At 59.9% G+C, this 57,671-nt stretch carries 40 protein-coding genes and 1 tRNA gene (1 of these 41 running past the window's edge); 31 read left to right on the forward strand and 10 right to left on the reverse strand.

The genetic code is table 11. The features are described 5' to 3' along the window. Positions 1–148: 148 nt before the first annotated feature. Positions 149–224: transfer RNA gene (locus WF331_RS24370), tRNA-Gly, on the forward strand. Between the two features lie 138 nt (positions 225–362). On the opposite strand, the gene WF331_RS24375 is transcribed toward WF331_RS24370, so the two are convergent. The 3 genes from WF331_RS24375 to WF331_RS24385 all read right to left on the reverse strand — a co-directional run bounded on the left by WF331_RS24375 (position 363) and on the right by WF331_RS24385 (position 9,304). Beyond that, a complete protein-coding gene (locus WF331_RS24375) occupies positions 363–1,457 on the reverse strand; it encodes a fimbrial protein (RefSeq protein ID WP_340623366.1) in 1,095 nt (364 codons plus the stop codon). Next, a complete protein-coding gene (locus WF331_RS24380) occupies positions 1,457–4,030 on the reverse strand; it encodes a fimbria/pilus outer membrane usher protein (RefSeq protein ID WP_284399491.1) in 2,574 nt (857 codons plus the stop codon). The genes WF331_RS24375 and WF331_RS24380 overlap by 1 nt, the downstream gene beginning before the upstream one ends. A gap of 249 nt (positions 4,031–4,279) precedes the next feature. Continuing rightward, on the reverse strand, positions 4,280–9,304 hold the full coding sequence (locus WF331_RS24385) for an RHS repeat domain-containing protein (protein WP_340623367.1): 5,025 nt from the start codon (positions 9,302–9,304) through the stop codon (positions 4,280–4,282). A gap of 171 nt (positions 9,305–9,475) precedes the next feature. Here WF331_RS24385 and WF331_RS24390 point away from each other — a divergent pair, with 171 nt between their 5' ends. From WF331_RS24390 to WF331_RS24425, 8 genes are all read left to right on the forward strand, one after another. After that, entirely contained in the window at positions 9,476–11,530 is a 2,055-nt protein-coding gene (locus WF331_RS24390; protein WP_340623368.1) for a hypothetical protein, read from the forward strand. 76 nt (positions 11,531–11,606) lie between these two features. Then, on the forward strand, positions 11,607–14,072 hold the full coding sequence (locus WF331_RS24395) for a hypothetical protein (RefSeq protein WP_340623369.1): 2,466 nt from the start codon (positions 11,607–11,609) through the stop codon (positions 14,070–14,072). Positions 14,073–14,226: 154 nt separating this feature from the next. Next, positions 14,227–16,722, forward strand: coding sequence for a hypothetical protein (locus tag WF331_RS24400; RefSeq protein ID WP_340623370.1), 2,496 nt, complete (start codon positions 14,227–14,229; stop codon positions 16,720–16,722). 2 nt (positions 16,723–16,724) lie between these two features. Further along, on the forward strand, positions 16,725–19,667 hold the full coding sequence (locus tag WF331_RS24405) for a hypothetical protein (RefSeq protein ID WP_284363675.1): 2,943 nt from the start codon (positions 16,725–16,727) through the stop codon (positions 19,665–19,667). A gap of 57 nt (positions 19,668–19,724) precedes the next feature. Beyond that, a complete protein-coding gene (locus tag WF331_RS24410) occupies positions 19,725–23,573 on the forward strand; it encodes an RHS repeat domain-containing protein (RefSeq protein WP_284363677.1) in 3,849 nt (1,282 codons plus the stop codon). 197 nt (positions 23,574–23,770) lie between these two features. After that, positions 23,771–25,780 (forward strand): hypothetical protein, encoded by a 2,010-nt coding sequence (locus WF331_RS24415; RefSeq protein WP_284363679.1) that lies wholly within the window; start codon positions 23,771–23,773, stop codon positions 25,778–25,780. Between the two features lie 155 nt (positions 25,781–25,935). Beyond that, positions 25,936–28,128: an autotransporter outer membrane beta-barrel domain-containing protein gene (locus tag WF331_RS24420; protein ID WP_340623371.1), complete on the forward strand. Its 2,193-nt coding sequence runs from the start codon at positions 25,936–25,938 to the stop codon at positions 28,126–28,128. Positions 28,129–28,150: 22 nt separating this feature from the next. Next, positions 28,151–29,704 carry a hypothetical protein gene (locus tag WF331_RS24425; RefSeq protein WP_340623372.1) on the forward strand — a complete coding sequence of 518 codons (1,554 nt, stop codon included), beginning with the start codon at positions 28,151–28,153 and terminating at the stop codon, positions 29,702–29,704. A gap of 7 nt (positions 29,705–29,711) precedes the next feature. On the opposite strand, the gene WF331_RS24430 is transcribed toward WF331_RS24425, so the two are convergent. From WF331_RS24430 to WF331_RS24440, 3 genes are all read right to left on the reverse strand, one after another. Continuing rightward, entirely contained in the window at positions 29,712–30,452 is a 741-nt protein-coding gene (locus tag WF331_RS24430; protein WP_284363685.1) for a fimbrial biogenesis chaperone, read from the reverse strand. Positions 30,453–30,522: 70 nt separating this feature from the next. Then, a complete protein-coding gene (locus WF331_RS24435; RefSeq protein WP_229609461.1) occupies positions 30,523–31,059 on the reverse strand; it encodes a fimbrial protein in 537 nt (178 codons plus the stop codon). A gap of 165 nt (positions 31,060–31,224) precedes the next feature. After that, positions 31,225–31,635, reverse strand: a complete 411-nt coding sequence (locus WF331_RS24440) for a PA2817 family protein (protein ID WP_229609462.1) — start codon at positions 31,633–31,635, stop codon at positions 31,225–31,227. A gap of 225 nt (positions 31,636–31,860) precedes the next feature. Between WF331_RS24440 and WF331_RS24445 the strand changes: the two genes are divergently transcribed. Then, positions 31,861–32,295, forward strand: coding sequence for a hypothetical protein (locus tag WF331_RS24445; RefSeq protein ID WP_241799363.1), 435 nt, complete (start codon positions 31,861–31,863; stop codon positions 32,293–32,295). A gap of 121 nt (positions 32,296–32,416) precedes the next feature. On the opposite strand, the gene WF331_RS24450 is transcribed toward WF331_RS24445, so the two are convergent. Further along, positions 32,417–34,864, reverse strand: coding sequence for an acyl-CoA dehydrogenase (locus WF331_RS24450; RefSeq protein WP_340623373.1), 2,448 nt, complete (start codon positions 34,862–34,864; stop codon positions 32,417–32,419). 284 nt (positions 34,865–35,148) lie between these two features. Here WF331_RS24450 and WF331_RS24455 point away from each other — a divergent pair, with 284 nt between their 5' ends. The 3 genes from WF331_RS24455 to WF331_RS24465 all read left to right on the forward strand — a co-directional run bounded on the left by WF331_RS24455 (position 35,149) and on the right by WF331_RS24465 (position 37,615). Further along, positions 35,149–35,772: a glutathione S-transferase gene (locus WF331_RS24455; RefSeq protein ID WP_284363697.1), complete on the forward strand. Its 624-nt coding sequence runs from the start codon at positions 35,149–35,151 to the stop codon at positions 35,770–35,772. A gap of 134 nt (positions 35,773–35,906) precedes the next feature. Next, on the forward strand, positions 35,907–36,839 hold the full coding sequence (locus WF331_RS24460; RefSeq protein WP_016500911.1) for an ABC transporter ATP-binding protein: 933 nt from the start codon (positions 35,907–35,909) through the stop codon (positions 36,837–36,839). After that, a complete protein-coding gene (locus WF331_RS24465) occupies positions 36,836–37,615 on the forward strand; it encodes an ABC transporter permease (RefSeq protein ID WP_016500910.1) in 780 nt (259 codons plus the stop codon). Before WF331_RS24460 ends, WF331_RS24465 begins: the two co-directional genes overlap by 4 nt. On the opposite strand, the gene WF331_RS24470 is transcribed toward WF331_RS24465, so the two are convergent. Beyond that, positions 37,499–38,137, reverse strand: a complete 639-nt coding sequence (locus tag WF331_RS24470) for a DUF2062 domain-containing protein (RefSeq protein ID WP_016500909.1) — start codon at positions 38,135–38,137, stop codon at positions 37,499–37,501. The genes WF331_RS24465 and WF331_RS24470 overlap by 117 nt on opposite strands. 142 nt (positions 38,138–38,279) lie before the next feature. Here WF331_RS24470 and WF331_RS24475 point away from each other — a divergent pair, with 142 nt between their 5' ends. The 8 genes from WF331_RS24475 to murB all read left to right on the forward strand — a co-directional run bounded on the left by WF331_RS24475 (position 38,280) and on the right by murB (position 45,136). Beyond that, entirely contained in the window at positions 38,280–40,493 is a 2,214-nt protein-coding gene (locus WF331_RS24475) for a DNA internalization-related competence protein ComEC/Rec2 (RefSeq protein ID WP_284363701.1), read from the forward strand. A 104-nt stretch (positions 40,494–40,597) separates the two neighbouring features. Further along, positions 40,598–41,233 (forward strand): MotA/TolQ/ExbB proton channel family protein, encoded by a 636-nt coding sequence (locus tag WF331_RS24480; protein WP_016500907.1) that lies wholly within the window; start codon positions 40,598–40,600, stop codon positions 41,231–41,233. Beyond that, entirely contained in the window at positions 41,230–41,664 is a 435-nt protein-coding gene (locus tag WF331_RS24485; RefSeq protein ID WP_016500906.1) for an ExbD/TolR family protein, read from the forward strand. Before WF331_RS24480 ends, WF331_RS24485 begins: the two co-directional genes overlap by 4 nt. After that, entirely contained in the window at positions 41,664–42,665 is a 1,002-nt protein-coding gene (gene lpxK / locus WF331_RS24490) for a tetraacyldisaccharide 4'-kinase (protein ID WP_059395220.1), read from the forward strand. Before WF331_RS24485 ends, lpxK begins: the two co-directional genes overlap by 1 nt. Before the next feature lie 44 nt (positions 42,666–42,709). After that, positions 42,710–42,895 (forward strand): Trm112 family protein, encoded by a 186-nt coding sequence (locus WF331_RS24495; RefSeq protein ID WP_003247142.1) that lies wholly within the window; start codon positions 42,710–42,712, stop codon positions 42,893–42,895. Next, positions 42,892–43,656: a 3-deoxy-manno-octulosonate cytidylyltransferase gene (gene kdsB, locus WF331_RS24500; protein ID WP_059395219.1), complete on the forward strand. Its 765-nt coding sequence runs from the start codon at positions 42,892–42,894 to the stop codon at positions 43,654–43,656. Before WF331_RS24495 ends, kdsB begins: the two co-directional genes overlap by 4 nt. After that, positions 43,656–44,120 (forward strand): low molecular weight protein-tyrosine-phosphatase, encoded by a 465-nt coding sequence (locus WF331_RS24505; RefSeq protein WP_340623374.1) that lies wholly within the window; start codon positions 43,656–43,658, stop codon positions 44,118–44,120. Before kdsB ends, WF331_RS24505 begins: the two co-directional genes overlap by 1 nt. Further along, positions 44,117–45,136, forward strand: a complete 1,020-nt coding sequence (murB, locus tag WF331_RS24510) for a UDP-N-acetylmuramate dehydrogenase (RefSeq protein WP_016500902.1) — start codon at positions 44,117–44,119, stop codon at positions 45,134–45,136. Before WF331_RS24505 ends, murB begins: the two co-directional genes overlap by 4 nt. A gap of 147 nt (positions 45,137–45,283) precedes the next feature. Here murB and rne read toward each other — a convergent pair whose 3' ends face one another. Beyond that, complete coding sequence (gene rne, locus WF331_RS24515) at positions 45,284–48,541, reverse strand: ribonuclease E (protein ID WP_340623375.1); 3,258 nt, start codon at positions 48,539–48,541, stop codon at positions 45,284–45,286. A 793-nt stretch (positions 48,542–49,334) separates the two neighbouring features. On the opposite strand from rne, the gene rluC reads away from it, so the two are divergent. The 3 genes from rluC to WF331_RS24530 are packed head-to-tail and all read left to right on the forward strand — an operon-like array spanning position 49,335 to position 51,974. Beyond that, a complete protein-coding gene (rluC, locus tag WF331_RS24520; RefSeq protein WP_284363712.1) occupies positions 49,335–50,291 on the forward strand; it encodes a 23S rRNA pseudouridine(955/2504/2580) synthase RluC in 957 nt (318 codons plus the stop codon). 3 nt (positions 50,292–50,294) lie between these two features. After that, positions 50,295–50,969: an HAD family hydrolase gene (locus WF331_RS24525; protein ID WP_016500899.1), complete on the forward strand. Its 675-nt coding sequence runs from the start codon at positions 50,295–50,297 to the stop codon at positions 50,967–50,969. A 6-nt stretch (positions 50,970–50,975) separates the two neighbouring features. After that, positions 50,976–51,974: a S49 family peptidase gene (locus WF331_RS24530; RefSeq protein WP_016500898.1), complete on the forward strand. Its 999-nt coding sequence runs from the start codon at positions 50,976–50,978 to the stop codon at positions 51,972–51,974. Between the two features lie 102 nt (positions 51,975–52,076). On the opposite strand, the gene WF331_RS24535 is transcribed toward WF331_RS24530, so the two are convergent. Continuing rightward, positions 52,077–52,655, reverse strand: coding sequence for a Maf family protein (locus WF331_RS24535; RefSeq protein WP_016500897.1), 579 nt, complete (start codon positions 52,653–52,655; stop codon positions 52,077–52,079). Between the two features lie 95 nt (positions 52,656–52,750). Here WF331_RS24535 and WF331_RS24540 point away from each other — a divergent pair, with 95 nt between their 5' ends. The 7 genes from WF331_RS24540 to fabF form a co-directional block, all read left to right on the forward strand. Then, entirely contained in the window at positions 52,751–53,278 is a 528-nt protein-coding gene (locus tag WF331_RS24540) for a YceD family protein (protein WP_016500896.1), read from the forward strand. A gap of 13 nt (positions 53,279–53,291) precedes the next feature. Continuing rightward, on the forward strand, positions 53,292–53,474 hold the full coding sequence (rpmF, locus tag WF331_RS24545; protein WP_016485486.1) for a 50S ribosomal protein L32: 183 nt from the start codon (positions 53,292–53,294) through the stop codon (positions 53,472–53,474). A gap of 3 nt (positions 53,475–53,477) precedes the next feature. Beyond that, complete coding sequence (gene plsX, locus WF331_RS24550) at positions 53,478–54,488, forward strand: phosphate acyltransferase PlsX (RefSeq protein ID WP_016500895.1); 1,011 nt, start codon at positions 53,478–53,480, stop codon at positions 54,486–54,488. 127 nt (positions 54,489–54,615) lie between these two features. Beyond that, the gene (gene fabD / locus WF331_RS24555; RefSeq protein WP_016500894.1) at positions 54,616–55,554 is read left to right on the forward strand and encodes an ACP S-malonyltransferase; all 939 of its coding nucleotides are present in this window, start codon (positions 54,616–54,618) and stop codon (positions 55,552–55,554) included. Between the two features lie 15 nt (positions 55,555–55,569). Next, a complete protein-coding gene (fabG, locus tag WF331_RS24560) occupies positions 55,570–56,310 on the forward strand; it encodes a 3-oxoacyl-ACP reductase FabG (protein ID WP_016500893.1) in 741 nt (246 codons plus the stop codon). 202 nt (positions 56,311–56,512) lie between these two features. Then, complete coding sequence (gene acpP, locus WF331_RS24565) at positions 56,513–56,749, forward strand: acyl carrier protein (RefSeq protein ID WP_016500892.1); 237 nt, start codon at positions 56,513–56,515, stop codon at positions 56,747–56,749. Between the two features lie 189 nt (positions 56,750–56,938). Next, a protein-coding gene (gene fabF, locus WF331_RS24570) for a beta-ketoacyl-ACP synthase II (RefSeq protein ID WP_012271164.1) crosses the window boundary here: on the forward strand, positions 56,939–57,671 show its 5' portion. Its footprint extends 512 nt past the window's final position; only the first 733 of its 1,245 coding nucleotides appear in the window; its start codon is at positions 56,939–56,941; its stop codon lies off the right edge, out of view.

The following is a 57,671-nucleotide window of genomic DNA, read 5'->3' on the forward strand; positions in this document are numbered from 1 at the left end:
AGTTGGTAGAGCACGACCTTGCCAAGGTCGGGGTCGCGAGTTCGAGTCTCGTTTCCCGCTCCAGTTTAAATACTGTGGCGTCTATGCGGTGCAGTGGTGGTGAAGGCTGTAAAGGCGCTTCACGCCGGTAGTGGTAAAGCTTCAAATTGCGGGAATAGCTCAGTTGGTAGAGCACGACCTTGCCAAGGTCGGGGTCGCGAGTTCGAGTCTCGTTTCCCGCTCCAAATATTGGTTTACAGGGTTGAATAAAACTTTGTGAACCTTCAAAAAAAGACGCTTCGGCGTCTTTTTTCGTTTCCGATCATTTGTTTTTATCGTTACACAGGCCGCAGGGTATTCACCCAGCGGCCTTTTTTTGCACGTTATTTGTAGCTTACGGTAAAGGTCAGCCCGCCCTCGGCCAAGCCCGGGGTTATCACTGGTGCGCTCTGGTAGTAGCGCGCCTGGAAGTCCAGATGGGTGGTGCCGATACTTATTGGCTTGACCATTTCCTCCGATTGCAGTGGCATGGGCGAGCCATCGCTACGCAGCAGCTGGATTTCAACCCCGGCGGCATCGGAAGCGCCACCCAGGCTAAAGCGTCCCTCGGCTGGCACGGTCGGCACCGAGCCATTGGCGCCATCCAGTTCGATGTACACGTTCGCGGGCGCGGGGTTGGGGGCGCTGGCGTCTTCGCACTCGCTGAGTGTTATCTGGAAGGGAACGGGCGGGGTCGCGGGGTTTGCCCCTGTGAAATCGGCAGGGGTGTAATTGCCCAGATTCACCAGGCCGGGGCTTACCGAGTTGGATTTCAGTGAACACTGCGCCTGGTTCACCGTTGCGCTCACGCGGTACTCAATCACCTTGCCCAGGTTATGCAGGAACCCATGAAACATCTCGCCGTTGACGCGTTGGGGGCCGGGATCGATTGGCCCGGTCTTGATGAACCAGGCAGTACCGGTGATAACCGACACCCCGACGGGGAAAGGCTGGTCTTGCATGGTCCCCGAGTAGGGGATGACAGGGGAGGTGCCAGCATCTGGGGCGAATGAGTTGTTGGCCACGCCGTCGAATGGTGAACCAAGCTCCATGTATACGCCAACCCCGCGAATGTTGGTTTCCATGACGTGGCCATTGATGTCCTTGCCATTCAGGGGCGGCAAGGCGCCAGAGAAGATTGGCGCGGTGTTGGGCAGCCTTGCCGTGGGCGGGCTGGCAGGGTTCCACCCGCACGAGACGCTGGCGCCTTCGTTGTTGGGCCTGGTCATCGAGCTGGTACCGATCACCGTACCGACTGCGGCATCGCGGGGTACCCAGAATGTCCCCATGTCACGCTCGTAGGTCATGTAGCTGCTGCCTGTCTGAAACGTACAGTCGGCGTAAGCGTTGCCAGAGAGCAGGCCCAGGCCCAGGCCCAGGCCCAGGCAGCAGGCGGTCAGCCGCAAGCTGCGGTCGATGTTGAAGGTGAACGCTGTCATCAGAGTGTTTCCTGGGTTTTGTCGCCGGGCAGAAGGGGCTGGCTGCTGGCTACGGGCAGTTGGCAGTGCAGGGTTTGCAGGCGGTAGCCACCCTCTTGTGCGAGTGCTTGCGGGTCGATGTGCAGTGTGCAGGCTTTATCGCTGGCCTCGCCCCACAGCACGCGTATGGTTTGCGGGCCTGTGGTGCGGGTGGACACCAGTGCCTGGCCGGCCTGGCCGACCACACCCAGGCTCTGGCCATCGGCATCGAGCACCTGGGCGCCAAATGGCACGGGTTGGCCATTGGCCTGGCGCAGGGTCAGCACCAGGCGGCCCACATGCTCGGCTTCGTAGCTGGCCTTGACCACCGCGCCGCGTCGCGGCACCACTTGCTGGCTGGCATTGCCAATCACCACTTCCGGCGACAGGTCGTCGGTTTGCAGTACCAGTGAATTCAGGCGATAGGGGCGCAGGTACGGCACCAGTGCATAACCTTGGGCATTGGTACGCGCCGAGGAGGTGTTCTGTACGCCGACGCCGGCCACATCGGGCACGTGGACCAGGGCCATGGTTTCGCCCAGATGGCTGCCAAACGCCAGGCCGTCGCCATGCAGCATCACGGCACCGCTGGCGTTCACCGACATGCTGCGGTAGTCGTTGCCTTCGTTGTAGCCCATGCCGACACTGGCCTGGCTGCCTTGGTAGTTGATAGACAGCCCACCGCTGTTGCGCCCTTGGTCATCGTGGGCCAGCGAAGTGCTGTAGCTGAGCTGGTTGTCCAGCAGGCCGCCGCTGAGGTTGGCGCGTTCGCTGATCTGGCCATTGTTGTTGCGCACGTCGAAGCTGGCCTGTTGCTGGCGGCCAAAGTCCAGTGGCATGCTCAAGCTCAGGCCGAACATGCGGCTGTCGTCGTTTTTCGAGTCCAGGGCCTGCGAGGCAAACAGGTTGACCGCGACTTTGCCCAGGCGGGTGGTGTATTGCAACTGGTACTGGCGGCGCTGGTTGCTGGTTTGCCAGTAAGTGTCCTGAGATAAGGTCAGGTTGAGTGCGCTCCGTTCACCGACGCTCTGGTACACCGATGCTTCCAGGCGGCTGCGGCGGTTGCCAAGGTAGCTGCTGGCATTACTACGTTGCCGCACAGCTTCGTCGAAGTCGCGGTAGCCCTCGGTCGAGTAGCGATAACCGGCGAAGCGCACGCTGGTGCGGCTCTGGAAGCTTTTGCCGTAGCGCAAGGCAAAGCTGTGGCCGTGGGCATCGCCCAGCGTGGTGCCCAGGGCGCTGGAGGAACGGGTGACATCGAACGACAACGCGCCTATCTGGCCGATGTCGCGGGCCAACCCCAGCACGCCGGCGTTGTAGTACTCGCTGGAAAGCACGCCGCCATACAGCGTAGTGTCCCAGACACCGCCGCGGGCCAGGGTGGCCTGCCAGAACATCGGGTCGTCGAGTTGTTCGGCGCCGTCGTAGCGGCCCACGGTCGCGCTGTAGCGCCACACGCCTTCGCGCAGCAGGCTGCCCATGCTCGAGTAGGGTTGAGTGAAGCGGCGGATCTGGCCATCGGCTTCGGTGATGACCACTTCCAGCTCGCCATGGCCAGAGCCCACGCTGAGGTCATCGATGGCGTAAGGGCCGGGCGCAACGTAGCTGGAATAGATAGGGTAGCCATTGTGCAGGATTTCTACCTTGGCACGGCTTTGGGCTACCCCGCGGATTATTGGCGCGTAATGCTGCATTGCATCGGGCAGCATGCCTGTGTCGGACGCCACCTGCGCGCCTGTGAAGCGCACGCTGCGGAACATGTCGCTGTTGGTGAAGGTTTCGCCCAGGGTGAGGTTGGCCTGCAGGCCGGGCAGGTCGCGCTGCGCGAACGTGTCGCTACGGGTCCAGCGGCGTGCCCCGTCGGCCTCCTCGCGTAGTGCCTGCTTGCTACGCAGGCGCCAGGGCCCCAGGTTAAGGCCGCTGTTCAAGTACAGGTCCTGGCTGCTGCGGCTGCGGCCATCGCGCTGGCTGCTGTGCTGGGCCGAAGCCTGGTAACTGATGAAGGCGGCGTTGATGCCGTTGCTCCAGCGGGCCTCGGGCACGCTGCCCGAACGGTCCTGGCGCAGGGCGATTTGCGGGATCGACAGCGACAGGTGCAACTGTGCGGGGTCGAAATCGGCACTGGCGTGTGGTACCAGCTGCGCCAGGTCCACACAGCTGTCGTCGTCTGGCAGGGGTGTTTCCAGGGCCTGCTCGCGCAGGTCGAGGGTGCGTAGCAGTTCGGCCGTCAGGCAGGGCTGCAACCTTTTTCCATTTGGGCCCTCGATGAAATCGATGTCCTGTTCGGGCAGGGGGCTGAGGTTGAGCGAGACCTGCACCCGGTAGCGTCCCGACGGCAAGAGTGCCTGCGCGGCAAGGTTTTGCAGCGCCAGGGTACCGGCCTCGGCGGACTGGCCTGGGGCCTGGCGCATGAAACCGGGCTGGAAGGCGATGTCGGTCTGGCCGGCCAAGGCAGGGTGGGCAAGGGCCAACGCCAGGCAGCCGCCAAGCAGTGGCGGCAGCGGGGCGAGGCGCGGGCGCAACGGCAATAGCCTGCGCCGTTCGAGCTGGAGCATGAGCGTGTCCTGGGCGGCGCCGACGGACGATGCACAGGTGGGCTCGTGGCAGGCGCCTGAAGCGAATGACGGGGCGTGAAGGCAGTTGTTTGCCGGGTCACGTTGAAAAGGCGGGGGCAGGTTAGAGGGCTGTCAGGGCTTGGGATGTAGGAAAAGGCTTCTGATTTGTCGGGATAAAAGGATGTGCTGGTGATTGTCCTGGTGCTTGATGGGGCGTCTCGCTGCCAGAGGCAGCGAGACGTAAACCCGTTAGGGGAGGAGGGGGGCGGTGAAGTAGCTTCCGTTAGCACCCCGACGCAATACGAACCTATTGCTCTCGCTCAGTAGTGACAGATCAAGTTTGAATCCATGGGGGGGCGGTGCGCCGGTTGGGCGGCTAACGACACTCGGCGACAAGACTGTGGAGGTACTTGCTTGAGCAGAGGTGCTAGCAGCACTACTGCTTGTGGTGGGCGTCGACGCCGAGCTTGTTCCCGAAGCTGATGACGGGCCAGGCTCAGTTATTGTGCGAATAGACGCACGAGCACGGCGGGGCACAATTCTACCTGAGGGCTTTTGTATGAAGTTGTAGATTCGATTCTCTATTATCTGCCCACCCGCCTTTGTCGTGGGGGGCGCCGCTTGAGCCCCCTTGGCGGCCGGCCCTTGAGCGCCCTTGGCGGCCGCCCCTGCCGCTCTCGTCGTCGCAGCCCCATATCCGGCCGCAAACATGCCAATAACGGAGAACACAGTCGCGAAGTTCTGCAGCATGTTCGCAAGTTCCGGGTTTTTGTACATGTAGCTTGTCGCCACCCCCCCCAGGACCGTAGCGGCGAGGTTGGCAACCGCGCTGATGGCGGCCGGAATCGACCACGGCGCCATGTACGCCCCTACAACGAAAATGGCGGCGAGAGCAGCGACGCCCAACCAGGCATACCAAGGTACCTTGGGTGTTGCTTCTGTGCGACGTTCCAGCGGTGCCTGGCGGCCACGGGTCACGGGCTCACCGCGATGGCCGGTGGGGTCGTGCCAGTAAACCGGATTGCCCAGGGCATACACGTACGGGTTGATGCCGGCCTCTTCAGGTGGCATCGAGTCTGGGCTGTGGAAGCGCATCAGGCCTGGGTTGTAGGCACGGTAGCCGCTGCCCAACAGGTACCAGCCCAAAGCCCTCTCGCGGGCTTCGCCGTTGAAGGCCAGCAGGCTGCGCAGTGGCTGCTCGGCGTCCTCGGGCTGTTGTTCGCCGTACGGGGCGTAGTGGGCATGGCGCGTGCCGTCGGCATCGTGCTCGGTGTTCACGCTGCCCGCATGGTCGGTAAGCAGCAGTGTGGCGCTGCCAGCTTGCTGCTGTGCCCGAGGTTGGCCGCCGGCGCGCAAATACTCGGTGAGCAGGCCGTCTTCCAATATGCTGTCCAGGCTATGGTCCAGGTAGCGGCGCTGAATCTTGCGCGCGTCAGTGCCCGAGTAAAGCAGCTGATCATGCCCGTCATAGCCGTACTGCGCCGTCACCTTGCGGTTGGCATCCTGCACCTGGTGCAGGCGGCCAAGGCTGTCGTAGTACAAGGCATTACCGCATTCATCGTTGAGCATGTTGCCCAGTTCGTCGTAGCTGAAAGTCTGTTCCAGCGGGCAACCTTCAGGCGGCACAGTATGCGTGACCTTTTTCAGCCGGAAGCTGTCATGAGCGCAGTAGGTGAACTCCGCATCGTCCGGGTCGCCCTCATTGAAGGTTGTACGGCAGCGTTTGACATTGTCTACCGCGTCGAATCTGAATATCTGGGTTTTGATCTGCCGGCCGCTGGTGGTTTGGACAGGGCAGTCGTATTTGGTCAGGCGACCGAGATCGTCATACTCGAACGTTTCCTCACGCAGTTTTTGCTCGCCTTGCCAAAGGGTTCGCGAATGCAGCATGTCGTTGTCCAGCCATACATTTACCAGCTGGCGCACCTGGCCGTTGACGCTCAAGGTGCGGCGGGTCTCCCTGCCCAAGCTGTCGTTGTGCTGGGTGCACAGGGTGACAGGCTGTTGTTGCGCGTCGGGGTTGGTGGTGTCGCGGGTTTCGGTGGTCTCCAGCAGGCCGGTGTCTTCGGAGTAGGTCAGGGTTGACTTGAGATTACCCTGTACCACCGATACCAGCCGACCTTGCCCATCGTAGTCATAATCACAGGCTTGGCCATCGCTGTGCTTGCGCTGTGTCGGCAGGCCTTGCCAGGACTGCTGGTAAGTGACGCTGTAAGGCGTACCTTCAGTGTCGGTCAGGTGTTCTTCGCAAAGGTCGCCTTGGTCGGTGTATACATAACCGCGTTTACCCTGTGCATTGTTGGCGTGGGTGATTTCTGCGCTCTCGCCGTCATATTCGAAGTCTGCCGCCAGTTGCTCCCCCTGGCGGGCAAGGCCGTCCTCGTCTTCCAGGGTGGCGACAAGCTTGCTGGGGTGCTCTGTCAGCTCTTGCTTGTACTCATAGCCGATCACCCGCTTGCGGAGGCTTGTGGGATCCAGGCTGAACGCCGTGCGCTTGTCGACCAACTGGGTCGTGCCCTGATAACTGTATTCCTCCACCCGCAGACCCACGGTCATGCGCACCAGGCGGCCAAGCCCGTCGAACTTACGCTCGTAGAGCATCTGCTCAGCTGCGTTACTGTTCTCTTTCAACTGCAGTTCAGTGACCAGTTCGCCCATGCTGTGGGGGGCGAACTTACGTAGCAGGGTCGTGCCATCTGGCCGCTGATTGCTGGTCATGCGGCCCAAGGCGTCATAGGTGAACTTGCTGGTGCGTTTGATGATCTGGTTGCCGCCTCTCGGGTCCAGGATAGATTCGGTCCGGCTCACGCAGCGGCCGACCCCATCGTAGGTGAAGTCAGTGCGGCCGGCCTCGCGTGTAACACGGTGCGTGCTTTCGTCAGGGGCCTTGACTTCTTCCTCCAGCAGACGGCACTCGTAAACCGGTTTGCTGAAGCGATTGAGCTTACTGACGGTTTGCTGCAGCCTGTGCCCGGGCGCGTTCGGGCTTTCGGTCCAGCGGGTGATCAGCTGGCCACCAGGCTCGAGCGGCGTAGCGTCGATACGTTCCTTGATGCCGTCGGGACGTTCTTCCTCGCACTGTTGGCCCCAGCCGTCGTACTTGTACTTTGACTCCAGCTTGAGCACGCGCGGCTCTGGCTTGCCGTCTTTGTCCGGCAGGTAGTCATAGCCGATTTCGCTCACCAGGCGGCCCGCCGAGTCATAGTTGAACTCGGCTACCGTGCGCTTCACGACTACCCCTGTCACGGCGTCCTTGGCTTCACGCTCTTCCCGGATCGGGCGGCGGCTGCCATCGAATACGGTGCGGGTGACTACACCCTTGCTGTCGGTGGTTTCCTCGCAGGTGCGTTTGCGCCCACTTTCGTCGAGCAGCTTGTAGGCGGTGGTGCGTGTGGTGGCATAGGGGGTGCCAGGGCTCGCGGTTTCTGCGATGACGCGGCCCAATACGTCATGCTCATAGTGTGTGAACACATTATTGGCATCGTGCTCCAGTACCACTTGGCCGTTATGCATGGAGTAGGTAGTGGCTGTTTTTTTCTCTAACGTATGGGTATGGTCAGTGAAGGTTTCGGTGCTGCGGCTCCAAGTGAGCTGATCATTGCCGTCCTTGACTTTTTCGTACTTCCAGTCGCTGGTAGTGGTTGCATCGTTGATCTGTGTGATTTGTTGGTCGACCCGACCATGTTGGAACGGAGTGTCGACTTTATTCAGATAGCGGCGGATTTTGCTGTTTAGCAACTGGCGCGCTTCCCCCTCGCCTTCAAAAATGTCTTCCTTCTCCAGCAACAGCCATTCTGGCATATTCAGGTCGGGGTTGTTCTGTGGCAGTGCCGGCAGGCTGGCATAGGTGAATTCGCTGCTTATGAGTTGGGCCAGCGGTTCGTCCGGGCTGGACGGAGTGGCGGGGTAGATGACCATGAACTTGAGGTTGCGTTCAAAGCCTTCCGGGTCATCCATGCCAGGGTAATAGGTACGCCTCATGCTTGTGCCGTCGGGTTTAAGTTCCGTCAACAAGTTGCCATGGATGTCATAGGTGGTTTTCGTTTCCTCGTAGTCGCCCACCGTTGGATCACCTGCTTTCGCCCAGGATTTTCTGACGGTGAGGGGAAGCTGGAAGTGATTAGGTTGGTATTTGAATTCTAAGTTTTCTAATTCGTTGTACGTCGTTGTGATGGTCTCGATACAGCCGTCGTCTGTGGTGGCTTGGGACGTCATCAGATGGAAACGGTTGAATGTGCTAACGACCGTTCGGTACTCTTTTTTATCCCGAAAATGTTTGGCGGTGGAGTTGTATTCAAAGGTATGGCCGGTAAAGCGGTAAAGCTGGTCCGTGCCATTTTCCTCGCCATAGGTCAGGCCAGTGCCGTTGCCCAGGAAATTATTGTTGGAGTACGTATATTCCGTAAGTATGTGGGTGGTAGTGTCAGGCACATCAGGCATGATCAAGTGGGCCTTGACAGCGGGCAGATACCGATCGATACCTGGGTATTTATGGCCCGTTTTCCCCTCGTGGTAAGTAATTTCTTCCACGCCTTTATCGGGGTTTTCGACTTTGGACAGGAAGGGGAATCTGTCGTAAAGCTTGTAGTGCAGTTCCCAGTATTCGTCACTTGAGGTGGGCAGGGTGACTTTTCGGAGTTCGTTGTTCACCAGGTCCAGTGTGTAGCGGGCCGCGCTGCGGGTTGTCGGGTTGAACGTAAACTCCGTCCGATTGTTGGTGGGGTATTTTATTTCCAGCAGTATATGCTTGGTGTCATCGGTGATGGATTTCAGGCGTGGTTTGGCCTCGGTCGTATCGTAGGCCAGGTTGACACCATGGCCGGAAGCGCCCATGACGCGCACAGGCAGGGCGGTTTCCGGATCTTTTTCCTGGGGCTCGAGTATTTCGATCAGGCCGCTTTTATGTGCAATACGGATGCGTTTTTTAGTACCTGCACTGATATTTGTGAAATGAAAGCTGTCAATTTTTTTTTCTGCGATAACGGGTGCGTTACCAGGCCCGTTGTCTGCAACTTTGAAAGATTCACCGGTGTGCAGTGAGAGCATGCCGGTTGTGATATTGAAACTGCTGAGTTTCAGGCGCCAGCCGATACCAAACCCGTAGTTTTCATTGCTCATCGGGCTAAAATTTAATTGCAGGGGTAAGTCGGGACCGCAAAGATCGTTCGCATTCAAGGCCGGAAGGTCAATGGACAACGTGTACAGGCCTGTACGAGGGTCGACACTACTCTGCATGAAACTTGAAAAATTGAAGGCATTCGATGTGGTTGCCATATGCGGGGTTCCTGAGTGTGCGGTATACGTTGAATAGCCGGTGTCAAGCCATGGATCCTGTACCGGGCATATTCAGGGGCGTGAATTGGCGCTCTCCATCACTGCTGTGCGGGCGTCAGGTGTTATTTGAAAATCTGGTCTGTCGTGAAGGCTAAGATAAAAAAATGATGGGTGCACCTGGCAGAACTGCTAGGTGCGCCTACCCCGCTGCCAGGGGCGGCGTGCGGGCCACCTGTTAATTTTGCTAGTTGTGCAGCAGGCGGGCGCGCACTAAAACTGTCCTGGCAAGCAACCAAGCCGGGTGACAGGTACTGGAACAGTGCCGTTATCGCTCTGTTTATTATCTACCCCACGGGTGCGACTTCTTATTCAGGCGGCGTGCAGGCGCTCAACACTTTTTTTGGAATTTTCGACATGAATGAGCGGCTAGATCAAGATGAGGCTTTGGAGGCGCCCACGATTGAGGGACTGACGGCACTCAATGAAATCGATCTGGATGCATTGGGCGATAAGCCATTGACGACCCTTATCAAGTACACGGGCATGGAGCTTAACGACCATGTGGTTGTGCGTTGGTTAGGGCGTAGCGCCGCCGGCGAAGCATATGACTATACGGCGGAGTATTTCCTTGGTGGCGGAAATTTAGAAGGCTTAGAAGTCCAAATTGCAAACAGCTATATCAAAGATGCCGCGGGTGGTGAAGCCTTTTACTCCTACAGTCGTGAGACGGACGGCGTCAAGCCTAAAGCTGCATCGTTACGAACCTTTTGCTATATAGGGGTAAGACCCAACAGACAGGTTGAAACGCTGTCCGTACTGCAAGTGGTGGACTCCCATGGCTTGATTATTCAGCCTGACAAACTACCGGGTTCAGGGATGAGGGTTGTAGTGCCTCCCTATCAGGCGATGCAGGTAGATGACAAGGTCACCCTGACAGTCGAATGTTATGAGCCAGACGGTAAGCTCGACGCTACGTGGGAGGAAGTGGTCACCGTTACCCAGGACCATTTCGGAGAAAGCGCAATCAGTGGCACGGTACCCAAGCAAAACTTTGACTGGATTGACCCAGGCTATGTACTTGCCACCTACGAGATCAAGTTTGCAGCGGGTGGGCAGTTGAAAGCGCCGGTGCAACGGCTGCAGGTCGACTCCAAAGGCGCGCTGCCAGGCTATCTTGGCAAGCCCTCGATCGATGGGTACAACGAAGGCGATCCGCTGGACCCGAGGAGCTTCCCCAATGGTCTGCTGGTGAAGCTGCCGGATTACCCTGGCATTGCAGATTCAGACTACCTCACCCTGCAGTGGCCCGTCCCCGGACGCCCACCCTATATGCCATCGATGCGGGTCGACCCTAGCATCCGGGCAGCCGATTCAATCCTGTTTCGGATCAGCCCGGAAACCCTGGCTATCAGCCAGGGGGCCAATGTAAGCGTTTCCTATCTGTATGGTCGCGAAGGTGAAGCACTGCGTTCAGAAGTGTTGCAAGTCAATGTGCAACCTACACGCTTGCTGAACGTGCCCTTGGTTGAGGGCGCTGCGCCGGACGGCGCAGCGGAAAGCGGCAATATATTGGCTGATCAGTCCATATCAGGTGTTTACGTCAATGTGCCGCCTGGCATCCAGTTGCCACAGGAGGAGCTGCATGTGCATTGGGCTGGTCCTGGGCCGCTTGGCGAATACGTAGCCAAAGCGCCTGCCTCCCCGGAAAAACCGTTGCGTTTCTTTATTCCGCCCGAATATGTGGCGACCAATATGGGCCAGACCCAGGCGGACACCAGTTGGCGGTTCAATGTGTTCTACAGGCTGTCGACGGATGCAGGCACGTACATTGATTCGATGCCTTACAAGTTACGCATCAAGCCGCTGGATATGGCAACGCTGCCGACAGTCGATTTGACTGATGGCCCGGTGGAGTTCAGCAAGTTACCTGAAGCTGGAGCCAGGTTGTCCATGATCAAATGGCCGTTTATTGCTCGGGGGCAACTGCTGACCATTGTGATGGAAGGGGTGGACCCTCGGGGCAATGGGGTGGAGTTCATTGTTCGGGACGCAAAGGCAATTACGGACGCCGAAGTGCGAGATGGCGTTAAGAATGAAATGGTGCCCAAGTCGGAATTCCGAAAGCTGAACATAGGCGATAACTTCACCTTGTATGCTCGAGTGAGTTTCAATGGAGGGGGGTTTTATTTGAAATACCCGTCGCAGTCGACGCCGCTTCTTCCGTAGTTTTATTCAGGCAGTTTATTTTTATTGCGTGCAAGGTCCAGAGAGACCGTGCTGCTAAATTGTGTGGAGAATCATCATGGCCAGGCCAACGTTAGAACAATATTACAATTTTATGAAGCGGAAGCCTCAGACCCGCGGGTGGGGTGCGTTTTTGGTCTATGACCGACAAAAAGCGAACCTTCTGTTGATACAAGAGCATATTCTGCGCGCCGGTACAAAGGCCTGGATTGAACCGGTGTCGGGTGACAAGGTTGAGGCCGGTACGGTTTTCCGACTCAACAACTTTACTTTCGGTGCGCCGGTGTTGTCGTTCGAGAACTCGAACATAGGGGCTTCGAAGGCCGCCCTGAGCCTGCCAGTGTTGAGCGGCAAGATAACCGAATGGAGGCGGGAGCCAGGTGCGCAGTTGCCCACGCTGGTGGGTATCTCGCACCTGGACCCGCTGACCGCGCCCCGCGTGAAGATGAACATCAAGCTCAACGAGGGCACGGGCGGAGTGGTTGCTGAAGACGGTCGTGTGTATCTGGACTTGGCCGATAGCAGTGCTTATTACTTTGAAGTGAGTCAATGGGAAGAACTGAATACCAAGCTGGGCGAATTTATTGAAGCAAAGTTAAAAGAGGTCGGTAAAGGCGAGCAAATCTGGGAGTTGAATACACTGAAGCCTGTTCAGGGCGCATTGAACCCGACCTCGTTCGGGGTTCGCACGCACTCCCTGGGCAGGGCGGGGAAACCGGAGGCCAGTACGAATCAGGCAGACCTGGAAGAAGGTGCGATCATTGTGGGCGTAGCATTCAATGGCGCTGCGAATGGTGGGTTTCCTGGGGAAGATGGGGATATGCCGTATTTGCTGCCTGAACGCGTGGCGGGGGGGGCATATTCGATGAACGTTATTTTGTCTAACGACGTTTGGCTGATGGATGTCTTCTCAAAGCTTGTCAAAGGTATGGAGGGTACTGTTGCTGGTGAGTTGGAGTATACGCGCAATGGCGAGGGCTTTATTGTTGGGGCTTCTGGGTGTCATATTAGTTACACGCGCACCGAGGAGCTAGGTAGAGCAGGAAATGATTCGCCTATCAAGGGGACTATCTGGCTTGGGGTCATTGCAAGGGATGGTCAGCTGGGGGACTTTGAGTTTACTGTTGTTGATGAAGATATCCACGTTGAGTGGAACGCTGGAGATCGAATTGGTGCTATTGAAGTCTGGCACGAATCCGGTGTTCAAATGGGGTATATGTCGAGGCTTCACTCTAGTTTCAAAGCGACTTGCGTGCTTAGTCTTGACAAGACAAGCGCTGCCGTTGCAATAGTGAAAGGTCCTGTGGTCATTACGGGTGATGCATGGACTGTACCCTGGAATGGAGGCGACGAAAACGACGGGGCGACGGGTAGATTTAAAGACAGTGTTCCAACCATCAAGGCTGAAATTCTCTCTGTCATTGATAAGGCGATGACTTCCATCGCCGGCCGCATAGAAGTTATTGACCTCCTGCGCCTTAACGGCCTGCTCTTCCGCAATGGTCAGCGCTCGGTCATGGACACGTTGTCGGCCCCCGGCGATATTTCGATGCTGGGCGAACTAGCCCCCATCCTCACTGCCTTCGCGATCGACCCGATTGAAAAAACTCTCGTCCCCGAAGCCACGCAAAAGCTTACGCTCACGCCCAAGCCCGAGCCTGGTGCTGAGGTGAAATGGGAGGTGAAAGCGCTGCCTGATGACCCGGAAAACCCCGAGGGACCAGAGCAGTTGGGCGAAATCGTCAACGACATATACAAAGCACCCAAAGCGGACACCATTGCTGGCACGTTCCGCCAGGTCATCATCACCGCAACGGTGGGTGTTATCAGCAGCAGCGCCCTGTTCACTGTCGTGCCCAAGTCCGTAGCGGTAAGGCCGATGCTGCTTAATGCGCTCTTTTCCCTCCCTGACCAACCGCAACGCTATGTACTGGAGGGAGGAAGCATCGAGGCTGAATTGGCCTGGACCAAGGGGGCCGGTTTCAAAGGTGACCTGCGTGACCCTACAGTTGCCGAATATGACGAGTTTAAGATCCCCAGGGATAAGAGAGTCAAGATCTATGTCGCACCCGAGAAAGACCCGGAAACTGATCCGGGACTTGGCGAGCTCATACAACTGGACCAAGTGCTGGTTACCGGTGGTCATCATACCGAAGTCATCGATATCACGGTGCTTTGGAAGCCGGCTTCCAGTTCAACTGTGAAGGTCGAAGCACAAGGTGAAGCGCTGAAACTGGTGCTGACCGATCAGAAATGGGGAGAACCGGTGCGAGACCTGACTCCTGCCGAAACAACATGGTACGTGGGCAAGGGCACAGGAACCGTTGATGAAAAAACGGGTATTTATAAGTCAGGGGCGGGGGAAGGCGATTACGTGATCATTGCCGGTGTCAGCAATGTTACAGGGAATTGGAATTACGCTGTTCTGCCAATGCCGTACACCCCCGAAGAGGCCCAGGCGTTCCATGAGGTGAACCAGGCCATGAATGGCAAGAACGCCAGCGCTCCTTATACCGCGGAGTAGATCAAAGCCATTGAGGCGGTGAAAACAGCCTTCAGCAGCCCGAGTGCAGCGAGGACCTGATCGCCGCTTTATCCGTGGTTTTATTCAGGCTGTTTACTCTTATTGCTTGCAGTGTCCCGAGAGACCGTGCTGCTAAATTGTGTGGAGAACCATCATGGCCAGGCCAACGTTAGAGCAATATTACAATTATATGAAAGAGAAGCCTCAGACCCGCGAGTGGGGTGCGTTTTTGGTCTATGACCGCCAAAAAGCGAACCTTCTGTTGATGCAGGAGCATATTCTGCGCGCCGATACAAAGGCCTGGATTGAACCGGTGTCGGGTGACAAGGTTGAGGACGGTACGGTTTTCCGACTAAAAAACTTTACTTTCGGTGCGCCGGTATTGTCGTTCGAGAACTCGAACATAGGGGCTTCGAAGGTCGCCCTGAGCCTGCCAGTGTTGGGCGGCAAGATAATGGAATGGAGGCGGGAGCGAGGTGCGCAGGTGCCCACGCTGGTGGGTATCTCGTACCTCGACCCGCTGACCGCGCCCCGCGTGAGAATGAACATCGAACTCAACGAGGGCAAGAGCGGAGTGGTTGATGAAGACGGTCGCGTGTATCTGGACTTGGCCGATAGCAATGCTTATTCCTTTGAGGCGAGCCAATGGGAAGAACTGAACATCAAGCTGGGCGAATTTATTGAAGCCAAGTTAAAAGAGATCGGTAGAGGCAAGCAAATTTGGGAGTTGAATACGCTGGAACCTGTTCAAGGTCAATTGAACCCGACCTCGTTCGGGGTTCGCACGCACTCCCTGGGCAGGGCGGCGAAACCAGAGGCCAGTACGAATCAGGCAGACCTGGAAGAAGGTGCGATCATTGTGGGTGTAGCATTCAATGGTGCTGCGAATGGTTGGTTTCCTATGGAAGATGGGGATATGCCGTACTTGCTGCCTGAGCGGCAGTCAGGTGTTCCGTATTCTATGAATGTTATCTTGAGCGACGAAGCGTGGGTGAAAAATGTTTTAAATAGCCTGTTGGACGGTCTGTCGGGGACAAAATACGTCCCCCGTGAGGTTACGTACAAAAAAAATGCATCGGGTTTCTTTACCGAAGCGGAAGCGGGCGCTATTGCTTTCAATGCGGCCTATCCAATTGTTGTTAAAAAAGGATTTTTGGTCCAATTCTCTGTTTTTGGAAATTTAGGCCAGCTCGTGTTCTCTTTTTCTTCCGGTAAAGTTGATTGCACATGGCGTTTTGTGGGTGATGTTCCCGATGGTGTTTTAGTTAAGCTATATGCGGAAGGTGAGTGGAGTGAAGCTAAGGCGCCATTAGACCTTGATCTTACAGCGTCCTGCTCCTTCTCAATCAGCATGACAGACGGCGTAATCATACTCACTAAGGGCCCCGTAACCGTAGATGGTACATGGGGGTGGTATGAAGACGGCGAGTGGGATGCAGAAATACGTGAAAATTGGGCCCTTTTCAAAAACCTTATAACGGACACCATGACGGAAGTTTTCGATAAGTTCGAGGGGAGGGTTGAAGTTGTTGATCTCATGCGCCTTAACGGCCTGCTCTTCCGCAATGGGCAACGCTCTGTAGCTGATACTTTCGCCAGCCTAGGCGATGTGACGATGCTGGGCGAACTGGCCCCGACTCTCACTGCCTTCGCGATCGACCCGATCGAGAAACGTCTCACCGCGCAGGGCACTCAGAACCTGACCATCACGCCCAAGCCCGGGCCTGATGTTGAGGTGAAATGGGAGGTGAAAGCGCTGCCTGATGACCCGGAAAACCCCGAGGGACCTGAGCAGTTGGGCGAAATCGTCAACGACATATACAAAGCCCCCAAAGCGGACACCATTGCTGGCACGTTCCGCCAGGTCATCATCACCGCAACGGTGGGTGATATCAGCAGCAGCGCCCTGTTCACTGTCGTGCCCAAGTCCGTAGCGGTAAGGCCGATGCTGCTTAATGCGCTCTTTTCCCTCCCTAACCAACCGCAACGTTATGTGCTGGAGGGAGGAAGCATCGAGGCTGAACTGGTCTGGGCCAAGGGTGACGGTTTCAAAGGTGACCTGCGTGACCCTATAGCTGCCGAATATGACGAGTTGAAGATCCCCAGGGACAAGAGAATCAAGATCTATGTCGCACCCGAGTATGACCCGGAAAGTGGGCCGGTACTTGGAGCGCTCATGCATCTGGACCAAGTGCTGGTTACCGGTGGTAATCAAACTGCCACCATTGATATCACGGTGCTTTGGAGTACGGCTTCTGAATCAATTGTGAAGGTCGAAGCACAAGGTGAAGCGCTGAAACTGGTGCTGACCGATCAGAAATGGGGAGAACCGGTGCGAGACCTGACTCCTGCCGAGACAACATGGTTCGTGGTCAAGGGCAAAGGAACCGTTGATAAAGACACGGGTATTTACAAGTCAGAGTCGGGGGAAGGCGATTACGTGATCATTGCCGGTGTCAGCAATGCTACAGGGAATTGGAATTACGCTGTTCTGCCAATGCCGTACACCCCCGAAGAGGCCCAAGCGTTCCATGAGGTGAACCAGGCCCTGAATGGCACGAACGCCAGCGCTCCTTATACCGCAGAGCAGATCAAAGCCATGGACGCGGTGAAAACAGCCTTCAGCAACCCAAGTGCAGCGAGGACCTGATCATGACTGCCTATACCAAAGAAGCATTACTCCAAGAGCTGGAAAAAGGCGACAGCATGCGCGGCTGGGGCGCGGTACTGGCGCTAGGCCGTGATGCTGTCAATGATGCGTTGCTGGCCAATTTCGTCGAGCAATTCGATCAGCGTGGTGGCTTGCCCGTCATCCTGGGTGAGTACTTTATCGACCCCGCCTCCCGCACTGAAAAGGTGGCGCTCGACAACCTCACGCTGGGCCCGCCGCAGTTGTCTTTCAGAGGAGCCGTAGGTGTTTCGACCCAGGTGAGGGTGAGCATGGAGTTGCTCACCGGGCAGTGTGTTTCGTCGACGATCATGTCGGCCCATGTCGAGCAATTCAGAAGAAGCCATGTGCTGGAAATGGGCATGGGCTATCAATTCGAAGTCTATGGGCACCTGAAAGTGCAGCCACACGCGTATCTGGACAAGTACCAGGTTATGCTCGACCTTACCAACGCCAGCGAGCCCACCTGCACGCTAGGCAGCACTGATAGAGCTGCGCAGATGATGGGCGCGTTCATCCTCGAACAACTGCAGTATGAGTGGATTATCAACAGCCCATTGCCGGTGCTGGAGTTCGATATTTTCGGGCACAGTGGCTTGTCCACCACGCGCATCGACGTGGTTGCGCAGCGAGCACCCGCCGGGGCGGGCGGTGGTACAAGCCCGGAAGACGACGGGGCGCTGCTGGTCCTCATGCAACTGGTTGTCGGCGCCGGAGCTGACCGACCAGGCAGCCCCTTACCTTATTTGTTGCCGCGCAAGAATGATACCGCCAACTATGGCAGTGCGCTGTTGATCAGTCGGGAGCGTGCGCCGCTTGCCAAGACACGCCCAGCCGTTGCACTGGAGCAACTGGTGTTGCCCGATGCCAACGCAGTTGTGCTGGAACAGGAGGAGCATAACCCCCATGACATGATCGTTTTCGGCGATGTCAAAGCCACTGAGTTTTCCCGTCAGCTGCAACCGCGCATTGGCAAAGTGGCTGCAGGCAAGAAGACCCAGTTCACGGTCGCCAAGTCGGTGGAGGCCTGGACTGCCCTGGATGTGCACAACCCACGCAATTCTGGTGAGATCGAAGCGGGCACTTACATGGCGCCCGCTGCAAGCACGTTTCCGCTTCGGCAACGCCTGATGAACATCAAGGCCCATTTTGCCAATGTGCAGGAGGGGGCAAGCAAGTCGGCGTTGGTGGTTGCCTCTTCTGAGGACCTGGTCATTTCACCGCGGGTAGTCATCTGGGCCAGGGGCGACGCTCCCGTCCGGCTGACCGCATCGCAGGGTGGAAGGCTGGAGTGGGAAACTGATGGCGACAAGTTCGGCAAAATCGTGCGAGACCCGGCGGACGACAACGAAACGCCGCACGCCCTTTTCACCCCGGATGAGCCCCCGAGCGATAAACCCATTCGCCTTCAGCGTATCAAGGTAACCAACTGGGGAGATGAAAGCGGCTACGCGACAGTGGTCATCCTCGGCATGCGCGCACCGCTGCAGTTGCAACCCTTCTACGTGCCGAACATGGGCGCTTCTGGCTCGCAAACGTTTACCCTCACCGAATCACGCGCCGGGCAGGCTTCGGATGAGACATGGGGTGACCGCCCTGCGGTGCTAAGCACAGTGTGGGAGCTGTACGGCAAAGGCGAGCTTGTCGATGGGGCGTACACCGCGCCGGAGTCGGACCCGGGTGAAGTCAGTGTGGTCGCGGGTGTTTATGACGGCCAGGCTGGCATTGCTGTCATCGAGCATAACGCTAATGCGAGTCTGTCAAATGCAGCCGGTCCCCCACGCTGGAAGGCTCTGAGTCAATTCAAGCTGTTTCTTAATGACACGTCGCGAAAAAAAGCCTGGGCAAATGGCAGGCAACAGGTAGCTGTCGATATCCACATCGAGACCAACCCATTTAGAGATGATGAGGGTAACGACATTTATGAGCCGGTAAGCGATATAGAGCTGGCAACGCTACAGCTTACCCATCGGGATGGCACACCGATCGACTGGTTACCTGCTGACACCGAAGCAATCCCACCTGATGGAAAAAACTGGGCTGCCAGCAAGTTTCGCAACCGCTTCGATTACCTACCCCCTGGCGAAGGATTGGTTTCTGTACAAGAGGCGCAAGAGGCGCAGGTGAGAAAGGAGCAGTCGAAGGCGGCGGGGAGAAAGGGGCAGGAGGAGGCGTTGCGCATTGTAACGGTTTACCTTCAAGCCAAAGAGAGCGAGGTACGCTGGATTCGGGCCAAGTTTCTGAGCTATGAAAACAAGACGTACTCCTCTTACACCCAAAACTCCGTGGATGGTGAGATCGAACTGGGTGGCCTGCCACCCAAGAAACTGGATATCTCCGACCTGGAACTGTTTACGGGAAAACGCGTGGATGCACGAGATGGTTTTGACCAGCTCGATGACCGCGGGAACCTTGTCGACGGTTACAACTACTGGCACTACACCACACACTATTGGACATTGCGTGCCAGGGGCCAGCGCCGCTTTGTCGATGTACGTTTCGACCATGTTTCAATCCTGAGATACGAAAGTGAGTTGCTCGATGAAACGTACGCCAGCTATGTCGGCGTTGCCTATGTGCCGAGGGTACTGCCGGGGCGCACCGCTGATCGACGCATTGAATATCAGGCTCACATGGAGTTATTGGCGTTGCACGCGGGTAAATCCTTGAATCGAGAATTTGCAACGGGTGAGCATTTCAGTGCGGGCTCAGTATTGGTTTCGCTCGAGCGCGTTTCGGACATGAAGTTCTGGTACGACCAGCAGGATATCAGATGGCGTGAGCCACTGAGCAAGCCATTATATTTTACGATGATCGATAACTACGGAACGGAAAGTGCGTTCTACATCAACTGGGGGCGGCAGTTGGACAATGGGTCGATAGATCCGGTTGACGTCCGAAACTTCCTGCACTGGAAGTTTCAATAAGCGCGGCTTCCCCCCCCACGTTAGGGGGGTACCTTTCTTGAATCAAGGAACAGTAGAATGACTACGAATTCGCTGGTGCATTCCAATGCATTCAATTTCATGAGCTTCGTCCAAGGTGGCGTCGATCCACGTACGGGGCAATACAATGTGTCGCTCGCGTTGCCTGAATTGGTGGCCAACCACTTGAACGGCCCCAACTTGCCCTTGCGCATTGGTTTCAATCCGATGAACCCCGAGGACTCAGGCTTTGGTGCTGGCTGGCGTTTGAATCTGAGTGAGTACGACCCCCAAAGCCAGATGCTCAGCCTGCACAGCGGTGAGCGTTTCAAGGTGTTCGACAACGGCCCCGGTGAGCAGCCTGTGATACCGGAGCGCAAAATCGACAGCTTTCACTTCGAGAATATTTCTGCTGGCAGTACCACCCTTTATCGCGTGGCACACAAGTCGGAAATGATCGAAGTACTTGGGTTGCACGATGTCACCGAGCAGGGCCAGCGCCCCGGGAAAGTGGCATTGCCCATACGGGTGCTGACACCGACCGGGCATGGTATTACCCTGACATACGTCCAAGTGGATGTGCCCTCTCCAATGCCGGGTATTCCAGGCAAGCGCGTGCCTTGCCTGGCTTTGGTAGAAGATGACAGCGAGAGGAAACTGCTGGAGATCGATTATTCGAACCTCAGCCAGGTACGGATTACGGTGAATCCAGGCACGGTGGCGCAAGCTGCCTATACGCTGGAGCGTAACAACAGTGAACTGGTCAAGGTTATTTTGCCGACCGCAGACAAGGGGCGTTGGAAGTTCGAATACAAGATGATCGGCACGGTACGTTGCATTGAACGTATGTGGACACCGGTCAACGGTTTTGAAGAAGTCTTCTACAAGGAGGCTGGGCATACCCTGCCAGGCGTCAGCCGGACACTGCCTCATGTAGACCGTCACCTGGTCACCCCAGGGGCCAACCAGCCGCAAGTGCGTACCGACTACAGGTTCAGCTCGAATAATTTCCTGGGCAACAACACCGGCATCTCCTGGGAAGATAACGGTGAAGACAACCTCTACAAAGCCACAGGTGCGGACTACCGCTACGACAGTACCGCCACGCATTACCAGGGCGACAAACCGGCGTACACGGTCAAGACGGGATTCAACCGCTTCCACTTGATGGTCGAGCAGGTCACCACGCAGAACAGTTGTATCGAAACCCAGACCCTCGTGTACCCGGAAGTTGCCAACCGGGAGTTCAAGGACCAGCCCAACAACTTTCAGCTGGTTGAGACGACTACCACCTTCTGGCGCAAGGGTTTGAGCGGCACGCCACGGGAGCAGGTGGAAGTTACCCGTTACGACGAACATGGCAACCTGGTGGAAAAAAAAGAAGCCAACGGCAAGCGGACAGTAATGTCGTACTACCCAGGCGCCGACGACCCGGAAAAGTTCGTGCGTATGCTCGAGACGGCGGAGGTTATCCCGGGGCCTGGCGAAGTTGGCGCCGAAACCTTGCGCAACGAGTATCGCTACGCGTTGGTTGCATCGCGAGATCAAAGCGGACATGCACGCGGCGCATTATTGCGCAGCCATGAGAAGCAGCTGCGCGTGCGCGATGGGGCGCTGTTGTCGGAGTTGGAGACCTTCTACCACGGCGAGCCCAAAAATTTGCTCCAGCATGGTCGTCCTCGCAAGCAACAGCTTACGCTCAATGGCAAGGTAACCCTCACTGACTACGCATACAGTGAGGTGTCGGTAGAAGGCCACCCAGCAGTCCAGACTGAGGAGACCCTGACCGGCTTCGACCACGGCTTGCCGTTGCCGGCGCGGGAGTTGAAGCATGGCAATGGGAAGTTCAAGAACGCCAAGGGGGAATCGGCGCGACACGCCCAGAAGGTCAACACCCTGCAGCATTCGGTACTGATTGGCGAACCGTTGCTCAACTACGACGACAATCAGGTGCAGATTGCCTACGTATATGACGAACTGCGTCGCGTAACGCGTGAAACGGTCGACCCCAAGGGCAAGTACGAGGCGTCCCGCAATTACAGCTACTACCTGTCCTCCGATGGCCAACAGGCATGGCAGAAGCAGGTTGATGTAAAAGGGGTGACAACGTGGAGCTACGTGGATGGGCTAAACCGTGCCGTGCGGGTGACGCGCCAGGACCCGGACTTTGGTCCCACCGCAACAGCCAGGGAAAATGAACGGTTAACTTACACTGCTCGCTATGATGCGCTTGGCAACTTGATGGAAGAGGTCGAATACGACTGGCTGGAGCTGAAAAATCTGCCGCTGAGGACGCTGTATGAGTATGACGACTGGCGTCAGCGCAGCAGTGAAATGGGCCCGGACAAAGTTCGAGTCTGCACGCAGACCGACCCGGTGGGCCTACCTGACCGCCTTGGCCCCGTACGCACGGAGTGGCGTGAGTCCATCCAGCGCAAGCTGCTCACCGGCATTACTGTTACCCGGCTGAACCTGTTCGAGCAACCTGTGGATGTCGAGCGCCTGGACAGCAAAGGTGCCCGTGTGAGTTTGCACCAGTACTTCTACGATGGCCTGGGGCGTACCGTGCGGGAAGTGGATGCACGGGGTTATGAAACGGCCACTACCTACGATGAGTTTGACAGGCAAGTGGACCAGACGCTGCCAGATGGTTCGGTGGTACACCGCGACTATGCGTTGCACAGCAAGGGCGATTTGCCAACCTTGATCAAGGTGCTTGATAGCACCGACCGCGAGGAACACGAGCTGGGCACACAAACCTTCGATGGCTTGGACCGCATGATCGAGTCGGTTACCGGCGGACGCATGCGCACCATGCTGTACGATATTGGGCAGCGTCAGCCTGAGGCGGTGATCACCCCGGCTGAAAACCGCATCGACTATGAATACGTTCCGCAATTGGGCGAGGAGCCATTAAGCCGCAGGACGCTGGGCCAAGCAGCGCGCTATGAATATGACCAACATAACGGCCGCCTGTTGCACTGTACCGAAAACGACGAGACGCTCGAACGTGAGTATTTCAGTACCGGTGAACTGAAAGTTGAAAGGCGCCAACCCAGTGGCGAGACAAAGCCGTATGAGATGGTGTATGTGCACAGCTTGAAAGGCCGTATGGTGAGTTATACCGATGTGCTGGGCAAGGCACAGACATATGAATACAACCCGTTTGGGCAGTTGCAGCAGACCACGCTGGAGAACGTCACCAGTACCTTCGGTTATGATGCTCTGGGCAGGACTGCCAGCATCCTGACTCAAACCGAGGACCCGGACGGGAGCGTGCGCAGCCTGGAAACCACACTGTTCTATGACGAGTTTGATCGCGAAATTCGTCGTCGCTTCGACTTTGGCGACGCGGTACAAACGTTGGTGCAAACGTATAACGAAGTGGATGGCATTGACAGTAAAACGCTGACAGAGGGTGAGGAAGATGGAAGGCTTCTGCGCCATGAAACGTTCGAGTACGATAACCGGGCCAGGTTGTCGAAATACACCTGCGAAGGTGAGAGCGAGTATGTACCTGTCGACCCTTACGGTAACAAGATAAACACTCAGGTGTTCCGCTTCGATGGACGCGACAATATCACCCGGGTCAGGACTACTTTCGAAGGTGGCGCGCTCGATGCTACGTATCTGTGCAACGATGAAAAGGATCCGGCGCAGTTGCAGGGTATTGAATTGAGGTGGCTACAGTTAGTCGAAGAACAGGGTGTAGAGAAAGAGATACCTTACAAGCAGGAGTTTATCCAACTGTGCTATGACCCGGACGGTAACCTGATTCAGGACGAGGAAAAGCGTGAACTGGCCTATGACCCACTAGGGCGCCTGGCGCGGGTGCATGTGCCTGCGCAGGGCATTACTGCTAATTATCGGTATGACGCGGTGGACCGCTTGGCGTCGCAGGATGCCTGACGGTGTGGTCAGTTATCTGATTGATTTGTATACTCGATAATATTTTTGAGCCTGCTGCAGAGCAGGCTTTTTTTTGGGATTTATCTTCATTCACCTGATAAAAATGCCAGTTTCCGGCCACGTTTGGGTGGTGTTAAATCATAAAACGTTGGCGCGACGGCGCAGCGCTAATTTCGGGTTTTTATCTGGAGGTGGGTGTGGCACATTCGAATAGATTGAGTGAGCGTTCGCTGGGCGTACGAGGTGCATTCAGGCTTGATCGAGCAAAATTATTGGGTGTTTACAATGAGCCGGTACCGTTGGATGACCTCATTGTTGATGACGCACTGTATGCGGATAAGCGCGACGGGACAATCAAGAGCTTATATTTGCTGCCCCACGGCCCCGATTTTATTATTCAGGTGCCCGCCTGGTTTTTCTCGGAAGTGGACCTGCTCAAGATCGAACATTCCCGTGACGGTGTGGAATTCGTGGCCATTCATGAGGAAACGATTAGGTACTTTGATGATTTGCCGGACATGCCTTACGCTGTAAGGCTGGATGTTTTTCAGGATATCCTGATTCCCGAAGGGGTTCATTATTTCAGGAGCTATGTTTATAGCGATAGTGATGAGGAGCGTACTTCGAAGCCACTGACCCTGCGCTTTGACCGTGTCGCACCGTATTTCCCTACGTTGCCCACCAGGTTTCTTGCCGTACCGGTGGTGACTGACGCCAGCCTTGCGGCAAACGGCAACAAGGTCACCCTCCAGTTGCCGGCTTACGCGGATTGGCAGGAGGGTGATGTCGTGCTCTGGTACTGGTTGAAAGAGATACCCAAGGAAATCGGGGATATCAAGGAAGTCGGTACTGTGCCAACCACTGGGCAAGTGCAGCAACTGGAAGTGCCAGAAGCAATTGTTCGCGAAGTGGGCGATGGCGGGCTGTTTGCCGTATATGTGTTGGTGGACAAGGCCGGCAACATCAGCCAGATATCCGATTATGTGGCTATCGACGTGGCGCTGGGCCAGTTGCCTACCGTCTTTGAAGAGCCTGTGGTGCCTTTGGCGACAGACATGGACGGCCACTTGATTGACCAGGCCGATGCCCTGGAGGGTGTCGAAGTCTGGGTGCCGCTGTTCGAGCACTGGAAAAATACAGATACGGTCCAGGTAACCTGGAAAACGGCCGAACTGGTGGTAGAGCCGGTGGGTAGCGTGCCGGCGCAATACATAAGGGTCAGGGTCGACAGCGCAACCCTGCTGCAGGAGTACGACGGTGCAACAGTGCCGGAAGAAATTACGGTGCGTTATGACGTCTATCGCGGTACGCATAAACTGGGTGGCGCAGAGACAACAGTATTCGTTAACTTTGATTCGATTGACCCCGGCTGGCCAGGCCCCGACTGGCCGGACCCGGTGTACCCCACCTTGGCACTTGCGCATGTGAATGGGCGTGGCGGTAGCAGTGGTGAAGATGAACTCGACAACGGGGATACCGGGCAGGCCGCTGACATGAAAATTGTGTTGAGCCCCCTCATTGAACCAGGTGATAGCTTGACACTTGATTGGGGGAGCCAGGCAGAAGCGGCCACACATGAAGTCACAGAAGACAATAAAACGGATGGTTATGCTGAGTTCCCTGTCCCATGGTCCGCTATAGAGGCGGAGGGTAACAAGACAGTGCTCATTCATTACTGGGTGAACCGACCTGGGGTGCTTAATCCTATCAGGTCGGATGATACACCGGTGGCGGTAAGCGCCGTCGTGATCACGTCCGACCCGGTAGATTTCCTTGATAAAAACGATCAAGGCCAACTGAACTGTACTTCGATCCAAAAAAGTCTTCCGCACCTTGACAACGGGGCAGTGCAACTGGTTGTGCCTGACCTGCGCGAATATGAAAAGTATGGGGCGATAACCGAGGTTGAGATTACCTGGTGGGCTGTCAAAGGTGGGCGAGAAGACCAAGGTGAAGATGAGGTGCCGGGCGTAAGAGAAACATTCAAGGTGCCCATTGGACAGGACTATCCGTTAGCGGGCTTTATATGGCGGGTACCGTACGAAAAACACGTGGCGCCGACGTTAGACCCTAGTAATCCGTTGTTTTATAAAGCGCGTGCACGTGTGACTTACAGCTTCAAAGCAGGAAGCGAAAATATTGTCTCCAAGCGCGGCGATATTGTGCTGGCAATGTATACGCCCAATGGCGCCTGTGAACTTACATAAGGCAGGGTCGAGTCGCGAAGGGCGGTCAGATGATGACTTTTCCTGGATTCATGTAGGGTATTTCCGACAGAGTAATACGGAAATGCCCTGTAGCCTCGTCGAAAACATCTGCGGTGATCTGCATTAGAGCAACCTGACTTGGGCGAGGATGAAACATGAAAACACACAGGGCACCTTTCATGAAGGCTGGCAAACATGCCTTTGCACTGGCGTTGGCGCCGCTCTGGCTGGTGAGCGAAGCCACGTTGGCATTGACGACAATCAGGGAAGATCAAACCATCGACGCCTCGGTAGCGCTGGACAGCTACCAGGTCCTGGCAGGGGCCACGCTGACGGCCACTGGCGCCGCCACCCAGCAAATCCAGTTGCGACCAGGCTCGGCACTGGACTTCAGTGCCAGCTCCATGATTGCTACCGGCGGCGATGCGTTGCTGGTGGGCAGCGGTGCCGTGGCCAGGGTCACCGGCAGTACCATCGTCAGCGAGGGGCGAGGGATTGCCGCAGCACGCACCGGTGAGGTGGGGTCCACGGTCGAGTTGGTGGGCAGCACTGTAACAGGGAGGCAGGGCGGGGCAGGTGTCGCCAGCAACTCGCGGCTGAGCCTGAGCGACAGCCTGTTGCGGGGAGATGGTGCGGGAAGCTTTGGTGTGCGCATGTTCAACGGCCAGCTGGATGCGCTGAACAGCCAGATCATCGGTGCCGAGCAAGGCATTCTGGTCAATGCCGACGCTGCGGTGGCAGGGCAGGCAGCCATCAACCTGCAAAATACCTTGGTCGAAGGGCAGGCGGCGGCTGCAATTGTCGTGGCCGGCAGCGCTGCGGCGCCGGCGTCGGCGAAAATCAACGTAGGTAACGGGTCGCGTCTGGTGGGCAGCGATGGCACATTGCTCGAAGTGCGTAATGCGTCGTCTGCGGATATGACGGTCGATAACGCGCACCTGGTGGGCAATGTCAATGTGGAGGACGGCTCCAGTGCTACCTTGGCGTTGAACAACCGGTCGAGCCTTACCGGGCATCTGGACGGTGTTTCGAGCCTGAGCATCAATGACCAGTCCACCTGGATAATGACCCAGGATGCCAGCGTCGGCGAGCTGGTGCTCGATGATGGCAACGTCCAGTTCGGCCAGCCGGATGCGTACCACCGGCTTACCGTGGAAAACCTGTCGGGCAGCGGCACCTTCGTGATGCATTCGGACTTTTCTACCGGTCAGACGGACTTCCTGGATGTTACTGGCCAGGCCACCGGCAATCACAGCTTGCTGATCGGCAGCTCTGGCAAGGACCCTGAGGCAGAGAACCAGTTGCATGTGGTGCATGCTGCCAGCGGTGACGCAACGTTCTCGCTGCTCAATGGCCGGGTTGATCTGGGGGCGTTTTCCTATGGCCTGGTACAGCGCGGTGAGGACTGGTTCCTCGACGGTTCGCGCAAGGTGATCAGCCCGGGTACGCAGTCGGCACTGGCGTTGTTCAATGCGGCACCCACTGTGTGGTATGGCGAGCTTGTCTCGTTGCGCAGCCGGATGGGCGAGTTGCGTTTGCAGGGTGGTCAACCAGGTGCCTGGGTGCGGGCCTATGGCAACAAGTTCGATGTGGCAGCCAGTTCCGGGGTGGCCTACAAGCAGGTGCAACAGGGCATGTCATTCGGTGCCGATGCTCCGCTGCCGATCGGCGATGGCCAATGGCTGGTGGGTGCGCTGGCCGGTTACAGCCGCTCCGACCTGGACCTGTCTCAGGGTACGACGGGTGACGTCGACAGTTACTACCTGGGCCTTTACACCACCTGGCTGGACAAGCAGAGCGGCTATTACTTCGACGGTGTGGTCAAGCTGAACCGCTTTGAAAACGATGCCAAGGTGGCCCTGAGTGATGGTGATCAGGCCAAGGGTGACTACAGCAACATGGGGGTGGGGGCGTCGGCCGAATTCGGGCGGCATATCGCCCTGGATAACGGCTATTTCATCGAGCCTTATACCCAATGGTCGGTGGCGCGGTTCGAGGGCAAGGACTACACGCTCGACAATGGCTTGCAAGCCAAGGGCGACGCTGTGCATTCGGTACTGGGCAAGCTCGGCAGTACGTTGGGGCGTAACATCGATCTTGGTGAGGCTCGGGTGATTCAGCCCTATGTACGCGCCGCTTATGCCCATGAGTTCATCAACAACAACCAGGTCAAGGTCAACGGCCACCGCTTCGATAACGACCTGTCCGGTTCGCGTGCCGAGTTGGGCGTGGGGGTGGCGGTTTCAATGGCCGAGCGATTGCAGGTGCATGCCGATTTCGACTACAGCACCGGCGAGCACATCGACCAGCCGTGGGGGGTGAACCTGGGGTTGCGTTACAGCTGGTAAGTACGCCAGGAAGGAAGACGTCATGTCTTCCTTTTTTTTTGGGAGATCAAAAATGCAGGTGCCATGCAAGTTTCTGCGCAGTTTCATTGGCTTCTTCAAGAGGCCGTTCGGTGGTTTTGCAGCGCCTGGTGAGCCCCAGGCGCTGCTGAAGCCGGTGACCGTGACGGATCTACTGCCCGATATTGAGGGAGGGGAGCGCAACTTGCTGCCTGTGAGGGCAACGCGCAGGCCCTTGCCCATCACCATACCCATGTGGTTGATCTCAGACCCCAGTGAGGACAACCCCGAACTGTTGGTAGTGAAGTGGGATGGGCACACGTTCGCAGAGAAGGCCTGGACCACGCCAGTGCAGCCAGTGGACCTTGAGCTGGACGTGCCTGTAGCGTTGCTGGGGGAAGGGCGCCACACCTTGACATACGAGGTGACGCTGGGTAACGAGGAAACCGACTCTTCTGAAGAGCTTTCGTTGCTTATCGACAAGACCGCGCCCTTGCTGGGAGGGCAGCGTGGCAGGCTCGAACTTGTCGAGGACCCTGATGAGGTTGAGCGTGATGGCCTCACCGCACGGTATCTGGAGCGGCACGGTGATCGGCTGCGTACGCTGGTGCCGGCGTACGACAGCCCTGGCCCAGGCGATATTGTCACCTGGTACTGGGGCGAAAAAACTGATGACTCAGAGCAGGTCGACAGCCGAACCTTGACCAAGGACGACTATTTGCTGCCGATTCATATCGACTTCCAGGGGGAGATGATTCGCCAGTCCAAGGACGGGGTGCGTTACGCCTATTACGAAATCGAGGACCGTGCGGGCAACCTGAGCAACCTGGCGAGATCGTTGGAGCTGGACGTCATGGCGCAGCCGATACCGCGCCAGTTCGAGTGGGTGGAAATACCCCAGGCAACCGGAGCCAGCGGAGAACTTGTGCTAAAGCTGGATGACTACGACGAACCGCTGTTGGTCGCTGTGCCAGGCTCGGCGCAGTGGTTTCCGGATGAAACGGTTACGGTGATCTGGGGGGCACCGGGGGATTATGGTTACTACTCAACCTCTGAGGTGCATCCCGGGACTGAGCGTTCCTATGCGATTCCCGAAAAACATGTGCTGGCATACGGCAAGCGCACGTTGGTCGTGCGCTATGAAGTCAGCGACGGTGTCGATGTGCTTCCTTCCGCCGTGACCAATCTGAAAGTGACTGAGTTCAAGGAGGGGTTACCTCAGGTAGCGCTGGAGGGGGTCGATTCAAACGGATTCAGCCTGGGCCCGGCGCTGGATCAGGTGCCTGTCAGCCTGGGTGTGTGGCCGTGCATTGCCGTGGGGCAGTGGGTCAATATCACGGTAACGGGCGTGCGACCTGGCGGGGCAGATGCGCCCCCTTACAATGTCCTGACCGCCCATTCGGTCACTGATGCGCAAGTGAGACGGGGCATTGGCGCGAACAAGGATGTGACTCTCCCCAAAGCCTACCTTGCAACGCTTTGGCTTGGCCAAACGTTCACCTTCCATGTCGAGGTCAGTTTCGACGACGGTACGACGTGGATCAAATTTCCCCTCTACAGTCCTAAACTTCTCCCATGAGCGACCTTCACGGGCGCTCCACCGGTCGGGACAGCTCGGGCGTTAGGCCACCGTAGTCATTGATGGTTGTGAAGTCGACCTTCAGACCGTCCTGCACAGTCGAGGTTTTGAGGGGGTAGGTTTGCCTGCCCATGGGGATGGCCATTTTCCTGCCGTCTATTTTCTCGCTGCCTTTGGCGCTGCGCAGGGTTAGCTGATTGAAGGTGAAGTAGTAAGGGGAGGGGTTGTCCACCACAAGGTGCGGCTTGCCTTCGAGTGTTTGCACCGACCAGGCCAGGTCCTGCAGGTGGTCCTGTGGGCGGCCTTTGAGTTGGGTTGGGCGGTAGAAGACCTTGATGCGGGTGCGCAAGGCGATGGTCAGGGTATTAGTCGGTTTGTCGTCTGCCTGCGGGATTTCCTGCAGGTTGAAGTAGAACACCGATTCACGGTCCTGGGGCAGGTTGTTGGGCAGGCGGTTCAGCTGTACCGTCTGTTCGCCGGCCGGATCGATGCGAAACAGCGCAGGTGAGGCGATCAATGGCACTGCGGTAGTGTTGTCGTCTGCCTCTGTATTGATCCAGGCCTGGGCTGCATAAGGGCGTTGGCTGGGGTTGGCGACTACGATGCTGGTGCTTTGTCGGTCGCTGGGCTGGATGACTCGGGTTGAGCTGATGGTGAGGGCGGCGTGGGCACTGAGTTGTATGAGCAAGGCAAGGCTGGTGCCTATCGCCAGAGCAAGCCTGGGGATAATGGAGTTGGGGCGGGGCATGGGCGTGTCTCTTTGCTACTTTTTGCAGGGGCTCCAGGTGCGTCCGCAGAAGCGCCTGGAGCGTAACGTATTACCTGATATCTACCGAGAAGCGCACTTCCGATGCCGCGTCGCCGTCAGTTACCGTCCCGGTTGACTCGTACATGGCGTGGAAAAGCATTTCGTTCGGTTGTGTGGCTTTGAGCGGGTAGGCCACCGATTCCCGGCCTGGGGCAAGGTTGCTCAGGCTCTTGTCCTGAATGGCCAGTGCCACCCCGGCAGCGCCGTATGGCTTCAGTGCGTAGAGGTTGGTGCCTTCAGGGCCGTAGACCGCCGAGAAGGTGACATAGGCATCTGTGCCGGGGTTGATGGTGCACTGATCTGGGTCAATGCGCAGGGCGAACGTACGAGCGGGCGTCTGCTTGCCTGCAGTGGAGCCGAAGTAGCTTGGGGGATAGCTACCGAGGCCAATCTGAGGCAGGATGCTGCCGCCAGTGCCCGGCATGACCACTTCGATAGGGCAGGTGCCGCCTGGGGTGATGGTGCCGTGGAAGTTGATATTGCCGGTGTTTGCAAATGCTGCCGTGCTCGCCAAGCCCATGGCGAGGGCGATAAGTGTGCGCTTCATAGTTTATATCCTGATGGTGGTGGCATTCGAACATGCAGGTCAATGTTCGCCAAGCAGGATATTCAGGGCGCAGGTAGGGTGGCTGTAGGCCAATGCCACAAAAGGCATGTAAACAATGGACAAGGCTGCCAGGGCGGCGCAGCGGACCACGCCGGTCGGTCGAATTCAGTGTTGCGTGTTGCCGCTAGCTGGGCCCAGCAACTGCTTCTGCTGGTTCCAGTCAAAGGCTTCGCCATTCTGTTCTGCCTCGTAACGGAGCTCTTCCAGCTGTTGGTACAGATCCAGCTCTTGGTCAGGCATGAAATGCAGGCAGTCGCCGCCGAAGAACCACAGCAGGTCGCGCGGTACGAGGTGGGCAATTTGTGGGTAGCGCTGGATCACCTGGCAGATCAGGTCCTGGCCCAGGTACTGGCTTTGCAGCGGGTCTCGTGGCAGCAGGGTCAGCAACTCGTCGAAGCGTTCGAGAAACAGAGCGTGGCTTTCCTCCGGCACCTGCTCGGCTTCACCCAGGGCTACCAGGATGGTGCGCAGGTGCTGCAGCAGTTGCAAGTGGTAATCCAGGTGGGGATTGACCATGGGGTGATCCTTGAGGGTAATTGAAACGGGGCCGAAGTATACGCCGGTTGTGGACCTGTTGTGGAAGGTCCGCCGGGTTTGCCCATGATGCGTCCCTACCTATCAGTTCTGCCAGGTGTGCCCCCGCCGCTGCTGATGTAGATTCGAGCCTGAACCAACGATGCGGCCTTTCAGCAGGTGGCGGCGGTGTCGAAGGCATACGATCTTCTGAGCGAGGTTAGCACCATGGTAAGCGACAACACCCCAAAGCAAAGCGGCTCTATCATCTTCTGGAGGGGCACTGACTCTAGCGTCGGGTTCAATTTGCCGGCTGAGGGAAGTGGCGAAAGCGCTAAGAAGACAGTTGTCGCCAACCACAGCGTAATTGAGATGAGTGACATCCCCTCTGCCACGACCATCACCTTGAACTACAGAACTGCCCCGAACGACCCGACTGTGCGATCATCCATCACACTGCGTACCACCCACCGACCAGCCTCGCTTAACCGTACCGAATACAGCTATCTGTTGAATACGCATAAAGTTGGCGATTTCGTCCCTAGCGCCTTTGGGCTGGAGGTGATTGCGAAAAAGGATGGACCTTCCCCTCAGGCCGATGTCAAGGCAGACCATCAAATTGATTGTCTCGTTAAACTTTCCAGCTCGCCGCCCAGTGCCTGATCTGGCCGCGTCCAAGCATGTGATAATTGGCGGTTACAAGGTGCGGGGGCGTGCCGGGGACGAGACATAACGCTCCGTCCTGGCGAAAATCCGCCCTTGCACCTGAATGGTTGTTTATCGCTCAGCGCACCTTGCCCTCTCCTGGTAGCAGTTGCTCTTTGTCGAACGCGTCCACATCAATCACTGCGCGGCAGGCTTGCTCTGCTTCACGCAGCCGTTGCGCCTCGCCCGGTTGTACTACGCCCCTTTCGACTGCCGCATCGATTACCGATTGTCCGGGGACCGTTTGCACCTTTCCCTCCTTGACTGCCTGATGCAACATCTTGCGCACCGGCACCACTTCATCAAGCAAATCGCAGGCCCGCTGCAGTGCTGCCACAGGGTCGCCCGCAGCTTGCGGTCGGAAGCAGCCGGCCAGCAGCTCTTCCAGTGCCGGGTCGCCTTTGCTACGCCCGATCAGTGCCGCCACTTCGGCATCCAATTCATCGCTCGGCCCTGTATGACGACGGCCAAGCGGGAACACCAACACGCGTAGCGCGCAGCCGACAAGCCTGTTTGGAAAGTTGTCGAGCAACCGGTCCAGCGCCTTTTCCGCCTGGCCCAGGCTTTCTTCCAGGGCCCAACGCAGCAAGGGCTGCATGTGCTCGGGCGAGCCCAGGTCGTGGTAGCGCTTGAGCGCAGCGCTGGCCAGGTACAGGTAGCTGAGCACATCGCCCAGGCGCGCACTCAGGCGTTCGCGGCGCTTGAGCGCGCCGCCCAGGAGCATCATAGACAGGTCCGCCAGCAGGGCAAAGGCCGCCGCCTGGCGGTTGAGGGCGCGGAAATAGCCCTGGCTCAGCGTGTCCCCCGGTACTTTCTCGAAAACCCCCAACCCCAGGTTGAACACCAGGGTACTGGCCGCGTTGCCGGCGGCGAACATGATGTGTTTCATCAGCAGGTCGTCGAATTCCTTCAGTGCCTGGTCACGGTCCTCACGGCCGGCCAAGGCCATTTCCCTGAGCACGAACGGATGGCAGCGAATGGCGCCCTGGCCGAAGATCATCAGGTTGCGCGAAAGGATGTTGGCGCCTTCGACCGTGATGAAGATCGGCGCACCTTGCCAGTTGCGACCCAGATAATTGTTGGGGCCCATGATGATGCCCTTGCCGCCGTGCACATCCATGGCGTGCTGGATGCATTCGCGCCCCCGCTCGGTCAGGTGGTACTTGAGAATTGCCGACAGCACCGAAGGCTTTTCGCCAAGGTCCACGGCCTTGGCGGTCAGCAGGCGGGCGCTGTCCATCAGCCAGGCGTTGCCGCCGATGCGTGCCAGCGATTCCTGGATGCCCTCGAAGGCCGCCAGCGGCACGTTGAACTGCTCGCGGATATTTGCGTACTGGCCGGTCACCAGGCTGGTGTACTTGGCCGCGCCGGTGCCGACCGCAGGCAGGGAAATCGAACGGCCCACCGACAGGCAGTTCATCAGCATCATCCAGCCCTTGCCAAGCATGGCCTGCCCGCCGATGAGGAAGTCCAGCGGCACGAACACGTCCTTGCCGCTGTTGGGGCCGTTCATGAACGCGGCGCCCAGCGGCAGGTGGCGCTTACCGATTTCGACACCGGGGGTGTCGGTGGGTATCAGCGCAAGGCTGATGCCCAGTTCTTCCTCTTCGCCCAGCAGGTGGTCAGGGTCGTAGGCCTTGAAGGCCAGGCCCAGCAGGGTAGCGACCGGGCCCAGGGTGATGTAGCGCTTTTCCCAGTTCAGGCGCAGGCCCAGCACTTCTTCGCCATTCCACTGGCCTTTGCAGATAATGCCGGTGTCGGGCATGGCGCCGGCATCAGAGCCAGCGAGCGGGCCGGTCAGGGCGAAGCAGGGGATTTCGTCGCCGCGAGCCAGACGTGGCAGGTAGTGGTTGCGTTGTTCGTCGGTGCCGTAGTGCAGCAGCAGTTCGGCCGGGCCCAAAGAGTTGGGCACCATCACCGTCGAAGCAAGGTCGCCACTGCGGGTGGCCAGTTTCATCGCCACCTGCGAGTGCGCGTAGGCAGAGAAGCCTTTTCCGCCATATTCCTTGGGGATGATCAGCGCGAAGAAACCATGCTGCTTGATGTGGTCCCAGGCTTCGGGCGGCAGGTCCAGGTCCTGGCCGATCTGCCAGTCGCTGACCATGGCACACAGGTCCTCAGTGGGGCCGTCGATGAAGGCCTGTTCTTCTTCGGTCAGCTTCGGTGCCGGGTAAGCCAGCAAGGTGCGCCAGTCGGGGCGCCCGCTGAACAGTTCTCCGTCCCACCATACCGTGCCGGCGTCGATGGCCTCGCGCTCGGTTTGCGACATTGGCGGCAGGGTGCGCTGGAACCAGCTGAATACCGGGCCGGTGAACACTTTGCGGCGCCACTCCGGGAGCGCAACCAGGGCGATCTTCAAGGCCAGTACGATCCAGATCACAGCCAGAAGCCAGCCGGGCGCACTGCTGTAAATGCCCATGAGCAGCACATAGGCCGCCATGATGCCGAGAATCTGCAAGGGCGCCAGGCGCCGGTGCGTGAGGTACGCCGCGCCGATCACCAGCACTACCAACCACAACAGCAACATAATCGGTCCTCCTTGGAACCAAGGGCTTGAGCCGTCCCAGACAGCTTAGACGCGATGCTGTGAACGGCAGCTTCAGAACAGTGACAGGGTGTGGCAGCGGGAGTTTCAGTTCATTTGTTCTTCTGTGCCGGCCTCTTCGCGGGCACGCCCGCTTCCACAGGAATACCGGTGGCGTGAAGACTGTGGTGATCCTGTGGGAGCGGGCGTGCCCGCGAAAGGGCCGGTACAGGCGGCGAACGTCTGGAGTAGACTGCACCACAACCGCATTTCATAAGGACGTTGCCATGCTGAAGATCTGGGGCCGCAAGAATTCGAGCAATGTGCGCAAGGCACTGTGGATTGCCCAGGAACTGGGCCTTGATTTCGAGTCCATCGACGCCGGTGGCGCTTTCGGCGTGGTCAACGAGCCGCACTACCGCGCCCGCAACCCCAACGGGCTGGTGCCCATGCTCGAAGACGGCGACCTGACCCTGTGGGAGTCCAATACCATCGTCCGCTACCTGTGCGCCGAGTACGGCGCCGAACAGGGCTGGTACCTGGAAGACCCGCGCCAGCGCGCCTTGGCCGACAAATGGATGGACTGGACCACCTCGTCCTTCGCCGCACCGTTCCGTCCGCTGTTCTGGGGCCTGCTGCGCACCCCGGAAGACCAGCGCGACTGGGTGGCGATCAACGCCGCGCACAAGCAGTGCGCCCAGCTGCTGGCCATTGCCGATGAAACCCTGGCCAAACAGCCCTACCTGTCCGGTGACCAGATCGGCATGGGCGACATCCCACTGGGTAGCTTCATCTATGCCTGGTTCGAAATGCCCATCGAGCGCCCGGCCATGTACAACCTGGAAGCCTGGTATGAACGCCTGAAACAACGCCCGGCCTACCAGGCCGCGGTGATGACTGCCCTCACTTGAACCTGCTTCGATAGTCATTATCAATAGATGTGACTGTACTTGTGCGGCCTGGCCTTGCACCATTGGCCGCACTCACTGCGCCAGTGACTTTACCTGGCGTGTCCTGCACCTTTTTCCTCGGTAAGTGACCCGCTATGAGTTCCGCCCTGTCCATCCGACAGCTCACCAAGACCTACGGCAACGGCTTCCAGGCCCTCAAAGGCATCGACCTCGATGTTGCCGAAGGCGACTTCTTCGCCTTGCTGGGCCCCAACGGCGCCGGCAAATCCACCACCATCGGCATTCTCTCCACCCTGGTGAACAAGACCAGCGGCACGGTGAACGTTTTCGGCCATGACCTCGACCGCGAGCCTTCAGCGCTGAAGAGATGCCTGGGTGTGGTGCCGCAGGAATTCAATTTCAACCAGTTCGAGAAAACCTTCGACATCGTCGTGACCCAGGCCGGCTATTACGGTATTCCGCCCAAGCTGGCCAAGGAACGCGCCGAGCAGTACCTGACCCAGCTGGGCTTGTGGGACAAGCGTGATGTGCAGTCTCGTTCGTTGTCTGGCGGCATGAAGCGCCGCTTGATGATTGCCCGTGCGCTGATTCACGAGCCGCGCCTGTTGATCCTCGACGAACCCACCGCAGGTGTGGACATCGAACTGCGCCGCTCCATGTGGAGCTTTCTCACCGAGCTGAACCAGAAGGGCATCACCATCATCCTCACCACCCACTACCTGGAAGAGGCTGAGCAGCTGTGCCGCAACATCGGCATCATCGACCACGGCACCATCGTCGAGAACACCAGCATGCGCCAGTTGCTGGGCAAGCTGCATGTCGAAACCTTCGTGCTCGACATCAAGCAGGACCTGGCCAGCGCGCCGGTGCTGCAAGGCTATCCGTGCCGGCTGCTGACTCCCCATACCCTTGAAGTGCAAGTGGACAAGGACATCGGCATTACCGCGCTGTTCGGCCAGTTGGCGTTGCAGAACATCGAGGTGCAGAGCTTGCGCAACAAGACCAACCGACTCGAGGAGCTGTTCGTGTCCCTGGTGGAAAAAAACCTGTCGAAGGTGGCCGTATGAGTGTGGAACTGCGCACCAACTGGGTCGCCCTGAACACCATCGTCTACCGCGAAGTGCGGCGCTTCTTGCGCATCTGGCCGCAGACGTTGCTGCCGCCTGCGATCACCATGGTTTTGTACTTTGTCATCTTCGGTAACCTGATCGGCCGACAGATTGGCGACATGGGTGGTTTCACCTACATGCAGTACATCGTGCCGGGTCTGATCATGATGTCGGTGATCACCAACTCCTACGGCAACGTGGTGTCGAGCTTCTTCGGCAGCAAGTTCCAGCGCTCGATCGAAGAACTGATGGTGTCACCGGTGTCACCGCACACCATTCTTGTCGGCTATGTGCTGGGCGGCGTGCTGCGCGGTTTGGCGGTGGGGGTGATCGTAACCATCCTGTCGATGTTCTTCACCGACCTGCAGGTGCACCACCTGGGCGTGACCGTGGTCGTGGTGCTGCTGACGGCCACCATCTTCTCGCTGCTGGGCTTCGTCAACGCCGTGTTTGCGCGCAATTTCGACGATATCTCGATTATCCCGACCTTTGTGCTGACGCCGCTGACCTACCTGGGCGGGGTGTTCTACTCGATCAACCTGCTGCCGCCATTCTGGCAGACCGTGTCGCTGGCCAACCCCGTGCTGCACATGGTGAACTCGTTCCGCTACGGCATCCTAGGGGTGTCGGATATCAGCATTGGCACGGCGATCACCTTCATGCTTGTGGCCACCGCAGTGCTCTACACGTTGTGCATCCGCCTGCTGGTCAGCGGCCGCGGGATGCGGGCATGAGCCCTGTTGTGAACATCTGAGCTTGCGCCGGCGCCATTGCCGGCCAATCCACCAGCGCCAGTACAGCAGGGTGGTGAAGTAGGCGGCAATGCCCAGCACCACCCCGCACACCACCGACCCCAGCAGGAACGGCTGCCACACGGTGGCAAGCTGGTCGGTGATCCAGTCGAACGTCAGTTCGTCGGGCAATGTGCGCGGCGGCACCTGCATCAGCCAGGCGCCGGTCATGTAGGTGACGAAGAACACCGGCGGCATGGTGAGCGGGTTGGTCAGCCACACCAGGCTGACCGCGATCGGCAAGTTGCCACGTACCGGGATTGCCAGCGCCGCCGCCAGCAGCATCTGCATGGGGATAGGAATCAACGCCGCGAATAGGCCCACGCCCATGGCCCTTGCCACCGAATGGCGGTTCAGGTGCCAGAGGTTGGGATCGTGCAGCAACTTGCCGAAAAAGCGTAAGGACTTGTGTTCCCGAATGCTGGTCGGGTCCGGCATGTAGCGTTTGAAAAGTCGGCGCGGCATATAGGCTCCCGGAGCGTTGATCCGCGCAGTATGCCCTTAATCCTGCGCAGTCTTGTTTAGAGTTTGTGACAATTGTTGAGCAAGCTTTGCCGGCAATTGAGCTATCCCTCAGGGGGTGATTTACCTTCTGGAGCTCTACCTCATGCGCACAGGGATGTTTGCGCTCGCGCTCGGGCTGCTGTGCCTGGGCTTTCTCCCCGTATTGCCATCGGTCGGGTGGCTGCTAGCGCTGGCGGCCTGTGCTGCCGTCAGCTTGTTTACCCGTGTTTGGCCGGTGGGCTGCTTTCTGTTGGGCCTGTGTTGGGCGTGCTGGTCTGCTCAGCAGGCGCTTGATGATCGCCTGGCTGCCGGCCTGGATGGCCGCACCTTGTGGCTGGAGGGGCGGGTGGTCGGCTTGCCAGCCCGAACGGCGCAGGGCGTGCGCTTCGAGCTGCAGGCAGCACACTCGCGGCGGGCCGAGCTGCCGCAACGGTTGCAACTGAGCTGGTTCGACGGGCCGCCGCTGCGGGCCGGTGAGCAGTGGCGGCTGGCCGTGACCTTGCAGCGCCCGGCCGGGTTGCTCAACCCCTATGGGCCCGACCGGGAGGCGCAACTGCTGGCGCGGCGGGTGGGGGGCACCGGTACGGTAAAAGCCGGGCAACTGCTGGCGCCGGTAACCGGTGGTTGGCGCGATGTGCTGCGTCAGCGTTTGCTGGCGGTCGAAGCCAATGGCCGGCAGGCTGCGTTGGTGGCACTGGTGCTTGGCGACGGCACAGGCCTGGCCCGGGAGGACTGGCAGACGTTGCAAGCCACCGGCACGGTGCACCTGTTGGTGATCTCTGGCCAGCACATCGGCCTGGTGGCCGGCTTGCTGTACGGTCTGGTCGCCGGACTGGCGCGTTGGGGGCTGTGGCCCGCCCGGTTGCCGTGGCTGCCCTGGGCGTGTGGCCTGGCCATGGCGGCGGCGCTGGCCTACGGCTGGCTGGCCGGTGCTGGTGTGCCGGTGCAGCGCGCCTGCCTGATGCTGGCGGTGGTGTTGCTCTGGCGCCTGCGCTTTCGCCACCTCGGTGCGACGCTGCCGCTGTTGCTGGCGCTGGTCGCGGTGCTGCTGGTCGAACCGCTGGCAGCGCTGCTGCCTGGTTTCTGGCTGTCATTTATGGCGGTGGCCACGCTTGTCTATTGCTTCAGTGCCCGGCTAGGGGGCTGGCGGCCTTGGCAGGCCTGGACGCGCGCGCAATGGGTGATCGCCATCGGCCTGCTGCCGGTGTTGCTGGCCACGGGCTTGCCGGTGAGCCTGAGTGCGCCGCTGGCCAATCTTGTCGCAGTGCCTTGGTTGAGCGTGGCGGTGCTGCCTTTGGCACTGCTGGGTACGTTGCTGCTGTCATTGGGCGGGGTAGGGGAGGCGTTGCTATGGCTGGCGGGGGGGCTGTTGGATGGGCTGTTCCGGCTGCTTGCGCTGGTGGCGCAGCAGCGCCCGGCATGGGTGGCGCCGGCCCTGCCATTATGGGCCTGGCTATTGGTGAGCCTGGGCGCTCTGTTGGTTTTGCTGCCCCGTGGTGTGCCGCTGCGCGGCTTGGGCGGGGTGATGCTGCTGGCCTTGTGGGTGCCCAGGGAACCGGTGCCGCACGGGCAGGTCGAGGTCTGGCAACTGGACGTTGGCCAAGGGCTGGCGGTACTGTTGCGCACCCGGCATCACAGCCTGCTGTACGACGCCGGGCCGGCCAGAGGCGAGAGCGACCTGGGGGAGCGGGTGGTGCTACCGACGTTGCGCAAGCTGGGGGTGGGCAGCCTGGACACGATGGTGATCAGCCACGCGCATGCCGACCATGCGGGTGGTGCCTCGGCCATACAGCGTGGTCTGCCGGTCAGGCGGCTGATCGGCGGGGAAGCGCTGGAAGAAGTGCCATTGCAGCCCTGTGCCAATAGCGAACAATGGGACTGGGATGGCGTGCGCTTTTCGCTGTGGCGCTGGGCGGCCGGGCAGAGCAGCAATGACCGTTCCTGTGTGCTGTTGGTAGAGGCGCAGGGCGAGCGCTTGCTGCTGGCGGGGGATATGGAAGCTGCTGCCGAACGGGCTTGGCTGGCAGACCATGAAACGCCGCGTATCGACTGGTTGCAGTCACCGCACCATGGCAGCCGCAGTTCGTCCACGGAGGCGTTCATCCGGGCTACTGCGCCGCGTGGGGTATTGATTTCGCGAGGTCGCAACAACAGCTTCGGGCACCCGCATGTTCAGGTGATGGAGCGTTATCAGCGGCATGGGCTGGCGGTGCATGACACGGCGGTGGAGGGGGCATTGAGGTTGGTGGTGGGGCAGCATGGCGAAGTCGAAGGTATGAGGGGGCAGCGGCGGTTTTGGCGGGTTCGAGCTGAGTGAGCGGGAGGCAGGCCGGTGCATACGCCAATTCCCTGACCTCCGGCAGATGAGCCCTCGGCGCGCCTATGGTAGAGTGGCGGCCTTTTTGCGAAGGGGCGTTTACTGTGTGGGAATTGGTCAAGTCCGGTGGTTGGATGATGCTGCCGATCATTCTGAGTTCCATCGCTGCCATGGCTATCGTCGTCGAGCGCCTGTGGACCCTGCGCGCCAGTCGCGTCACCCCGCCGCACCTGCTGGGCCAGGTGTGGATGTGGATCAAGGACAAGCAACTGACCAGTGACAAGCTCAAGGCCTTGCGCGCCGATTCGCCACTGGGCGAAATCCTTGCCGCAGGCCTGGCCAACTCGCGCCATGGCCGCGAAATCATGAAAGAGTGCATCGAGGAAGCCGCCTCGCGCGTCATTCACGAACTGGAGCGCTACATCAGCACGCTCGGCACCATCGCCGCCATGGCCCCGCTGCTGGGCTTGCTGGGCACCGTGCTGGGCATGATCGACATCTTCAGCGCCTTCATGGGCTCGCAGATGAATGCCAATGCGTCCGTGCTGGCCGGTGGTATCTCCAAGGCCCTGGTCACCACTGCGGCCGGCCTGATGGTCGGTATCCCGGCGGTGTTCTTCCACCGCTTCCTGCTGCGCCGCATCGATGAGCTGGTGGTGGGCATGGAACAGGAGGCAATCAAGCTGGTGGAAGTGATCCAGGGCGACCGTGAAGTGGAAGTGGCCGGAGGCAAGGCGTGAAGTTCCGGCGCAATCGCCAGCGGGAGAACGTTGACATCAACCTGGCGTCGTTGATCGACGTGGTTTTCGTCCTGCTGCTGTTCTTCGTGGTCACCACAACCTTCACCCGCGAGACCCAGCTGCGCGTCGAACTGCCCGAAGCTGCCAGCGCCGAGAAGGCGCCGGCCGACCAGGACAAGCTGGTGGAAATCACCATCAGCGCCGAAGGCGTGTATTCGGTGAACAACCACCTGCTGCCCAAGAGCGACCTGGCCACCTTGAGCGAGGCCATCGAGCGTGAGTCGGGCGGTGACAACAAGCTGCCGCTGGCCATCAGCGCCGACGGCAAGACCCCGCACCAGGCTGTGGTCACCGCAATGGACGCCGCCGGCAAGCTCGGTTTCAGCCAGTTGCGCATGACCACCGTCGAGGCGGCCCAGGGCACGCCTTGATGGCTTTCGCCGACCGTTTGCTCGCCGCCTGGTACGCCGGGCACCCAGCGCTGGCGCTACTGCGCCCGCTGGAGGCGTTGTACCGCCGCGTGGTCACGCGCAAGCGGGCACGTTTTCTCAGTGGCGAAAGTGCCAGCTACCGGGCGCCAGTGCCAATCATCGTGGTGGGCAACATCACCGTGGGCGGCACCGGCAAGACGCCGATGATTCTCTGGCTGATCGAGCACTGCCGCCAGCAGGGGCTGAAGGTGGGCGTGGTCAGCCGTGGCTATGGTGCCAAGCCGCCGCAGCTGCCCTGGCGGGTGCAGGCCGACCAGCCGGCCGATCAGGCGGGCGATGAACCGCTGCTGATCGTGCAGCGCACCGGCGTGCCGCTGATGATCGACCCCGACCGTTCCCGCGCTGTGCAGGCGTTGCTGGCCAGCGAACCGCTCGACCTGATCCTGTGCGATGACGGCATGCAGCACTACCGCCTGGCCCGCGACCTCGAACTGGTGCTGGTCGATGCCGCCCGCGGCCTGGGCAATGGCCGCTGCCTGCCAGCCGGCCCTTTGCGCGAGCCTGCCGAACGCCTGCAGGATGCTGACGCGGTGCTGTTCAACGGTGCCAGTGCCGACCGAGCCGATGGTTTTGGCTTCTGCCTGCAGCCGTCCGCCCTGGTCAACCTGCGCACTGGCGAGCGTCGTGCCCTCGACCATTTCCCCGCAGGCCAGCGCCTGCACGCGGTGGCCGGTATTGGCAACCCGCAACGTTTCTTCAATACCCTGCTGGGGCTAAACTGGCAGCCGGTGCCGCATCCCTTCGCCGACCATGCACGGTTCAGTGTCCAAAGCCTGGCCTTCAGCCCGCCGCTGCCGCTGGTGATGACCGAGAAGGATGCGGTGAAATGCCGGGCCTTCGCCGCTGACGACTGGTGGTACCTGGCCGTCGAGGCGCAGCCCACGCCGGCTTTCAGCGCCTGGTTCGACAACCAGCTGCAGCGTCTGCTGCGCAAGCCCTGAGCCCGTTTTCAATTTTCGGCCACCTGGCCTAAAGGAAGCCTCCAATGGACACCAAACTGCTCGATATCCTGGCCTGCCCGATCACCAAGGGCCCGCTCAAGCTCAGCGCCGACAAGACCGAGCTGATCAGCAAGGGCGCTGGCCTGGCCTACCCGATCCGCGACGGCATCCCGGTCATGCTGGAAAGCGAGGCGCGTACCCTGACTGACGACGAGCGTCTGGACAAATGAGCCTGGACTTCACCGTGGTGATCCCCGCCCGGCTGCGCTCCACACGCTTGCCAGGCAAGCCGCTGCTGGCGATTGCCGGCAAGCCGATGGTGCAGCATGTGTGGGAGCAGGCGCGCAAAAGTGCTGCCAGCCGTGTGGTCATCGCCACCGACGACGCCAGTATCCTGGAAGCCTGCCAGGCGTTCGGCGCCGAAGTGCTGATGACCCGTGCCGACCATGAATCGGGCACTGACCGCCTGGCCGAGGTGGCGGCGCACCTGGGCTTGCCGGCTGACGCCATCGTGGTCAACGTGCAGGGCGACGAGCCGCTGATCCCGCCGGTGATCATCGACCAGGTGGCGGCCAACCTGGCTGCGCACCCGGAAGCTGGCATCGCCACCCTGGCCGAGCCGATTCATGAGCCGGAAACCGTGTTCAACCCCAACGCGGTCAAGGTGGTGAGCGACAAGAACGGCCTGGCCCTGACGTTCAGCCGCGCGCCGCTGCCCTGGGCCCGCGATGCTTTTGCCAGGGACCGTAACGTGCTGCCAGAAGGCGTGCCGTATCGCCGCCACATCGGCATGTACGCTTACCGCGTCGGCTTCCTGCAGGACTTTGTCGGTTGGGGCCCGTGCGGGCTCGAACAGACCGAAGCGCTGGAGCAGCTGCGTGCCTTGTGGCACGGCGTGCGTATTCACGTCGAGGATGCCATCGAGGCGCCTGCCGTGGGCGTTGATACACCTGAAGACCTGGAGCGCGTAAGGCGCTTGCTGGAGGCTTGATGCGCGTCCTGTTCGTCTGCCTGGGCAACATCTGCCGCTCGCCTACCGCCGAAGGCGTGCTGCGCCATCAATTGCAGGCCGCCGGGCTTGCCGACCGGGTGCACGTGGCTTCTGCCGGCACCGGCGACTGGCATGTCGGCAAGGCGCCAGACAGCCGCACCTGCAAGGCGGCGCTGGCGCGCGGTTACGACCTGTCGCCGCAGCGCGCCCAGCAGGTCAAGGCGGCGCATTTTGCCGAGTATGACCTGGTCCTGGCCATGGACGAGAGCAACCTGCGCGATCTGCGCGCCCTGCGCCCGCATACCGCAGTGGGCGAACTCGACCTGTTCCTGCGCCGCTATGGCTCGGTGCTGGATGAGATGCCTGACCCGTACTACGGCGGCGCTGACGGCTTCGAGCAGGTGCTCGACCTGGTCGAGGCGGCCTGCCAGGCGCTGGTGCTGGAAATCAAGGGGCGGCTATGACAGGGCAGTGGCAGGAGCAGGTATCGCTCAAACCGTACAACACCTTCGGCATCGACGTGAAGGCGCGTTACTTCAGCCAGGCTCAGGATGACCAGCAGGTGCGTCAGGCACTGGGCCAGGCGCAGCAGCGCGGGCTGCCGGTGTTGGTCATCGGTGGTGGTAGCAACCTGCTGCTCACCCGCGATATCGACGCGCTGGTGCTGCACATGGCTAGCCGTGGCTGCCGTGTGCTCAGCGACGATGGTGAACATGTCGTGGTCGAAGCCGAGGCCGGTGAGCCGTGGCATGTATTTGTGCAGTGGACACTGGCGCAGGGCTTTTGCGGGCTGGAAAACCTCAGCCTGATCCCAGGCACCGTGGGCGCCGCACCGATGCAGAACGTGGGCGCCTATGGGGTGGAGATCAAGGACGTGTTTGCCGGCCTGACCGCCCTGGACCGCGAGACGGGCGAACTGCATGACCTCGGTTTGGCAGAATGTGCCTTCGGTTATCGCGACAGCCTGTTCAAGCGCAACCCCGGGCGCTGGTTGATCCTGCGCGTGCGTTTTGCCTTGAGCCGTACCTTGCAGGCCCATCTGGACTATGGCCCGGTGCGTCAGCGCCTGGCGGAGCAGGGCGTGGCCGAGCCGACTGCGCAGGCGATCAGTGATGCTATTTGCAGCATTCGCCGTGAAAAGCTGCCAGACCCGGTGGAGCTCGGCAACGCCGGGAGCTTTTTCAAGAACCCGGTGGTGTCGGCTGAGCTGGTTGAGCGTATTCGTGCGCAATACCCGGCAGTGGTCGCTTATCCTCAGGCCGATGGCCAAGTGAAGCTGGCTGCGGGCTGGTTGATCGAGCAGGCGGGCTGGAAGGGCCATCGCGACGGCGATGCGGGCGTGCATCGCTTGCAGTCGCTGGTGCTGGTCAACTACGGTCAGGCGAGCGGGGCACAGATGCATGCGCTGGCACGGCAGATCCAGGCGGATATCCTGGAGCGGTTCGGGGTTGAGTTGGAGATGGAGCCTAACCTCTACTGAGCGTTCGGCTTTGGAATTGCGGGGTGGCAGAAATCGAGCGCCGCCCGCGCGGCGCTCGATCTCATAGGCAATGCGGCAGTAGCGACGAACACAAGAAAAAGCCCCGCCAGTTCGCACTGGCGGGGCTTTTTCATTCAGCCTTGGCTATCAACTGTGATGAGGCTTGTGCTCATCGGCGGCTTCCAGGGCTGGCTCCTCGGTCGCTGCAGCAGCTTCCTGCGCGGCTTTGGCGGCGGCCTCGGCCTCACGCTTGCGGCGGCGCACTTCACGCGGGTCGTTCGGCGCACGGCCGTTGGCCAGCATGACGGTGGCAGCTTCTGCCTCTACCGGGGCAGGCTCGACGACCACAGGTGCAGGCTCTGCGACTACTTCTGGCTGGGCTTCGACAACCGGTGCAGGCTGCTCGGCAACCGGAGCGGTTTCAACCACGGCCGGAGCTTTTTCGATTTCGCCCGCTTCGACAGCAGGCGTTTCAACAGGGGCTTCGGCGACGATTACCGGTTCGGCAGCAGGCGCTTCTTCAACCAGGTGTTGCGGAGCGACTTCGACTACCGGCTCGGCAGTGACCTCGGCCACGACAACCGGCTCGCTGACAGGCTGCTCCACCACTGGGGCTACGGCAACGTCTTCAGCCTTGGCGACGGCTTCAACCGGCTCGACCTTTTCAGCCTTCTCGACCGGCTGAGCGGCGTGGCTGTTGTCGGTCTCTGCTGCCGCAGCGACTTCGGCGGTGGCCAGTTCGGCCTGCTGGTTGGCCTGGGCTTCGGCGTCGGCGCTGATGTTGCTGCTGGCAACAGCGGCAGTCACGGCCAGGCCGGCGGCCAGTTCGGCACCCAGCTCGGTGGCCTGGTGCTGTTGTGGCTGCTCTTCGCTGCCTTCTTCCTCTTCGCCGCCGTCGATCAGCTCGCCATTGGCGTTGCGCTGGCGCTCACGACGGTTGCTGCGACGACGCTGGCCACGGGAGCGGCGGCGCGGACGCTCGCCATCGGTGCCTTCCTGTTCGTCTTGCAGCAGCTCTTCGTTCGGCAGTTGCTCTTCGGCCAGTTCGGCAGCCTGCTCGGCCGCTTCTTCGGCTACGCGTGGCTGGCGCTCTTCGCGTGGTGGGCGCGGGGCGCGTTCTTCGCGTGGCGCACGTTCTTCGCGAGGTGCGCGCTCTTCACGCGGAGCACGTTCTTCGCGAGGAGCACGCTCTTCACGCGGAGCACGTTCTTCGCGAGGTGCGCGCTCTTCACGCGGAGCACGTTCTTCGCGAGGTGCACGCTCTTCACGTGGTGCGCGTTCTTCACGGGCTACACGCTCTTCACGTGGCTGGCGCTCTTCGCGTTCGGCTGGCGGGGTGGCATCCAGCGGCTCACGCAGTTCGCGCACGCGCTCTTCGCCGCGGTTGCTGCGGCGGTCTTCGCGTGGCTGGCGGGGTGCACGCTCTTCGCGTGGGGCGCGTTCTTCGCGTGGTGCACGCTCTTCACGTGGTGCACGCTCTTCACGTGGTGCACGCTCCTCGCGTGGCTGGCGCTCTTCGCGCGGGGCGCGCTCGGCACGCTCTTCACGCGGCTTGCGCTCTTCGTCGCGGCGGCCGTTGCGGTTGCGGCTCTGTTGACGGCCGTTGCGGCGCTCCTCGTTGCGCGGGCTGCGCTCGGCGGCCGGTTTCTCGGCGACGACAGGTGCAGCAGCTGCAGGTTCGTCCTTGCCGGCGAACAGGCTGACCAGCGACTTCACCAGGCCTTTGAACAGGCTTGGCTCCGGGGCGCTCGGGGCCGGGGCGGCCGGGGCAACAGCCTGAGGCTCTTCAGCAACCGGTACCGGCGCGTTGGTGCGGGCCGGGGCGGTCTTGACCGCTGCTTCCTGGCGAACCAGGGTGCGGGTGGCGGTCTGCTGCGGTGCCTCTTCGGCTTCGGTGGTGGCGATCTCGTAGCTGGACTGGTTGTTCAGCACTTCCGGGTTGTCGTCGCGCAGGCGCTGGACTTCGAAGTGCGGAGTTTCCAGGTGATCGTTCGGCAGGATGATGATGCGCGCACGGGTGCGCAGTTCGATCTTGGTGATCGAGTTGCGCTTCTCGTTGAGCAGGAACGCGGCCACCGGGATCGGCACTTGTGCACGGACTTCGGCAGTGCGGTCCTTCAGGGCTTCTTCTTCGATCAGGCGCAGGATGGCCAGCGACAGCGACTCCACGTCACGGATGATGCCGGTGCCGGAGCAGCGTGGGCAGACGATGCCGCTGCTTTCGCCCAGCGATGGGCGCAGGCGCTGACGGGACATTTCCAGCAGGCCGAAGCGCGAGATGCGGCCAACCTGCACGCGGGCACGGTCCGCTTCCAGGCATTCGCGCACGCGTTCTTCAACGGCGCGCTGGTTTTTCGCCGGGGTCATGTCGATGAAGTCGATCACGATCAGGCCGCCGATGTCACGCAGGCGCAGCTGGCGGGCGATTTCCTCCGCCGCTTCCAGGTTGGTCTGCAGGGCGGTTTCTTCGATATCGCTGCCTTTGGTGGCGCGCGCCGAGTTGATGTCGATAGACACCAGGGCTTCGGTCGGGTCGATCACGATCGAACCACCGGACGGCAGGTCGACCACGCGCTGGAAGGCGGTTTCGATCTGGCTTTCGATCTGGAAGCGGTTGAACAGCGGTACGCTGTCTTCGTACAGTTTCACCTTGCTGGCGTACTGCGGCATCACCTGGCGGATGAAGGTCAGGGCCTCTTCCTGGGCGTCGATGCTGTCGATCAGCACCTCACCGATGTCCTGGCGCAGGTAGTCGCGGATGGCGCGGATGATGACGTTGCTTTCCTGGTAGATCAGGAATGGCGCGGCGCGGTCCAGGGACGCTTCCTTGATGGCGGTCCACAGCTGCAGCAGGTAGTCGAGGTCCCACTGCATTTCTTCGCTGCTGCGGCCAAGGCCGGCAGTGCGCACGATCAGGCCCATGTCGCCCGGCACGGTCAGGCCGTTCAGGGCTTCGCGCAGTTCGTTGCGCTCTTCGCCTTCGATGCGGCGGGAGATGCCGCCAGCACGCGGGTTGTTGGGCATCAGCACCAGGTAGCGGCCAGCCAGGCTGATGAAGGTGGTGAGGGCGGCGCCTTTGTTGCCGCGCTCTTCCTTCTCGACCTGGACGATGACTTCCTGGCCTTCGCTGAGCACTTCCTTGATGTTCACCCGGCCTTCGGGGGCTTTCTTGAAGTATTCGCGGGAGATTTCTTTCAGCGGCAGGAAGCCGTGACGTTCGGAACCGAAGTCGACGAAGGCGGCTTCGAGGCTGGGTTCGATGCGGGTGATCTTGCCTTTGTAGATGTTGGCCTTTTTCTGCTCACGTGCGCCGGACTCGATGTCCAGGTCGTAGAGGCGTTGGCCGTCCACCAGGGCTACACGCAACTCTTCGGGTTGAGTTGCGTTAATCAGCATTCTTTTCATGTTGTACCGTCGGTTTCCGGGCTGCCGGAAACGGCGTTCGGCACACACGACGTCTCATGGTCGGTGCCAAGGTGCGCAAAGGGTGGCCGGGCCACCCCCGTGTCGAGCGACGTTCGGCACCAGCCGGTTGCCCAGCCTGCCGTTGTCGCGACGACGCGTCCTGTTTGCTGCGGTGCCAACAAGGCCCCGGTGGCTTCGAATGGATATCGAATCAACCAAGCGGGCCTTGTGCACTCAGTCAGGAGGAGGAATCAACCTTCAGCCGTGGACGCCCGGGGGCATCTGTTCAGGACCTTATCCGCTCGCCAGCCGTCAGTGGCTGGTGGCCGGACGCGGTGCTACACGGTCCGAGGGCTGTGCATCTCCACCCTGCACGTATCCCTGATAATTCGGGTGCTGCCGCGCGCTGAATCCGCAACGGGTTGCATTTTTCGCCACTGCAGGTACTGCACTGGCGCCATTGATGTCCAAGGCAGGTATTTCCGAAGCATTCGCCGTGCGTTGCGTGGAAGCGACTCGCGGGCAGAGGTACTGCGAAAAGAATCGGGTAAGCAGGTGAAACACCGCGCTTGTCGTTTTTTTTCGCTCTTCTCTACACAGCGCTGGTGGCGATTCCAGGCAATTCGGTAAACTGGCGAAAACCCCGTAGGACGGCCTCGCGTCCTGGAGAATTGCGTTGGTCAGGGCCGGCTGAAAGCCTGGTGCCGCTGGCCTGCCGCTTTTGGCGGCGTTCGCGACTATAGCAGCAATGATTAAGTGCTTCAATTCCATAAAAAATTGTTATGATCCCGCAATGACGACCAATACCCCTCCGACTTCCGGCGTTCAGCTGATCGAAGTCGCGCCGGAGCTTGCCGGCCAACGCATCGACAATTTCCTCATCACGGCCCTCAAGGGCGTGCCCAAGACTTTGGTCTACCGCATCCTGCGCAAGGGTGAAGTGCGGGTGAACAAAGGTCGGGTAAAGCCTGAGTACAAGATCCAGGCCGGCGATATCGTGCGGGTACCGCCCGTCCGCCTGCCGGAGCGTGACGAGCCGGCGCCGGTGGCCCAGGGCTTGCTGCAACGCCTTGAGGCGGCCATTGTCTACGAAGACAAGGCGCTTATCGTGATGAACAAGCCGTCCGGCATCGCCGTGCATGGCGGCAGCGGCCTGAGCTTTGGCGTGATCGAAGCGCTGCGCCAGCTGCGCCCGGACGCCAAGGAGCTGGAGCTGGTACACCGCCTGGACCGCGACACCTCCGGCCTGCTGATGATCGCCAAGAAGCGCAGCATGCTGCGCCACCTGCATGCCGCCCTGCGTGGCGATGGTGTCGACAAGCGCTACATGGCGCTGGTGCGCGGCCACTGGCCGACCTCGAAGAAGCAGGTAAACGCTCCGTTGCTCAAGAGCAACCTGCGCTCCGGCGAGCGCATGGTCGAAGTGAACGAGGAGGGCAAGGAAGCGTTGACCCTGTTCCGCGTGCTGCGCCGCTTTGGCGAGTTCGCCACCATTGTCGAGGCCCGTCCGATCACTGGGCGTACCCACCAGATCCGCGTGCACACCCTGCATGCCGGGCACATGATTGCCGGTGACAGCAAATACGGTGACGAAGACTTCAGTCGCGAAATTCGTGATTTGGGGGGCAAGCGCCTGTTCCTGCATGCCTATGCGCTGACCGTGCCGCTGCCGGACGGTGGTGAGCTGAAGCTTGAAGCGCCTGTGGATGAAGTCTGGGCGAAAACCATTGAACGTCTGGGTGCGTCCTGACCCATGAATAAAGGCTATGAGCTACTGATCTTCGACTGGGACGGTACCCTGGCCGATTCCATCGGGCGTATTGTCGAGGCCATGAATGCCGCCGCCGAGCGTGCCGGCGAGGCGCCCAGCAGCGACGGCGCGGTCAAGGGCATCATCGGTCTGGCCCTGGGTGAGGCGATCCATACGCTGTACCCGCACCTGGCGCCTGAGCAGGTCGAGCGCTTTCGTCAGCACTATGCCGACATCTACATGGCGCTGGACCAGCAGCCTTCGCCGCTGTTCGAGGGCGTGGTCGAGTCGCTGGATGCCTTCCGTGCCGAGGGTTACCGCCTGGCGGTGGCGACCGGCAAGGCGCGTCGTGGGCTGGATCGGGTACTCAAGGCCAATGGCTGGGAGGCGTTCTTTGACATCACTCGCGCTGCTGACGAAACCCGCGGCAAGCCGCATCCGCTGATGCTCGAGGAAATTCTCGGCCATTGCGGCGTCGAACCGGGGCGTGCGCTGATGGTCGGAGACTCGGCATTCGACCTGCAGATGGCCAGCAATGCCGGCATGCATTCGGTGGCGGTGGGCTATGGTGCCATGTCGCTGCAGGCGCTGGCCGAGTTTGGTCCGCAGGTGTGCATCGATCACTTTTCCCAGCTGCGTGAGTGGCTGGGCGGTTCCGCAATTCCACTTCCAAGGTAGGTAAGCATGGCAGACGAATGGAAAGCCCCCGAGGCCGCACCCGAGGAGCGCGAAGGGCGCGAAGAGCGCAAGAGTTGGCAACTGCTGGAAAAGACCTTGCTGGCCAGTGTGCAGGAGCAGCGCCGGGCGCGGCGCTGGGGGATCTTCTTCAAGCTGCTGACTTTCATCTACCTCTTCGGCTTCCTGGCATTGTTCACGCCACTGATGGACATGGACAAGGCGGCATCGCGCAGTGCCAGCCATACCGCGCTGGTCGAGGTACGCGGGGTGATTGCCGACCAGGAAGGCGCCAGCGCCGACAACATCGTCAAGAGCCTGCGCGACGCGTTCAAGGACAGCAAGACCAAGGCCGTGGTCATGCGCATCAACAGCCCGGGCGGCAGCCCGGTGCAGGCGGGTTACGTGTATGACGAAATCCGCCGCCTGCGCGCCGAGTATCCGGCCATCAAGCTGTATGCGGTAATTGCTGATCTTGGTGCTTCCGGTGCCTATTACATTGCCAGTGCGGCGGACGAGATCTATGCCGACAAGGCTAGCCTGGTGGGCTCGATTGGCGTGACGGCGGCTGGTTACGGCTTTGTCGGCACCATGGAGAAGCTGGGCGTGGAGCGGCGTGCCTACACCTCGGGTGAGCACAAGGCCTTCCTTGATCCGTTCTCCCCTGAAAAGCCAGAAGAAACCCGGTTCTGGCAGGGGGTGCTGGACACCACGCACAACCAGTTCATCGCCATGGTCAAGCAAGGGCGCGGCGAGCGCCTGAAGGATAAGGACCACCCGGAGTTGTTCAGTGGCCTTATCTGGTCGGGCGAGCAGGCCAAGGCGCTGGGGCTGGTGGATGGGCTGGGCAGTGCCAGCTACGTGGCGCGTGAAATTGTAGGCGAGAAGGAGCTGGTGGACTTCACTGTGCAGGAGTCGCCGTTCGATCGCTTCTCCAAGCGCGTGGGGGCCAGTGTGGCTGAGCACCTGGCGATGTGGATGGGGTTCCAGGGGCCGCAGTTGCGTTGAGTTCGGCGTGCATTTTGCGGCGCCTGTGAGACCGAGCGCCGCCCGCGAAGCGCCGCGCGGGCGGCGCTCGGTCTCCCAGGCGCAGAAAATCTCAAGCCAGGCTCAAGGGACAACCACCCCCTCCCGGGTCAACATATCCACCAGTCGAATCAACGGCAGCCCGATCAGGCTGGTCGAATCGCACCCGTGGGTGCTCTGGAACAAACTCACCCCCAAGCCCTCTGCCTTGAAGCTTCCTGCGCAATCCAGTGGCTGTTCCGCCGTCACATAGCGCTCCACCCGCTCCCGGCTCAATTCGCGCAGCGTCACCGTAAACGGCACGCAGTCCACCTGGCAGTGCCCGGTCGCGCTATTGAGCAATGCCAATCCGGTCAGAAAGCTCACCTGCTGCCCGCTGCACTCCAGCAGTTGCTCGCAAGCCCGCTCGAACGTGTGTGGTTTGCCCAGCACCTGTTCGCCCAGTACTGCAACCTGGTCCGAACCGATAATCAGGTGCGCGGGATGGCTGCCCGCCAAAGCTTCGGCCTTTTGCCTGGCCAGCCGGCGCACCAGTTCCACGGCGGGCTCGTCATCCCGTCGCTGTTCGTCTATATCGGGGCTTGCCCAAGTGAAGGGCAGGCGCAGGCGTGTCAGCAGTTCGCGGCGATAGGCAGAGCTGGAAGCCAGTAACAAAGGAAGCATGGTAGACTCCGTTTCGGTTGAACCAATCCTATCACGCACGATGCCGCCGAATTTCCTTTGACAGGGACGGGGGGCATCCCTAGAATGCTGCGCCTATGTTGAATGACCCGATTCCACCTCACGTTGACCCGCGCAAATTAGCCGATCGTGGCGTAACCCTTAACGGTTCGCTGCAACTCGCTGATTTGGAAAGACTCTGCGACCCGCTTTCCGACAATGTCGGTACGGTGCAGGCGAAGTTCGATTTTGAACGAGATGAACAGCACGTGGTGGTTATCCACACCGAGCTGAACGTCGAGGTCAAGATGGTTTGCCAGCGTTGTCTTGAGCTGGTCACCCTGCCGATCTACAGCGAATGTACATACGCTGTGGTGAAGGAGGGTGCGAATACCCAGTCGTTGCCGAAAGGCTATGACGTGCTGGAACTGGGCGAAGATCCTTTGGATCTGCAGGCATTGGTCGAGGAGGAGCTTCTGCTCGCCTTGCCAATCGTGCCTGCTCACCATCCGGAAGAATGCCAGCAGCCGGCGGGCGCAGACGAGCCCGAATCGAGCAAGGACGAGGTATCGCGGTCCAACCCGTTCAGTGTTTTGGCGCAGTTAAAGCGTGACCCAAACGTTTAGGAGTTAATCAATTATGGCTGTTCAGCAGAACAAAAAATCCCGCTCTGCCCGTGACATGCGCCGTTCGCACGACGCCCTGTCGGAAAACGCGCTGTCGGTAGAGAAAACCACCGGTGAAATTCACCTGCGCCACCACGTTTCGCCAGAAGGCGTATACCGTGGTCGTAAAGTGATCGATAAGGGCGCTGACGAGTAATCCTTGTCCGCTCAGATCATCGCGATCGACGCAATGGGCGGGGACTTCGGTCCCCGCAGCATTGTCCAGGCTAGCATTGCCTGCCTTTCGGCTACCCCCTCGCTGCACCTGACCCTCGTCGGTCAACCCTCCCTCCTAGAAGATCTTGTCAGCGGCCTTGCAGCTGCGGATCGCGCGCGCCTGCAGATTGTCGCCGCCAGTGAGGTGATCGGTATGGACGAGCGGCCCTCTCAGGCGCTACGCGGCAAGCCGGACTCGTCGATGCGCATCGCCCTCGAACTGGTGCGTGACGGCAAGGCCCAGGCCTGCGTCAGTGCCGGCAATACCGGGGCGCTGATGGCGCTGTCACGCTTCGTGCTCAAAACCTTGCCGGGTATCGATCGGCCAGCCATGGTGGCGGCGATCCCGACCCAGGCGGGTTACTGCCAGCTGCTGGACCTGGGTGCCAATGTCGATTGCAGCGCCGAGAACCTCTATCAGTTCGCGGTGATGGGCTCGGTGGCCGCCCAGGCCCTGGGTGTGCATCGGCCGCGTGTGGCATTGCTGAACATCGGTACCGAGGACATCAAGGGCAACCAGCAGGTCAAGCTGGCGGCCACGCTGTTGCAGAACGCTCGCGGCCTTAACTACGTCGGTTTCGTCGAAGGGGATGGCCTGTACAGAGGGGAGGCGGACGTGGTGGTGTGCGACGGTTTTGTCGGCAACATCCTGCTTAAATCCAGCGAGGGTCTGGCAACGATGATCGGTGCACGCATCGAAAAGCTGTTCAAGGGCGGTGCATTTGCTCGCGTTGCCGGGGCCGTGGCCATGCCGCTGCTCAAGCGCCTGCAGGCCGACCTGGCGCCGGCGCGGCACAACGGTGCGAGCTTTCTGGGGTTGCAGGGTATCGTCATCAAGAGCCATGGCTCGGCAGGCGTGCAGGGCTTCCAGAGCGCCATCCAGCGGGCGTTGATCGAAATTCAGGAAAACCTGCCGCAGCGCCTGCATGGCCGCCTTGAAGACCTGTTGCCTTAGGCATTTCGGCGATGAAGTGCTTAAATGTGACCGCTTGGTCTGCGTTTCCATCCAAGTTTTCAGATTCCGCGCCTGGCCTGCGGCCTGGCGCACCCTATCCGACGAAAAGATCATAAGGGCTTGTTCAATGTCTGCATCCCTCGCATTTGTCTTTCCCGGTCAAGGTTCCCAGTCGCTGGGCATGCTCGCCGAGCTCGGCGCCGAGAAGCCAGTGATCATCGAAACCTTCAAGGAAGCTTCCGACGCACTCGGTTACGACCTGTGGAAGCTGATCCAGGAAGGCCCGGAAGAGCAACTCAACCAGACCGACAAGACCCAGCCGGCCATCCTCACCGCGTCCATCGCGCTGTGGCGCTTGTGGCTGGCGGAAGGCGGCGCCGCGCCAGCCTTCGTCTCCGGTCATAGCCTGGGTGAATACAGTGCCTTGGTTGCCGCTGAAAGCATCAGCCTGAAAGACGCCGTTCGCCTGGTCGAGCGCCGTGGTCAGTTGATGCAGGAGGCCGTGCCTGCAGGTCACGGTGCCATGGCTGCAATCCTTGGCCTGGACGACGCCGTGGTGGTAGAAATTTGCGCCGAGGCGGCAGAAGACCAAGTGGTCAGCGCCGTCAACTTCAACTCGCCAGGCCAGGTGGTCATCGCAGGTAACAAGGCTGCGGTAGATCGGGCCATGGAGCTGTGCAAGGCGAAAGGTGCCAAGCGCGCCCTGCCGCTGGCGGTCAGCGTCCCGTCGCACTGTGCCCTGATGAAGCCGGCCGCCGAGCGCTTTGCCGAATCGGTCAATGCCATCGAATGGAAGGCGCCGCAAATTCCGGTGGTGCAGAACGTCACCGCTGCCATTGCCGCCGACCTCGATGCCCTCAAGCATGACCTGCTGGCCCAGCTGTACCAGCCTGTGCGTTGGGTCGAGTGCGTGCAGACCCTGGCTGCCAACGGTGCAGTCAACCTGGTCGAGTGCGGCCCGGGCAAGGTCCTGGCTGGCCTGAACAAGCGTTGCGCCGACGGCGTGACCACCTACAACCTCAATACCCCTGACGCCGTTGCCGCCACCCGCGCGGCACTGGCCTGATTTGGAGAAGCTTGCATGAGCCTGCAAGGTAAAGTTGCACTGGTCACCGGCGCCAGCCGTGGCATTGGCCAGGCCATCGCCCTCGAGCTGGGCCGCCAGGGCGCGACCGTGATCGGTACCGCCACTTCGGCCTCCGGCGCCGAGCGCATTGCTGCCACCCTGAAAGAGCACGGTATCACCGGCACCGGCATGGAGCTGAACGTGACCAGCGCCGAATCCGTTGAAGCTGTTCTGGGTGCCATCGCCGAACAGTTTGGCGCGCCGGCCATCCTGGTCAACAACGCCGGTATCACTCGCGACAACCTCATGCTGCGCATGAAGGACGACGAGTGGTTCGACGTGATCGACACCAACCTGAACAGCCTCTACCGTCTGTCCAAGGGCGTGCTGCGTGGCATGACCAAGGCACGTTGGGGTCGTATCATCAGCATCGGCTCGGTCGTCGGTGCAATGGGTAACGCTGGCCAGGCCAACTACGCCGCCGCCAAGGCTGGCCTGGAAGGCTTCAGCCGCGCCCTCGCGCGTGAAGTGGGCTCGCGTGGCATCACCGTAAACTCGGTGACTCCGGGCTTCATCGACACCGACATGACCCGCGAACTGCCAGAAGCGCAGCGTGAAGCCCTGCAAACCCAGATTCCGCTGGGCCGCCTGGGCCAGGCTGATGAAATCGCCAAGGTGGTTTCGTTCCTGGCGTCCGACGGTGCGGCCTACGTGACCGGCGCTACCGTGCCGGTCAACGGCGGGATGTACATGTAACACTGCAACTCAATGTGACGGATTTCGTAAAAAAAGAGTCATACTGCGAGCCTAAAATCCGTTATAAAGCTGCAACCAGATTCCAGGCGGCGGGTGCGGTGACTGGTTTGAAGGTGCGTTTAGCTTGAAAAGCGAACGTCTTTCTATAAAATTGGCCACCGGCCAGCTGCCTGACATATATCCATTAGGAGTAAACCTAGGTATGAGCAACATCGAAGAACGCGTCAAGAAAATCGTCGCCGAGCAACTGGGCGTGAAGGAAGAGGAAGTGACCAACGAGAAGTCCTTCGTCGATGACCTGGGTGCCGATTCGCTTGACACCGTTGAGCTGGTGATGGCTCTGGAAGAGGAATTCGAGACCGAAATCCCTGACGAAGAAGCCGAGAAAATCACTACCGTTCAAGCAGCTATCGACTACGTCAACAGCCACAAGGCCTAAGACACTGTAGTCGTCGCTTCTTGACGAGAAAAACCGCACTGCCTTTGCCGGCGTGCGGTTTTTTCTTTGCGAACGCGCTGCTTTGGGGCGAGCCGGCTTCGCTGACCGCGCACCAAGAGCCTGTTGCCATTCCATTCCTGCGCTTGAATGTAATCGCAAGAGACTCTGTTATTAGAAAAGGAGAGTACTGTGTCGCGTAGACGCGTCGTGGTCACCGGTATGGGTATGCTGTCGCCACTGGGTACCGATGTACCGAGCACTTGGCAGGGCATTCTGGCTGGCCGCAGTGGCATTGGTCCGATCGAACACACGGACCTGTCTGCCTACTCCACCCGTTTTGGCGGCTCGGTGAAAGGCTTCGAGGTCGAGCAATACCTGTCGGCCAAAGAGGCCCGCAAGCTTGACCTGTTCATCCAGTACGGCCTGGCGGCCGGATTCCAGGCGGTGCGTAATGCCGGCCTGGAGGTCACCGACGCCAACCGTGAGCGCATTGGCGTGGCCATGGGCTCGGGGATCGGCGGCCTTACCAACATCGAGGAAACCAGCCGTACGCTGCACGATTCGGGGCCGCGTCGCATTTCCCCGTTCTTTGTGCCGGGCTCGATCATCAACATGATCTCCGGGTTCCTGTCGATCCACCTGGGCCTGCAGGGGCCTAACTACGCCATTGCCACTGCGTGCACCACTGGCACCCATTGCATCGGCATGGCCGCGCGCAATATCGCCTACGGTGAAGCTGACGTGATGATTGCAGGTGGCGCGGAGATGGCTGCCTGTGGCCTGGGCATGGGCGGCTTCGGTGCCTCGCGTGCGCTGTCCACCCGCAACGACGAGCCAAGCCGGGCCAGCCGCCCATGGGACAAGGGCCGTGATGGCTTTGTATTGTCCGACGGTGCCGGTGCCCTGGTGCTCGAAGAGCTGG

The sequence above is a fragment of the Pseudomonas sp. YNh genome (genome assembly GCF_037993085.1).
GTDB lineage: Bacteria > Pseudomonadota > Gammaproteobacteria > Pseudomonadales > Pseudomonadaceae > Aquipseudomonas > Aquipseudomonas putida.

Excerpts from the sequence above, each read along its gene's own strand:
- WF331_RS24385 (WP_340623367.1), bottom strand. The coding sequence starts at position 9,304 with ATGGCAACCACATCGAATGCCTTCAATTTTTCAAGTTTCATGCAGAGT.
- WF331_RS24395 (WP_340623369.1), top strand. The coding sequence starts at position 11,607 with ATGGCCAGGCCAACGTTAGAACAATATTACAATTTTATGAAGCGGAAG.
- rluC (WP_284363712.1), top strand. The coding sequence starts at position 49,335 with ATGACGACCAATACCCCTCCGACTTCCGGCGTTCAGCTGATCGAAGTC.
- WF331_RS24455 (WP_284363697.1), top strand. The coding sequence starts at position 35,149 with ATGCTGAAGATCTGGGGCCGCAAGAATTCGAGCAATGTGCGCAAGGCA.
- WF331_RS24450 (WP_340623373.1), bottom strand. The coding sequence starts at position 34,864 with ATGTTGCTGTTGTGGTTGGTAGTGCTGGTGATCGGCGCGGCGTACCTC.
- WF331_RS24375 (WP_340623366.1), bottom strand. The coding sequence starts at position 1,457 with ATGACAGCGTTCACCTTCAACATCGACCGCAGCTTGCGGCTGACCGCC.
- WF331_RS24405 (WP_284363675.1), top strand. The coding sequence starts at position 16,725 with ATGACTGCCTATACCAAAGAAGCATTACTCCAAGAGCTGGAAAAAGGC.
- WF331_RS24445 (WP_241799363.1), top strand. The coding sequence starts at position 31,861 with ATGGTAAGCGACAACACCCCAAAGCAAAGCGGCTCTATCATCTTCTGG.
- murB (WP_016500902.1), top strand. The coding sequence starts at position 44,117 with ATGACAGGGCAGTGGCAGGAGCAGGTATCGCTCAAACCGTACAACACC.
- WF331_RS24465 (WP_016500910.1), top strand. The coding sequence starts at position 36,836 with ATGAGTGTGGAACTGCGCACCAACTGGGTCGCCCTGAACACCATCGTC.
- acpP (WP_016500892.1), top strand. The coding sequence starts at position 56,513 with ATGAGCAACATCGAAGAACGCGTCAAGAAAATCGTCGCCGAGCAACTG.
- WF331_RS24430 (WP_284363685.1), bottom strand. The coding sequence starts at position 30,452 with ATGCCCCGCCCCAACTCCATTATCCCCAGGCTTGCTCTGGCGATAGGC.
- WF331_RS24440 (WP_229609462.1), bottom strand. The coding sequence starts at position 31,635 with ATGGTCAATCCCCACCTGGATTACCACTTGCAACTGCTGCAGCACCTG.
- rpmF (WP_016485486.1), top strand. The coding sequence starts at position 53,292 with ATGGCTGTTCAGCAGAACAAAAAATCCCGCTCTGCCCGTGACATGCGC.
- WF331_RS24435 (WP_229609461.1), bottom strand. The coding sequence starts at position 31,059 with ATGAAGCGCACACTTATCGCCCTCGCCATGGGCTTGGCGAGCACGGCA.
- WF331_RS24540 (WP_016500896.1), top strand. The coding sequence starts at position 52,751 with ATGTTGAATGACCCGATTCCACCTCACGTTGACCCGCGCAAATTAGCC.
- WF331_RS24505 (WP_340623374.1), top strand. The coding sequence starts at position 43,656 with ATGCGCGTCCTGTTCGTCTGCCTGGGCAACATCTGCCGCTCGCCTACC.
- WF331_RS24400 (WP_340623370.1), top strand. The coding sequence starts at position 14,227 with ATGGCCAGGCCAACGTTAGAGCAATATTACAATTATATGAAAGAGAAG.
- WF331_RS24380 (WP_284399491.1), bottom strand. The coding sequence starts at position 4,030 with ATGCTCCAGCTCGAACGGCGCAGGCTATTGCCGTTGCGCCCGCGCCTC.
- lpxK (WP_059395220.1), top strand. The coding sequence starts at position 41,664 with ATGGCTTTCGCCGACCGTTTGCTCGCCGCCTGGTACGCCGGGCACCCA.
- WF331_RS24495 (WP_003247142.1), top strand. The coding sequence starts at position 42,710 with ATGGACACCAAACTGCTCGATATCCTGGCCTGCCCGATCACCAAGGGC.
- WF331_RS24425 (WP_340623372.1), top strand. The coding sequence starts at position 28,151 with ATGTCTTCCTTTTTTTTTGGGAGATCAAAAATGCAGGTGCCATGCAAG.
- kdsB (WP_059395219.1), top strand. The coding sequence starts at position 42,892 with ATGAGCCTGGACTTCACCGTGGTGATCCCCGCCCGGCTGCGCTCCACA.
- WF331_RS24530 (WP_016500898.1), top strand. The coding sequence starts at position 50,976 with ATGGCAGACGAATGGAAAGCCCCCGAGGCCGCACCCGAGGAGCGCGAA.
- rne (WP_340623375.1), bottom strand. The coding sequence starts at position 48,541 with ATGAAAAGAATGCTGATTAACGCAACTCAACCCGAAGAGTTGCGTGTA.
- WF331_RS24470 (WP_016500909.1), bottom strand. The coding sequence starts at position 38,137 with ATGCCGCGCCGACTTTTCAAACGCTACATGCCGGACCCGACCAGCATT.
- WF331_RS24525 (WP_016500899.1), top strand. The coding sequence starts at position 50,295 with ATGAATAAAGGCTATGAGCTACTGATCTTCGACTGGGACGGTACCCTG.
- fabD (WP_016500894.1), top strand. The coding sequence starts at position 54,616 with ATGTCTGCATCCCTCGCATTTGTCTTTCCCGGTCAAGGTTCCCAGTCG.
- fabG (WP_016500893.1), top strand. The coding sequence starts at position 55,570 with ATGAGCCTGCAAGGTAAAGTTGCACTGGTCACCGGCGCCAGCCGTGGC.
- WF331_RS24535 (WP_016500897.1), bottom strand. The coding sequence starts at position 52,655 with ATGCTTCCTTTGTTACTGGCTTCCAGCTCTGCCTATCGCCGCGAACTG.
- WF331_RS24410 (WP_284363677.1), top strand. The coding sequence starts at position 19,725 with ATGACTACGAATTCGCTGGTGCATTCCAATGCATTCAATTTCATGAGC.
- WF331_RS24420 (WP_340623371.1), top strand. The coding sequence starts at position 25,936 with ATGAAAACACACAGGGCACCTTTCATGAAGGCTGGCAAACATGCCTTT.
- WF331_RS24460 (WP_016500911.1), top strand. The coding sequence starts at position 35,907 with ATGAGTTCCGCCCTGTCCATCCGACAGCTCACCAAGACCTACGGCAAC.
- WF331_RS24475 (WP_284363701.1), top strand. The coding sequence starts at position 38,280 with ATGCGCACAGGGATGTTTGCGCTCGCGCTCGGGCTGCTGTGCCTGGGC.